We start from the raw sequence: 56,819 nt of genomic DNA on the forward strand, positions 1-56,819 counted from the left end.
GTGCTGGGATAATGCGCCGACAGAACGCTTTTTCGGCACGCTCAAGTCAGAGTGGGTGCCTCGTGGCGGTTACAGCCTGATCGAGGAAGCCAAAACCGATATCGTGCGCTTCTTCATGTACTACAACCGCACCAGACTCCATAGCTATAACGACTACCTGTCGCCAATAGCCATGGAGCAAAAAGCGGCATAAACACCGTAATCGGTGTCCGAGATTACTTGACCAGTTCAAGCTTGCTCCGGGCGGCGTTCCGACGATGAGGCCCGTCAGTTCACCGCGAGTGCCTTGGCCAACCGCTTCCCCCGCGCGCCCGCAGCCAGATCCATCACCGCCCGATCGCGCTGCCACATCTGCGCCCAATGCGCCGGACCATCGGCCATTGCCTGATCAATCTCGGCCTTGAGCCCGTCGAATTGCGCAAACAACCCGCCCAGCAATACATGCCCGGCGGCATTGTTCGGTGCCTGACGGCTGGCTTCCGCGCACCCGGCCAGCAACGCCAGTAACCGCAACTGCAAGGCTTGCGGCCAGTCGCAGTCCTGGCCGATGCCATACAGCCACGACGTCATCGCACTCAGCACATAAACGTCTTCAAGGGTGCGGAACGGTTTGACGTACGCATCCCAGCCATCCCCCGCCAGCAACTCGCACAGGGTGTTGTCGAGAAACAACCGGCCATGGCTGATGTCCGGCATCAATGGGATCGCCGGGAGTTTTTCCAGACGTACGCCCGGTTCGCCGGGATAGACCACCGCCAGGCTCAGGCGCGGCGATTCACCGGTTTCTTCGCTGCGTGCAGCGATCAGCAGCCATTCCGCGGCATCACCGGCCGTGACGAAATCCTTGCGCCCGCTCAGGCGCAGGTCGGCAAGGCGGGTTTGCATGTCTGCCGGTCGCAGGCTGCGCTGTTCGGTTGCACACAACGCGCCGAGGCTCAACGGTGCGCTCGGCCAGAGCATGCGCAACGCCGCCTGATACCCCACCAGAAATGCCAACCCCGGCGTCGCCATCAAACGCCCGCCAGCGACGGCCAACTCAAACGGCGTCACCGTGCCCAACTGGTGCAACAAGGTCACGAAACCTTCCGCCAGATCCGGGTTGGCGGGCAGGCGGTCGTGGCGGTTCAACAGGTTTTGCCAGGGCATAAGAGGCTCCTCGTGGGCTGTCATATAAGCATCACCAAAGCTTAATGGCGATGACACCGGGGCTACATAGCCTGACCTTGCACAAAACGGCTGCATAAAGAAAGTCGATCCGCTGTAACCCAAGACGGGTGAGCAGCCCGCACGGAGAATCGCCATGACTCAGATCGCCCGCATCCGCGACACCGGCAACGACCGCCGCCTGCAAGCCGAACGCCTGATCGGCAGCCAAGCCTTGCAGGAAGCCCAGGCCTTACGCTTCAACGTGTTCAGCGGCGAGTTCAACGCCAAGCTGAAGGGCGCAGAGTTGGGTCTGGACATGGATGACTATGATGTTCACTGCGCCCACATTGGCGTGCGTGACTTGAACACCGGACGTCTGGTGGCGACCACACGTTTACTCGATCACACGGCGGCCAGCAGCCTGGGCAAGTTCTACAGCGAAGAAGAATTCAGCCTGCATGGCCTGGTTCACCTCAAAGGCCCGATTCTGGAAATCGGCCGCACCTGTGTCGACCCGGCGTACCGCAACGGCGGCACCATCGCGGTGCTGTGGGGCGAACTGGCCGAGGTGTTGAATCAGGGCGGCTACAGCTATTTGATGGGCTGCGCGAGCATTCCAATGCAGGACGGCGGCATCCAGGCCCACGCGATCATGCAGCGTTTGCGCGAACGCTACCTGTGCACCGAACACCTGCGCGCCGAACCGAAAAAGCCACTGCCGACCCTGGATATTCCTTCCAACGTCATCGCCGAAATGCCCCCGCTCCTAAAGGCCTACATGCGCCTGGGCGCAAAAATCTGCGGCGAGCCGTGCTGGGATGAAGACTTCCAAGTGGCCGATGTCTTCATCCTGCTCAAGCGCGACGAACTCTGCCCGCGTTACGCCAAGCACTTCAAGGCGGCCATGTGATGATCCGTTTGCGGGTGTACGCGCGGATTGCGCGAGTGCTTGTCGTGGTCGCACTGGGTTTGAGCATGGCCAGTATATTTGGGGCTTTCGAGCGTATGGGCATCGCCCATTCGATGGTCCGCCGCCAGCGCTGGTCGCGATTTTTCATGGCGCGGTTGAGCAATGCCCTGCCCTTCCAGGTCACCGTTCATGGTGAACTGCCCAAGCAACCGATGCTCTGGGTCAGCAATCACGTGTCCTGGACCGACATCCCGCTGCTGGGCATGCTTACGCCGCTGTCGTTTCTGTCCAAGGCCGAAGTGCGCACCTGGCCGGTCGCCGGTTGGTTGGCAGCCAAGGCCGGCAGTCTGTTTATCCGTCGCGGGTCGGGCGACAGTCAGCTGATTCGCAAACAAATGACCCGCCACCTGGAACAAGCGCATCCGCTGTTGATGTTCCCGGAAGGCACCACCACCGATGGCCGTTCGCTGCGCACCTTCCATGGTCGCTTGCTGTCAGCGGCGATTGATTCAGAGGTGCTGCTGCAACCGGTGGCGATTCGTTATCTGCGTAACGGTCAGCTCGACACCCTTGCACCGTTCATTGGCGATGATGATCTGCTGTCGCACTTGATGCGCTTGTTTGCCAATGACCGGGGGGATGTGGAGATTCATCTGCTCAAGCCGATTGCTTGTGAAGGTCGCGAACGTGCAGCGCTGGCGTTCGAAGCGCAGCAAGCGGTGCAGAAAGCGTTGTTTGGGGCGATTCCGGAGAAGCAGCAGATCCCGATGCGACCCGCCATCGCTGCTTAAACACACATCTAATGTGGGAGCGGGCTTGCTCGCGAAAGCGGTGTGTCATTCAACATTGATGTCGACTGATGTACCGCTTTCGCGAGCAAGCCCGCTCCCACATTGGTTTTAGGGTGTTGGGTAGTTTTGGGCAAAGGTCTGAAGCTGTGGATAAAAAAGCCTGAAGTCTTCACTCAACGGTTCATACAACACCCGCAATTCCTGCATCGCTCCCGCCAGTTCCTCCGGCCGGGTCAACCGCCGCGAAATCCCCCGCAGCACCTGCTCCAGCACCTCGAATTCCCGGTAAGAACCCAACCAGTCATTGGCCACCATGTGCGGTGCGATCCTGGCCAGGCGTTCCGGCAATTGCGGCTCGGCTGTCAGTATCCGGTACACATCAGACGTGAACAGTTCCAGCGGCCGATCGGCGTATAGCGTCCAGTCCCGTGCCAGGCAATGGTCGAAAAACACATCGAGCACGATCCCGGCGTAACGCCGGCGCGTCGTGGAGAACCGCGACAACGAGGCATCCACCAGCGGATGGCGATCCGTAAACACGTCAATGCTGCGATGCAGCTGGATGGCTGCTTCGACGTCGGGTTCAAACTGCCCCTGCAACCGTCCTTTGACGAAATCGCCATACAGACTGCCGAGCAATTGGCCGGGACGCTGGCCACCAAGGTGAAGATGTGCGAGATAGTTCATGGGCGCAGCTTAGCACTGCGCCTTTGTTTCTTTACACCCAACGTATCGCTATAACCCGATATACCGATTTACACGGTCATCAGATCGAATTCGTATTGGTATATCGCGAAATACCGATTTAAAGTTCGCTTCATCGCGATATAGCGTTTTACACATCACGAGCCCCCGACCATGAACCTTGACCTCGACGAAATAATAAAAGCCCTGGCACACCCGGTACGGCGAGAAATCCTGCACTGGCTCAAAGACCCGACCGTCGAATTCCCTGACCAGTCCCACAGCAACGAGCACGGTGTTTGCGCCGGGCAGATCGATCAACGTTGCGGCTTGTCGCAGTCCACGGTGTCCGCGCACCTGGCCACCCTGCAACGCGCCGGCCTGATCAGCAGCCGCAAAGTCGGCCAGTGGCATTTTTTCAAACGTAATGAGGAAACCATTCAGGAGTTCCTCAAAACCTTCAGTAAAGAGCTCTGACCCTTAACGTCAGCCAGCCCAAAAGGAATTCAACAATGCCCCTCTCGCTCCTCATCCTGGCCTTGAGCGCCTTCGCCATCGGCACCACCGAATTCGTCATCATGGGCCTGCTGCCCGACGTGGCGGCGGATCTCGGCGTGTCGATCCCCGGCGCCGGCTGGTTGGTGACCGGTTACGCCTTGGGCGTGGCCATTGGTGCGCCGTTCATGGCACTGGCCACCGCCAGGCTGCCGCGCAAGGCCGCACTGGTGGCGTTGATGGGGATCTTCATCATCGGAAACCTGCTCTGCGCCCTCGCCAGTGACTACAACGTGTTGATGTTTGCACGCGTCGTCACAGCCCTCTGCCACGGTGCTTTCTTCGGTATCGGTTCGGTGGTGGCGGCAGGCCTGGTGCCGGCCAACAAACGCGCTTCGGCCGTGGCCTTGATGTTCACCGGCCTGACCCTGGCCAACGTGCTCGGCGTGCCGCTGGGTACTGCGCTGGGTCAGCAAGCCGGCTGGCGTTCGACTTTCTGGGCCGTGACCGTGATTGGTGTCATTGCCCTGATCGGCCTGATCCGCTTCCTGCCGGCCAAGCGCGACGAAGAAAAACTCGACATGCGCGCCGAGCTCGCAGCCCTCAAGGGCGCCGGGATCTGGTTGTCCCTGAGCATGACGGCGCTGTTCGCTGCCTCGGTCTTCACCCTGTTCACCTATGTCGCACCGCTGTTGGGCGAAGTCACCGGCGTCTCGCCCCGTGGCGTGACCTGGACGTTGATGCTCATCGGCCTGGGCCTGACCGTCGGCAATATCATCGGCGGCAAACTGGCTGACAAAGGCATGGCCGCGACGCTGATCGGCGTGTTCATCACCATGGCCGTGGTCTCCACCGTACTGACGTGGACCAGCGTCGCACTGATCCCGACCGAGATCACCCTGTTCCTCTGGGCCACGGCGTGTTTTGCCGCCGTACCCGCCCTGCAAGTGAACGTGGTGACCTTCGGCAAAGCGGCACCGAACCTGGTGTCGACCCTGAACATCGGCGCTTTCAACATCGGCAACGCACTCGGTGCCTGGGTCGGCGGCAGCGTCATCACCCACGGCTTCGACCTGACCAGCGTGCCACTCGCCGCAGCGGCACTGGCGGTACTCGCCCTGCTGGTGACCCTGATTACTTTCCGTCAGAGCGGCAATCCCGAACTGGCACCTGCTACCAACTGATCTCCATAAGAGAGCTACTTCATGACGACTATTTTCGATCCGATCAAACTGGGCGACGTTGAGTTGGCCAACCGCATCATCATGGCACCGCTGACCCGCTGCCGCGCCGACGAAGGCCGCGTGCCGAACGCGCTGATGGCCGAATACTACGTCCAGCGCGCCTCCGCGGGCCTGATCCTCAGCGAAGCCACCTCGGTCACGCCAATGGGCGTCGGCTACCCGGACACCCCGGGCATCTGGTCCAACGACCAGGTACGTGGCTGGGCCAACGTGACCAAGGCAATCCACGGCGCGGGCGGCAAGATTTTCCTGCAACTGTGGCACGTCGGCCGAGTTTCGCACGCCTCGTACCTGAACGGCGAAGCACCGGTCGCACCGAGCGCCATCCAGCCTAAAGGCCACGTCAGCCTGGTTCGCCCATTGGCTGACTACCCGACGCCGCGTGCCCTGGAAACCGCAGAAATCGCCGACATCGTCGACGCTTACCGCACCGGCGCCGAGAACGCCAAAGCTGCTGGTTTTGACGGTGTCGAGATCCACGGTGCCAACGGTTACCTGCTCGACCAGTTCCTGCAAAGCAGCACCAACCAACGCACTGACAATTACGGCGGCTCCCTGGAAAACCGTGCGCGCCTGCTGCTGGAAGTGACCGACGCGGCCATCGAAGTCTGGGGCGCCGGCCGTGTCGGTGTGCACCTGGCACCGCGCGCCGATTCCCATGACATGGGCGACGACAACCTGGCAGAAACCTTCACCTACGTCGCCCGCGAACTGGGCAAGCGCGGTATCGCGTTCATCTGCTCGCGCGAAAAAGAAGCCGGCGACAGCCTTGGTCCACAATTGAAAGAAGCGTTCGGCGGCCCGTACATCATCAACGAACGCTTCACCAAGGACAGCGCCAACGCGTGGCTGGCCAGCGGCAAGGCCGATGCGGTCGCCTTCGGTGTGCCGTTCATTGCCAACCCTGACTTGCCTGCCCGCTTGAAGGCCGACGCGCCGCTGAACGAAGCGCGTCCGGAGTTGTTCTACGGCAAAGGCGCGGTTGGCTACATCGACTATCCGACGCTGTAAACGTTAGCCATTGAAATGCAAAAGCCCCGACTCGTGAGAGCCGGGGCTTTTGGGTTTTCGGAGTGGAGTGCTCACGCTCATTCACACCCAAGACACAATTTCCCTACAAAATACGTAGCTCGCTACCTGTCAACCTGGCGAGCGTCCGTATATAAAAGCACCCCTGGCCATAAATCGAGCCGGCGAAGGATTCAGCGCCCGCCTTGATCGTTGATACAAACGAAGCCAATGACTGACTTTTGTTTCATTTGCGCAGGCTTGGGCTCAAGCGCAGCATGTCCAGCCCGGCCTCGACCCAGCGTTCGGCTTCGGTGTGCAATTGAAAACTGTCGGGCGCCAGCAACCACTGGTACAGGATGCCATCGATGTAAGCGTGCAGGCTGATGGCAGCGCGCGCCGTGTCAAGGTCTTCGGGCATTTGCCCCCGATTCACGGCATTACTCAGGGCCAGGCTGATGCGCACATTGCAATCAAGGCTGGCCGTTCGACGCTGCTGACGCAGGTCACACATTTCATCGGTGAATTCGCACTTATGAAACAAAATCTCATTAATGCGTCGGGTTTTCGGGTCCAGTGCAATTTGATGAAACAAATGAATCAGCAGCTTGCGCATGCAGCCCAGCGGATCGAGTTCCTCTTCGCTTTCACTGGCCCTGGCCAATTCATCCAGTGGCTCATGCAAGGTATCCAACATGGCCTGCACCAGATCGGCCTTGTTGCTGAAATGCCAGTAGATAGCACCGCGAGTCACGCCGGCCAGGGTAGCGATGTCCGCCAGCGTCGTGCGCGCCACGCCCCTTTCATAAAAGGCTTTCTCTGCCGCTTCAAGTATCTGGCTGCGGGTTTCTTGAGCTTCCTCTTTGGTACGACGGACCATGGCAGTAAAACCTCAATCAGGATGCTTCAGCGATGTCTGAACATCAGCTGAATAAAAGTGGAGCGAGCGCTCTTGGGCGCAGTCCCCGTCTTACAATTCGAAGCTTTGAACGGCTTTTGTAATGAATCGGGTACGCAGCCAAGGTGTTTACAAACAACCATGAACGTAAGTATATTCCTTAGCAAGCTACTTATCCACTCAGTACCCTATTTTTAACCTTCCACCTTTCTAGTGCGCATGATGCGCGCCTGACCCGAGGATTTTCATGCAATTCAAGCCAGCTGTTACCGCTCTGGTCACTGCCGTCGCCTTGGCATCGCTGCTCAGCGGATGCAAAAAGGAAGAAGCGCCACCAGCCGCACCGCCTCCTCAGGTCGGCGTCGTTACCCTGCAACCTCAAGCCTTCACCCTGACGTCCGATCTTCCGGGCCGTACCAGCGCGTACCGCATCGCCGAAGTTCGCCCTCAGGTGAACGGCATCATTCTCAAGCGCATGTTCAAGGAAGGCGGCGACGTCAAGATTGGCCAGCAGCTGTACCAAATCGATTCGTCGGTCTATGACGCCACGCTGAAAAGCGCAGAAGCCAACCTGCAACAGACCAAGTCGATCGCGGACCGCTACAAGCAACTGGTCAACGAACAAGCCGTGAGCCGCCAGGAATACGACACCGCCGTGTCTAACCGGATGCAATCGGAAGCGGCCCTGCAAACGGCCCAGATCAACGTGCGCTACACCAAGGTTTACGCACCGCTCACCGGTCGTATCGGTCGCTCAAATGTGACCGAGGGCGCGCTGGTCACCAGCGGCCAGGCCGACCCGATGGCGGTGATCCAGCAACTCGATCCGATCTACGTCGACGTGACGCAGTCTTCGGTGGAGTTGCTGCAACTGCGCCGCGAACTGGAAAGCGGTCGCCTGCAAAAGTCGGGCGACAACGCGGCGAAGGTCAAGCTGACCCTCGAAGACGGCAGCGAGTACAAGCTGGACGGCAAGCTCGAGTTCTCCGAAGTCTCGGTTGACCAGACAACAGGTTCCGTCACCCTGCGCGCCGTGTTCCCCAACCCTGATCACACCCTGCTGCCGGGCATGTTCGTGCACGCGCAATTGTTGGCCGGCGTGAACGCCGCAGCAATCCTGGCCCCGCAACAAGGCGTGACGCGCGACCTCAAAGGCACCCCGACCGCTCTGGTCGTTGGTCCTGACAACAAAGTCGAGCTGCGTCAGCTCAAGGCCAACCGCACCGTCGGCAACCAATGGTTGATCGAAGATGGCTTGAAGGCAGGCGATCGCCTGATCACCGAAGGGCTGCAATTCGTCAAACCTGGCATCGAAGTCAAAGCCAGTGAAGCGACTAACGTTGGCACAAAGAACCCGGCCCCCGCACAGACAGCTGATAAGGCGTCCAGCGGCAAAGGGGAGTAACCCATGTCGAAATTTTTTATCGACCGTCCGATTTTCGCCTGGGTAATTGCCCTGGTGATCATGCTGGTCGGGGCTCTATCGATCCTCAAGTTACCGATCAACCAATACCCGAGCATTGCGCCTCCGGCCATCGCCATTTCCGTTGCCTATCCGGGTGCTTCGGCACAAACCGTACAGGACACCGTGGTGCAGGTGATCGAGCAACAGCTCAACGGTATCGACCACCTGCGATATGTGTCCTCGGAAAGTAACTCCGACGGCACCATGACCATCACCGCGACCTTCGAGCAAGGTACCAACTCCGATACCGCGCAGGTTCAGGTCCAGAACAAGCTGAACCTGGCCACCCCGCTGCTGCCGCAAGAAGTACAGCAGCAAGGTATCCGCGTGACCAAGGCGGTGAAAAACTTCCTGCTGGTAATCGGTGTGGTCTCGCGTGACGGCAGCATGACCAAGGACGACCTGTCCAACTACATCGTGTCGAACATGCAGGACCCGATCTCGCGGACCGCCGGTGTCGGTGACTTCCAGGTATTCGGCTCCCAGTACGCCATGCGTATCTGGCTCGACCCGGCCAAGTTGAACAACTTCAACCTGACCCCGATCGATGTCAAAACCGCCATCGCCGCGCAGAACGTCCAGGTGTCGTCCGGCCAGCTCGGCGGCTTGCCTGCCCTGCCCGGCACACAGCTGAACGCGACGATTATCGGCAAGACCCGTCTGCAGACCGCCGAGCAATTCGACAAGATCCTGCTCAAGGTCAACAAGGACGGCTCTCAGGTTCGCTTGAAAGATGTCGCCGATGTCGGTTTGGGTGGTGAAAACTACAGCATCAACGCCCAGTTCAACGGTGCTCCGGCGTCCGGCCTGGCAGTGAAGCTGGCCACTGGCGCCAACGCCCTCGATACTGCCAAGGCCTTGCGCACCACCATCGACAGCCTCAAGCCGTTCTTCCCGCAAGGGATGGAAGTGGTGTTCCCGTACGACACTACTCCGGTGGTGACCGAGTCGATCAAGGGCGTGGTTCACACCCTGGTCGAAGCGGTCGCACTGGTGTTCCTGGTGATGTTCCTGTTCCTGCAAAACTTCCGCGCCACCATCATCACCACGATGACCGTGCCGGTGGTATTGCTGGGTACGTTCGGCATCCTGGCGGCAGCCGGTTTCAGCATCAACACCCTGACCATGTTCGGTATGGTCCTGGCCATCGGCTTGCTGGTGGACGACGCCATCGTTGTGGTGGAAAACGTCGAGCGGGTGATGAGTGAAGAAGGCCTGTCGCCCAAGGAAGCCACCAAGAAATCGATGGGGCAGATCCAGGGTGCATTGGTGGGTATCGCCCTGGTGCTGTCGGCGGTTCTGCTGCCGATGGCATTCTTCAGCGGCTCCACCGGTGTGATCTACAAGCAATTTTCGATCACCATCGTTTCGGCCATGGCGCTCTCGGTTCTGGTTGCTCTGATTTTCACCCCGGCGCTTTGCGCCACCATGCTCAAGCCTATTCCCAAGGGTGAGCACGGCATGCCAAAACGCGGCTTCTTTGGCTGGTTCAACCGCAACTTCGACCGTGGCGTCAAAAGCTACGAGCGCGGCGTGGGCAATATGCTCACCCAGAAGGCGCCGTACCTGCTGGCCTATCTCATCATCATTGTCGGCATGATCTGGCTGTTCACCCGTATCCCGACGGCGTTCCTGCCTGAAGAAGACCAGGGTGTACTGTTCGCCCAGGTGCAGACGCCGGCCGGTTCGACCTCCCAGCGCACCCAGGTGGTCGTGGACGAGATGCGTGAATTCCTGTTGCGTCCGGGTAAGGATGGCGGTGAAGGCGATGCGGTGAACTCGGTGTTTACCGTCACCGGCTTCAACTTCGCCGGTCGTGGCCAGAGCTCGGGTATGGCGTTCATCATGCTCCGTCCATGGGACGAGCGTAACGCCGACAACAACGTGTTCAAGGTGGCGGCCCGTGCCCAGCAGCACTTCTTCACCTTCCGTGATGCCATGGTGTTTGCCTTCGCGCCACCGGCGGTACTGGAACTGGGTAACGCCACCGGTTTCGACGTGTTCCTTCAAGACCGTGCCGGTATCGGTCACGAAAAACTGATGCAAGCGCGCAACCAGTTCCTCGGCATGGCAGCGCAAAGCAAGATTCTGACTCAGGTGCGTCCGAACGGCCTGAACGATGAACCGCAATACCAACTGGAAATCGATGACGAGAAGGCCAGTGCCCTGGGCATTACCATCGCGGACATCAACAACACCCTGTCGATTGCTCTGGGCAGTAGCTACGTCAACGACTTCATCGATCGTGGTCGAGTGAAGAAGGTTTACGTGCAAGGTCAGCCCGGCTCGCGTATGAGCCCTGAAGACCTGAAGAAATGGTATGTGCGCAACAGCGCCGGCACCATGGTTCCGTTCTCGGCGTTTGCCAAGGGTGAATGGATTTACGGCTCGCCGAAGCTGGCCCGTTACAACGGCGTCGAAGCGATGGAAATCCTCGGTTCCCCGGCGCCGGGCTACTCCACCGGTGAAGCCATGGCCGAAGTCGAGGCCATTGCCGCCAAACTGCCGGCGGGTGTCGGTATTTCCTGGACCGGCCTGTCGTACGAGGAACGGTTATCCGGTTCGCAAGCGCCCGCGTTGTACGCCCTGTCGTTGCTGATGGTGTTCCTGTGCCTGGCAGCGCTGTATGAAAGCTGGTCGATCCCGATCGCGGTGATGCTGGTGGTGCCTTTGGGGATCATCGGTGCGTTGATGGCGACCAGCCTGCGTGGTCTGTCCAACGACGTGTACTTCCAGGTGGGCCTGTTGACGACTATCGGTCTGGCGGCGAAAAACGCCATTCTGATTGTCGAATTTGCTAAGGAGCTGCATGAGCAAGGGCGTAGCCTGCGCGATGCCGCGATCGAAGCCAGCCGCATGCGTCTGCGACCGATCATCATGACCTCGCTCGCGTTCGTTCTCGGTGTGGTACCCCTGGCGATATCCACGGGTGCGGGTTCCGGTAGCCAGCATGCCATCGGCACCGGCGTGATTGGCGGTATGATCACCGCCACCGTTCTGGCGATCTTCTGGGTCCCACTGTTCTTCGTCACTGTGTCGTCCATCGGTCAGCGCAAAATAGTCGACCAGGATGACGCCACTGAAACTCCTAAAGAGGCTGGCCAATGAGCAAGTCGCTACTCTCCCTAGCCGTCGCCGCGTTCGTGCTCGGTGGTTGCTCGCTGATACCCGATTATCAGCAGCCTGAGGCACCGGTGGCGGGCCAATACCCGCAAGGTCCGGCGTACTCGCCGGCCCAGGCGCCGAGCCAGGCTGCGGCGGAGCAAGGCTGGAAGCAGTTTTTCCATGACCCGGCACTGCAACAGCTGATCCAGGTTTCCTTGGAAAACAACCGGGACCTGCGTGTCGCGGCCCTGAACATCGACGCCTTTGCGGCCCAATACCGCATCCAGCGTGCGGATCTGTTCCCGGCCGTATCGGCCAATGGCAGCGGCAACCGCCAGCGCGTTCCGGAAAACTCTTCGCAGACCGGTCAGTCAGGCATTGTCAGTTCGTACTCGGCCACCGTCGGCATCAGCGCCTATGAACTTGATATGTTTGGTCGGGTTCGCAGCCTGAGCGAAGAAGCGCTGCAGAAGTACTTCGCCACTGAAGAAGGTCGTCGCAGCACGCAGATCAGCCTGGTGGCCAGCGTGGCCAATGCCTACCTGACCTGGCAAGCCGACAAGGAACTGCTGAAAGTCACCCAGGACACCCTCGGTGCGTTCGAGGAGAGCTACAAGCTCACCGCACGCAGCGCCGAAGTCGGTGTAGCGTCGGCGCTGGACCTCGCTCAGTCGCGGACCTCGGTGGAAAACGCCCGGGCGCAACTGGCGAAGTACACCCGTCAGGTCGCTCAGGATGAAAACAGCCTGGTGCTGCTGCTCGGTACTGGCATCCCGGCCAATCTGCAAGCAGCCAAGCCGCTGTCTGACGATTTGCTGAGCGACGTGCCGGCCGGTCTGCCATCGGACTTGCTGCAACGTCGTCCGGACATCCTCCAGGCCGAATACAACCTCAAGGCCGCCAACGCCAACATCGGCGCGGCACGGGCTGCATTCTTCCCGAGCATCAGCCTGACAGCCAACGCTGGCACCCTCAGCCCGGACTTGTCCGGTCTGTTCAAGGGCGGTTCCGGCACCTGGTTGTTCCAACCGCAAATCAACCTGCCGATCTTCAACGCCGGCAGCCTGCGCGCCAGCCTGGATTACTCGAAAATCCAGAAAGACATCGGCGTGGCGAACTACGAGAAGTCCATTCAAACGGCCTTCCAGGAAGTCGCCGACGGCTTGGCCGCCCGCCAGACCTACACCGATCAGTTGCAGGCCCAGCGTGACTTCGTCACCGCCAACCAGGACTACTACCGCCTGGCTCAACGTCGCTACCTCATTGGTGTCGACAGCAACCTGACCTTCCTCGATGCCCAGCGTCAGTTGTTCAGCGCCCAACAAGTGCTGATCACCGACCGTTTGGCGCAGTTGGTCAGCGCGGTCAATCTGTACAAGGCGTTGGGTGGTGGCTGGAATTCGCAGACTGCCAAGCTCGAACCGCTGAAAGAAGAAGCGCCGAAGATGAAGTTGTTCTGATAGCGCTGTGAACACAAGAAGCCCACCGATTGGTGGGCTTTTTGTTGGCTACAGGAAAATGTGTGGCGTGATCACTGCCCTCATCGCGGGCAAGCCCGCTCCCACAGGTTTTAAGCTCGCCACAAATTGCATAAACGCAAACGGCCCACTGTGGGAGCGGGCTTGCCCGCGATGTGGCCAGTACAGCCACCCAAAAAACCAGGCTAATGTTACGTTCGATAATCGCCCAAAACCCGCTTTCGCCGATTGAACCATTCAGTACATTCACCGCACCATTCGCCCCACAAAACCAATAACAACAGGTTCGATGTCATGCCCCCACGCCCTGCCCTGTCCGGCTGATCTTCAGGTTTCACCCTCATATTTCGATCATTTGTCTGCACCTTCAAAAGTCGCGGCATCGCCCCGTTTCATCCCCAAGAATTAGAGAGACCCGAGCTCATGAAGCCTTCCACCGCGCAGTATTTGTTTCCCGGCCTGATCGCCATCGCCGTGGCCTCAGCGGTCTTGCCCGCCCAGGCCGAGGAATCGGGTTTTGTCGAAGGTGCCAAGGTCAACCTGAACCTGCGCAACTTCTACATCAACCGCAACTTCACCAACCCGACCAAGGCTCAGGGCAAGGCTGAAGAGTGGACACAAAGCTTCATCCTCGACGCCAAGTCCGGTTTCACTCAGGGCACCGTCGGTTTCGGCATGGATGTGCTGGGGCTCTACTCGGTGAAACTCGATGGCGGGAAAGGCACTGGCGGTACGCAGTTGCTGCCGCTGGATCACGACGGACGCCCGGCGGACAATTTCGGGCGCACCAACGTCGCGTTCAAAGCCAAGCTGTCGCAGACCGAAGTGAAGGTTGGCGAATGGATGCCAGTGCTGCCGATCCTGCGTTCGGACGACGGTCGTTCCCTGCCGCAAACCTTCCGTGGCGGCCAGATCACGTCGAAGGAAATCAGTGGCCTGACGCTCTACGGCGGCCAGTTCCGCCAGAACAGCCCACGGGACGACAGCAGCATGGACGACATGTCGATGACCGGCAAAGCCGCGTTCACCTCTGACCGTTTCAACTTTCAGGGCGGCGAGTACGTGTTCAACGACAAGCGCACCCAGGTCGGCCTGTGGAATGCCGAACTCAAGGACATCTACAGCCAGCAATTCGTGAATCTGACCCACAGTCAGCCCATCGGCGACTGGACCCTGGGTGCCAACCTTGGTTATTTCTACGGCAAGGATGACGGCAGTGCCCGCGCCGGCGAGCTGGACAACAAAACCATGTACGGTCTGTTCTCGGCCAAATACGGCGGCAACACCTTCTACGTCGGCCTGCAAAAACTCACCGGCGACAACGCCTGGATGCGCGTCAACGGCACCAGCGGCGGGACCCTGGCCAACGACAGCTACAACTCCAGCTACGACAATGCCCAGGAGAAATCCTGGCAAGTACGCCACGACTACAACTTCGTCGCACTCGGCGTACCGGGCCTGACCTTGATGAATCGCTACATCAGCGGCGATAACGTGCACACCGGCACGATCACCGACGGCAAGGAATGGGGGCGCGAATCAGAGCTGGGCTACACCGTACAAAGCGGCGCGCTCAAGGACCTCAACGTCAAATGGCGCAACTCGACCATTCGCCGCGACTTCAGCAACAACGAGTTCGACGAGAACCGGGTGATCATCAGCTACCCGATCAGCCTGCTGTAAATCTCAAGTACGCCATCGCGGGCAAGCCCGCTCCCACAGGTTTTGTGTGTACCCCAAGATTTGGGCATGACATAAAACTTTGTGGGAGCGGGCTTGCCCGCGATGGCGTTAGTTCAATCAACGCAAATCACCGGGATCACTCCCGCGACTCAACTCCCAACTCATCCCAAACCGACTCGGCCAGATGGAACGTCGCATTTGCCGCCGGGATGCCGCAATAGATCGCGCTCTGCATGATCACTTCCTTGATCTCGCCACGGCTCACGCCATTGTTGGCGGCGGCGCGCAGGTGCAGTTTCAGCTCGTCGTTGCGGTTCATGCCGATCAGCATGGAAATGGTGATCAGGCTGCGGGTGTGGCGTGGCAAGCCTGGACGGGTCCAGATGTCACCCCAGGCGTGACGGGTGATCATCTCCTGAAACTCCGAGTTGAACTCGGTCAGGGCATTCAGGCTGCGGTCGACGTGGGCGTCGCCGAGCACCGCGCGACGGACTTTCATGCCTTCGTCGTAACGTTGTTTCTCGTCCACAACAATCCCCTTATTCCGCTGACAAAAACGCCAAGACGCGCTCGCTGAACGCGGCGCCGGCCTGGACGTTGGACAAGTGCGCAGCGTAGAACTCGGCGTACTCGGCGCCCTGCACATGTTCTTGAATGAAGTGCCCGCCGGACGGCGGTGTCACGGCGTCTTCGGTGCCGGCGATCACCAGCAGCGGCACCTTGATCAAAGGCAACTGATCACGGAAATCGGCATCGCGCACTGCCGCGCAATTGGCCGCGTAACCTTCAGGCGAAGTGGCCGCGAGCATGTCGGTAATCCGCTTGGCCGCGGCCGGGTTGGCCTGCGCGAAGTCCGGGGTAAACCAGCGCGCAATCGAGGCATCGCGCAGGGCAACCATGGCCGCTGGACCGTCGCGCAGCACCGTTTCAATGCGCGGGTTCCAGATCGACGGATCGCCGATTTTCGCGGCGGTATTGCACACCACCAGCTTATGCAAACGCTGTCCGGCGTTGATCCCCAGCCACTGGCCGATCAAACCGCCCATGGACAAACCACAGAAATGCGCACGCTCGATGTGCAGCGAATCCAGCAGTGCCAAAACGTCTTGGCCCAGTTGCTCGATGCTGTACGGCCCCGGCGTCACCAGCGATTGACCGTGACCACGGGTGTCGAAACGCAGCACCCGGAACTGTTCGGTGAACGCCGCCATCTGCGCGTCCCACATGTGCAGGTCAGTGCCCAGCGAGTTGGACAGCACCAGCACTGGCGCATCTTTCGGGCCATCCAATTGGTAATGCAGTTCGCCCTCGGCGAGTTGTACAAAAGCCACAGCAATCTCCTTCAGGCAGTCAACGCAATATGTTCAGCCACCGCTCGCTCGACCCAGGTACGGGCCTGACCGAGGTAATGGGCAGGGTCCAGCAAATGATCGAGTTCAGCGCCAGAAAGCTCGGCAGTCACTTGCGGCTCGTCACCGAGGACGGCACGCAGATGACGCTGTTCAGCCACCGCACGCTTGCAGCACTGTTCCAGCAGATGATGCGCAGTGTCGCGGCCGACCCGCTGGGCGAGGACAATGCTCACCGCTTCGGCCAGCACCAGGCCCTGGGTCAGATCGAGGTTGCGCGCCATGCGCTGCGCATCCACTTCCAGGCCCTGCGCGACCAGCAGCGCTTGCTTCAGGCTGCCGGACACCAGGCAGCAAATCTCGGGTAGGGTTTCCCATTCGGCATGCCACAAACCGAGGCTGCGCTCGTGTTCCTGCGGCATTGCGCTGAACAGCGTCGAGAGCAAACCGGGCACGCGAGTCGCCGCGCCGATCAGCACCGCTGCGCCCACCGGGTTGCGCTTGTGCGGCATGGTCGAGGAACCGCCCTTGCCCGGCGCCGAAGGCTCGAACACTTCGCCGGCTTCGGTCTGCATCAGCAAACTGATGTCGCGGCCGAGTTTGCCCAGGCTGCCGGCGATCAATCCCAGCACGGAGCCGAACTCCACCAGACGATCGCGCTGGGTGTGCCAGGGTTGTTCCGGCAAGGTCAGTTGCAACTCGCCGGCCAGCGCTTCGGCAATCGGCATCGCTTGCGCGCCAAGGGCTGCCAGGGTTCCAGAGGCACCGCCGAATTGCAGCACCAGCAGACGTGGCTTGAGCTCTTGCAAGCGCTGACGGCTACGGGTGACCGCGCCCAGCCAACCGGCGATTTTCATGCCGAGGGTGACCGGCGTTGCGTGCTGCAACCAGGTGCGTCCCGCCAGCGGAGTGGCGATATATCGCTTGGCTTGAGTGGCGAGGGTATCGCCCAGTTGCGCGAGATCGCTTTCGATCAATGCCAATGCCAGACGCAGTTGCAACACCAGGCCGGTGTCCATCACGTCCTGGCTGGTCGCGCCCAAATGCACATAGCGCTCGGCTTGCGCATCACGGGTTGCGATCTGTTTGCCCAATGCCTTGACCAATGGAATGGCGGAATTGCCCGCCGTGGCAATCGCCTCGCCGAGGGCGGCGAAGTCGTAATGCCCGGCCGCACACGCCGCTTCAATCGGGGCGACCGCGGTTTGCGGAATCAGACCGACACGCGCCTCGGCCCGGGCCAGCGCGGCTTCGAAATCGAGCATGGCCTGAACCCGGCCTTGATCGCAAAACACGTCACGCATATCGCGGGCAGTGAAGTAGGCATCGAACAATTGATTGCCCGGTCGCTCGTTCATAAACAGTCCCTGGAGGCGCGGGCCGGTCAGGCCCGCGCGTAAAGATCAAAGGTCGTGGTGCAAATATTTCGCCTGCCGGGGCAGACGCAGACTGAACAGGAACGCCACCGCCATCATCACCGTGACGTACCAATAAAAGGAGTTTTCCATGCCAACAGCCTTGAGGCTCAGCGCCACGTATTCCGCCGAACCACCGAAGATCGCGTTCGCCACCGCGTACGCCAGGCCAACGCCCAGTGCGCGCACTTCCGGCGGGAACATCTCGGCTTTTACCAGGCCGCTGATCGAGGTGTAGAAACTCACGATCGCCAGCGCCAGGGTAATCAGCCCGAAAGCCATGAACGGACTGCTGACACTTTTCAGGCTCAACAGAATCGGCACGGTGCACAAGGTCCCGAGGGCACCGAACCAGAGCATCGAGTTACGCCGGCCGATCTTGTCGGCGAGCATGCCGAAGAACGGCTGCATGCACATATAGAGGAACAGTGCGCCGGTCATGATGTAACTGGCGGTCTTGGCCGGCATGCCGGCGGTGTTCACCAGGTACTTCTGCATGTAGGTAGTGAATGTGTAGAAAATCAGCGAACCACCGGCGGTGTAACCGAGCACGGTAATGAACGCGGCTTTGTGGTCACGGAACAGCGCGCTGATGCTACCGGCGTCCTTGTTTTCGCGCATTTCCTTGCTGGAGGTTTCTTTCAGCGAACGCCGCAGGTACAGCGAAATCAGCGCCGCGCACGCACCGACCACGAATGGAATCCGCCAGCCGTAGGCACGCAGGTCATCCTCGGTGAGGAACTGTTGCAGGATCACCACCAGCGACACCGCCAGCAACTGCCCACCAATCAGCGTCACGTATTGGAACGAGGCGAAAAACCCGCGCTGGCCCTTGAGGGCGACTTCACTCATGTACGTGGCGGTGGTGCCGTACTCGCCGCCCACCGACAAACCTTGAATCAAACGCGCGAACAGCAGCAGGATCGGGGCCCAGACGCCGATGTCCTTGTAGGTCGGCAGGCAAGCGATGAGCAACGAACCGAAGCACATCATCAGAATCGAAATCATCATCGAGCTCTTGCGCCCGTGCTTGTCCGCCAACCGGCCGAAAACCCAACCGCCAATGGGGCGCATCAGGAACCCGGCGGCGAATACGCCAGCGGTGTTGACCAACTGCACCGTGGGGTTGTCAGACGGAAAAAAGGCCGGCGCAAAAAAAATCGCGCAAAAAGCATAGACGTAGAAGTCGAACCATTCCACAAGGTTGCCGGACGAGGCACCGACAATGGCAAAGATCCGCTTGCTGCGTTCTTCACCGGTGTAGTGATCTGTAATAGCCGTGGGCGTTGTCATTGTTTTTCACTCAATGGGGACAGTGAGAGTCTAGACACACTTCGCAACAGTCCCGTTCCCCAGATGCATTACCAACGCAGATCCCCTGTGGGAGCGGGCTTGCTCGCGAAGGCGTCGTGTCAGTCGATGTAAATGTTGCCTGACACACCGCTTTCGCGAGCAAGCCCGCTCCCACAGGGATTGGCGGTGTTCTTAATAGTCGAAGAACACCGTCTCGGCATCAGTGCCTTGCAGGATCACATTCCACTGGTAAACACCGGACGCATCCTGCTTCGCCAGCAGGGTACTGCGGCGCTCAGCCGGCACGCACTCCAGCAACGGGTCCGACACGTTCGCCGGCTCGCCATCAAAGTAGATCCGCGTCAGCAAGTGCTTCACCAATCCGCGAGCAAACACCAGCACCACCAGGTGCGGTGCCTGGGTCGAGCCTTTCAGGCCTTCAACCGTGCCCGGCTTGATGGTGGTAAAACGAAAGCGCCCTTCGGCATCTACCGGCACCCGGCCAAACCCTTCAAAGTTCGGGTCCAGCGGCTTGTCCTGATCATCTTCCGGGTGGTCGTACTTGCCGGCCGCGTTGGCCTGCCAGACTTCCAGCATCGCATCATTGACGAAGTCGCCATTGCCATCGACGACTTGCCCGGTGATCGCCACGCGCTCACCCAGGGTTTGTGCGACGGTCAGGTCTTCGCGGTTCAGCCAGGTCAGGCCGATGTGGTAATACGGCCCGACGGTGTGGGACGTGGTCGCGTTCAGCGTCATCTTATTTCTCCATCGGCGTGGCATCGCGGCCGCGCAAGACGATGTCCCAGCGATAACCGAGGGCGTAGGAAGGGACGGTTTTTTCCAGATCGAACGTGGCGATCAAACGCTCCTTGGCGCGGGTGTCGGGTACGCAATTGTAGATCGGGTCATACGCCAACAGCGGGTCGCCGGGGAAATACATTTGCGTCACCAGGCGCGTCAGGATGCTCGGCCCGAACAGCGAGAAATGGATGTGCGCCGGGCGCCACGCGTTGTGGTGGTTACCCCACGGGTAGGCGCCGGGCTTGATGGTCTGGAACTGATACCAGCCATCGGCGTCGGTCACGGTGCGGCCGGTGCCAGTGAAGTTCGGGTCCAGCGGCGCGTCGTGCAGGTCGCGAGCATGGTTGTAGCGACCGGCGGCGTTGGCCTGCCAGATTTCCACCAGAATGCCCGGCACCGGTAGACCGTTTTCATCCAGCACGCGGCCGTGAATGATGATGCGCTCACCCAACGGCTCGCCTTTGTGCTGAGCCGTCAGGTCGTTGTCCGTCTCGTTAACGCGTTCAGCGCCAATGGTCGGTCCGGTGATTTCCGACAACGAATGAGGCAAAAACACCAACGGTTTGGACGGTGAGCGCAGGTTGGTGGATTGATACGTCGGGTGCAGGTACTCGGGCTGGGTGCCCTCCTGCGGACGACGGTAACCAGGCTTGTCAGTCATTTCGCTTTCCTCTGTTCTTATTAGTCGACGCGACGTGTCAGACGCGTTCGATCGCCAGGGCCAGACCCTGACCGACGCCAACACACATGGTCGCCAGACCTTTCTTGCCACCGGTTTTTTCCAGCTGATGCAACGCGGTCAGCACCAGACGCGCACCGCTCATGCCCAGCGGATGGCCGAGCGCAATGGCGCCGCCGTTCGGGTTAACTTGGGCTGCATCGTCGGCAATTCCCAATTCACGCAGCACCGCCAGGCCTTGGCTGGCAAAGGCCTCGTTGAGTTCGATCACGTCGAAATCGCTGACAGCCAGACCGAGGCGCTCGGTCAGTTTGCGCACCGCCGGCACCGGGCCAATACCCATTACCCGAGGGGCAACGCCGGCGCTGGACATGCCCAGCACTTTGGCGCGGGCGGTCAGGCCATGTTTCTTCACCGCCTCACCGGAGGCGAGAATCAACGCCGCCGCGCCGTCATTCACACCGGACGCATTGCCAGCCGTGACGGTTTTGTCAGGGCCGTTGACCGGCTTGAGTTTGGCCAGGGTTTCCAGGGTGGTATCAGCGCGAGGGTGTTCGTCCTGCGTCACCACGGTTTCACCCTTCTTGTGGGCAATGCGCACTTCGACGATTTCTTCGGCGAAAAATCCTGCGGCTTGCGCGGCAGTGGCGCGTTGTTGGCTGCGCAGTGCGAAAGCGTCCTGATCCTCACGGGACACTTCGTAATCGTCCGCCACGTTGTCAGCGGTCTGCGGCATCGCATCCACACCGTATTGCGCTTTCATCAACGGGTTGATGAAACGCCAGCCGATGGTGGTGTCTTCCAGCTTCATGTTGCGCGAGAACGCCGCGTCAGCCTTGCCCATTACGAACGGCGCGCGGGACATCGACTCGACACCGCCGGCAATCGCCAGCTCCATTTCGCCACTGGCGATGGCGCGGAACGCGGTGCCGATGGCATCCATGCCCGAGGCGCAGAGGCGATTGAGGGTCACGCCCGGAATGGTTTCCGGCAGGCCCGCCAGCAACAACGCCATGCGTGCGACGTTACGGTTGTCTTCGCCGGCCTGGTTGGCGCAGCCGAGGAACACCTCGTCCACTGCGTTCCAGTCCACCGACGGGTTGCGCTCCATCAGGGCCTTGATCGGCACGGCGGCCAGGTCATCGGCACGAACGGTCGACAGCCCGCCGCCGAAACGGCCAATGGGGGTGCGAATGGCGTCGCAGATATAAACGTCACGCATCAGGCTTCTCCGGGGGCTTGGCCGTGGGCGGCAGCGGTACGAGCTTCCAGATCGCGCAACGCGGTCAGCTCGACTTCAGTCGGCTCGGCGGTTTGCTCAACAGTGTCGGCAAAGCGAATCGCCCAACCGGTGGCGGCGACCACTTGCTCGCGGGTCACGCCCGGGTGCAGTGCGGTGACCACGAATTCATGGGTACCGACTTCCGGTTCCATGATGCACAGGTCGGTAATAATGCCGACCGGCCCGGCGCCCGGCAGACCGAGACGTTTGCGCGAATCACCGCCCTCGCCATGGCCGACCGAGGTGATGAAGTCGAGTTTATCGACGAAGGAACGCGCCGACTGCTTGAGGATGATCAGCACGCTCTTGGCCGAGCCGGCAATTTCCGGCGCGCCACCGGCACCCGGCAGACGGACTTTCGGCGAATGGTAATCGCCGACCACGGTGGTGTTGATGTTGCCGAAGCGGTCGACTTGCGCGGCGCCGAGGAAGCCGACGTCAATGCGCCCACCCTGCAGCCAGTAACGGAAAATCTCGCCGGTCGGCACCACGGTGTCGGCGGTTTCGGCCAGTTCGCCGTCACCAATCGACAGCGGCAGTACGCTCGGCTTGGCACCGATCGGGCCCGATTCGTAGATCAGGACAACGTCCGGCGACGAGGTCAGACGTGCCAGGTTGGCTGCTTTCGATGGCAGGCCGATGCCGACGAAGCACACCGAGCCGTTCTTCAAACGGCGTGCGGCGGCGACGGTCATCATTTCATTGGTGGTGTAAGTCATTACTTGGCCTCCGAAGCAGCGGCCAGCTTGGCCTGGAACTCGCTGAAGTCAGCGCTACCGTGGATGTATTCGTTGATCCATGCGGTGAAAGTTTCACGGTCGCGGGCAATCGGATCCCAGGCCTGGTAGAAGCGGTTGTCACGCTCGTTGTAACCGTGCGCGTAGGAAGGATGCGCGCCGCCCGGTACGTGGCAGACCGCGCTCAGCGCCCAGGTCGGCAGCACACAGGAGTTCATCGGGGCATTGAGGTCGTCGACAATTTCCTCGACGGTGACGATGCAGCGCTTGGCGGCCAGTGCGGCTTCTTTCTGCACACCGAGAATGCCCCACAGCAACACGTTGCCTTTACGGTCGGCTTTCTGTGCGTGAATCACGGTGATGTCCGGACGCACCGACGGTACGGCGGCCAGCACTTCACCGGTAAACGGGCAGGTGACGCTCTTGATCAGCGGATTGACCTTCGGCAGGTCGGAACCGGCGTAGGCCCGCAGCACCGCGAACGGTAAGCCGGAGGCGCCAGCGACGTAGGCATTGGCCAGGTCGGCGTGGCTGTGTTCTTCGATCTCCAGCGGATGCGGCCACTGTTTCTCGACGGCGTCACGCAGACGGTGCAGCGACCCCACGCCCGGATTGCCGCCCCAGGAGAAAATCAATTTGCGAGCACAACCGGCGCCGATCAACTGGTCGTAGATCAGGTCAGGAGTCATGCGTACCAGCGTCAGGTCTTTCTTGCCCTGACGAATGATTTCATGACCCGCCGCCGTAGGGATCAGATGGGTAAAGCCTTCGAGCGCGACCGTATCGCCGTCGTTTACGAATTGCTTCACCGCGTCGTGCAGCGAAAGGATTTCAGCCATGGGGCAGGCTCCCGTTTTGTTATGAACCGACAGTGGAAGAAAAAGGCGCGATGCGCAGCGCCGGAATGCCTGAAGGTTAAGCCTGTGCAAAACGCCAAACAATCCGATAATCGACTGAGTGTTCGTTTATCGAACAGATTGTTGTCTCGCTACCTATCCCAAAAGCATCGTCGGATCGCCGCCCGGAGCAAGCTCACTCCCACGTGGATCACACCTACCCTGTGGGAGCGGGCTTGCCCGCGAAGAGGCCATCAAATTCGCTATAGAGTCTGGAGCCTGAAGTCAGGTCGCATCCGCATGACTGACCATGCCTTTGATCACCACAGCCGTGGTCGCCAACGCCGCCGGAATCACCAGCGCTGTCAGCACTTGCTCGAAGTTCCAGCCAAGGCCCAGCAGCGTCGCGCCCATCCATGCGCCGAGAATCGCGCCGAAACGGCCAATCCCCAGCATCCACGAGACGCCGGTCGCCCGCCCTTGCGTCGGATAGAACCGCGCCGCCAGCGATGGCATTGCCGATTGCGCACCGTTGACGCACATACCCGCCACCAGCACCAAGGTCGCCAACAAGGTGATGTTGCCCAGGCTCTGCCCCACTGCGTAGGCAAACACCCCGGCCATCAAGTAGAAAATGCCGATGACCTTGTGCGGATTGAACCGGTCCATCGCCCAGCCCACGCCCACTGCACTCAGCACGCCACCAAACTGGAACAACGCGCCAATGAACGCGGCCTGCTCCATGCTGGCGCCACTGTCGCGCATCAGCGTCGGCAGCCAACTGGTCAGCAGGTACACAATCACCAGCCCCATGAAGTAGGTCAGCCACAGCAATAACGTGCCGGCGCTGTAGGTGCCCGAGAAAATCACCGCCAGCACGTTGCGGGCCTTGACGGTTTTCTGTTCCGGTACGCTGAAGCTCGACGCTTGGGCGACGAGGCTCGGGTCGATCGGCGCCAGGGCCTTGCGTACTTTGTCGGTGCCGCGATTGCGCACGACCAGGTAACGCGCCGATTCCGGCAGCCATAACAGCAGAACGACGGCGAGGATCAGCGGCAGAACCCCACCGATCAGCAGCAGGCTGTGCCAGCCGAACGCCGGAATCAGTTTGGCGGAAATAAACCCGCCGCCGGCCATGCCGAGGTTGAAGCCGCAGAACATGCTGGTCACCAGCAAGGACTTTTTGCGCTCCGGGGTGTATTCCGACAGCAATGTCGTGGCGTTGGGCATGCCCGCGCCAAGACCCAGGCCGGTGAGGAAGCGCAACACCAACAATTGATCGACGTTGGTGCTGTAGGCCGACGCCAGACTGAAGGCACCAAACAGAAACACCGCGCCGACCAGTACGACTTTTCGCCCGAAACGGTCAGCCAACGGGCCGGAACCCAATGCGCCGAAGACCATGCCGATCAGCGCCGCACTCATGACCGGGCCGAGACTGGCGCGGTCGATCCCCCAATCCTGCGACAACGCAGGCGCAATAAAGCCCATGGCCGCGGTGTCGAGGCCATCGAGGAAGACAATCAAGAAACACAGGATCACCACTCGCCACTGATAGCGCGAAATGGGTTGAGCATTGATGAAGGACTGCACGTCGAGGCAGTTACCTACAGCAGACTGGGGCTGGTTCATTATTTTTATTCCACGCAAGAACGCAGTCGGACAGGTGCCAGCCAAGGGCTGGCGCTGCCGCGACAGTAATGATCAAGGGGAAAGAGCGTCAATTCGATAAACGCGAGTCTGTGCGTTTATCGAACAGCTTAAACGGACGCTTAAGCGAAAAGCTGTGCGCTGAGGTCGCGGCTGGCGCTGAGCAGCCCTGGCAGAAACCGTTGTTCCAGCTCATTACGACTGACACGGCCAGCATGGGTGCTGACGTTCAAGGCGGCCACCACCTGGCCGGAGGCGTCATACACCGGTACGGCAATCGAACGCAGGCCCTGCTCCAGTTCCTGATCGACGATGCACCAACCCTGTTGCCGCACTTCTTGCAGGCATTCGAGCAACGCCTCGGGCGTGTGCAATGTGCGGCTGGTCTTGGCTTGCAGCTCGGCATGATCGAGGTACTCGCGCAGCGAAGTGTCATCCAGTGCGGCGAGCAGAATGCGGCCCATTGACGTGCAATAGGCCGGCAAGCGACCGCCCACTGAAAGGTCGACCGAGATCAGGCGCTGAGTGGTGGCCGAGCGCGCGATATAGAGAATATCGTCACCTTCCAGCGTGGCCATGTTGCACGCCTCATGCAGTTGCTCACTCATGCGGTCCAGGTACGGCTGGGCAGAAACCGCCAGCGGCGTCGAAGACAAATAGGCATGGCCCAGCGTCAGCACTTTGGGAAGCAACGAATAGGTGCGACCGTCAGTGGTGGCGTAGCCGAGTTTGATCAACGTATGCAGGCAGCGTCGCACGGCGGCGCGGGGAATTTCGGTACGGTGGCTGATCTGGGCAATCGTCAGGTGTCGCTTGCGCTCTTGAAACGCCTGCACCACCGCCAGCCCACGGGCCAGGGACGTCATGAAATCGGGATCACCGGTCAGGGCCTGGATTCGCTTGGCGGGCGAGGCGACGATGGGCGGCGCCACTGAAGCAAAGGAGTTGCGCATTTGATCATTCATATCAGGTCCTTTCCTACACGGATCAGCGGCTATTACAGGCAGCTCCAGGCCTGGCACACAAGACAGGTACTGCCGAGATTGGGCGATTATCGAACCATCGACCGGTAATCGCAATCCATGCCACGCCGGGCTTACCGCCACTCACACCATCAAGTGCCGGCTTTTATTCTTGACTGCACACCCTCTAAAAAGTCGAAGTAACAATCAAACTTATTTACCTTAATGACGTCAGAAAGACATCGCTCACCGTCAGGTCATCGACGTTATAGTTGCCGCCGAAACTTGCGAGTAACAAAACGATCACACACGACGAACTACTTTTAACGCCTCGGAGATAGTGTTCTTCGAATCGACCGCTATAATACAATTCAGTGGCGTAACGGTTTTTTATCCGCCGAGTCCGCCACCCGGTAACACGATCTCCCATCGTCGTTGCCCACAGCAAGCGCCTGACGCTCATTCATATGCACCGCCAATGCGCTTGCTGAAACAGGAACCTGATGCTGCGTCAGCTGTTTTCTCTGGTGTCGTGGCCGCCTGCAACATGGAAGTATTGTTCGCATGCCGTCAAAAAGGTTGCCTTCTTTGGCAATAGCCTTTCTACGAGCGTGGTCAATCGACTCGATGCAGCGCGATTCACCGGAATTTATCTCAACTCAAACAGGTAGCACTGTGACGAAAGACGAACTGCGCGCGGAACTTGAGCGCCAGGAACAACGTTACAAGGAAGTTTACGGCGGAGAAGTCACCACCTACGCCGCCCAGCCCGAGCCGGAACGTAAACCCTGGCGTAAACGCGCCACCGTTCAGGATCAGGCGTTTACTCAGGAATTGCAGAAGATGGAAAAGGAACTCAAAGCCGAAGAGCCCTGACTGCCTCGGCCCGAATCCCTTCAAGGGTCTGCGTCTGCTCCCGTTAAAAGCGGGTTGCATCAATGAAGCCTTTCGCGCCTGCTACAAGCGGGCAGCGGCTCCCTCACCCATCGGATGAGGCAAAAGGCTCATTTCTGACCCTCTTCTCAGATATTTCACACAAGCGTTCAAGCCTCTCGACTTCACGGGAGAAACCCTTGTGGCTGCTGCATTCCCCAATGAATTCAATGGTTTGAAAAACCCGGTAAAACGCTGGGAGATAGGCATTCGTCACAAACTATTTCGTTGAAGAATGTTACCGATGAGCACCTAGTGCATTGATTAGCAGTCTTTTCTGGCATAATCGCGCCCCCTTACGACCGGGTCAGAAAACCTTCATGATCGATTTATTCAGCGGACTGGATGCTTGGGTGCTTGTGAGCCTCTTGCTCGCCCTGGCCTTTGTCCTCGCCTTCGAGTTCATCAACGGCTTTCATGACACCGCAAACGCGGTGGCCACTGTTATCTACACCAAAGCCATGCCGCCTCATTTGGCGGTGTTCTTTTCCGGGGTATTCAACTTCCTCGGCGTGCTGCTGGGCGGTGTTGGCGTGGCGTATGCCATCGTTCACCTGTTGCCGGTAGAACTGCTGATCAATGTGAATACCGGTCACGGACTGGCGATGGTGTTCTCGCTGCTTGCTGCCGCCATCACCTGGAACCTGGGCACCTGGTACTTCGGTATCCCGGCCTCCAGCTCCCACACCCTGATCGGTTCGATCCTCGGTGTCGGCCTGGCCAACGCATTGATCAACGATATTCCGTTGGCGGATGGCGTGAACTGGCAGAAGGCGATCGATATCGGTGCTTCCCTGGTGTTCTCACCAATGGCTGGCTTCCTTGTCGCGGCCTTGGTGTTGATCGGCCTTAAATGGTGGCGTCCCCTGTCCAAGATGCACAAGACACCGGACCAGCGCCGCAAGCTCGATGACAAGAAGCACCCACCGTTCTGGAACCGCCTGGTATTGGTGATCTCGGCCATGGCCGTGAGCTTTGTGCACGGTTCGAACGACGGCCAGAAAGGTATCGGCCTGATCATGCTGGTGCTGATCGGTATCGTGCCGGCTCAATTCGTACTCGACCTGAGCAGCACGACTTACCAGATCGAACGGACTCGCGATGCGACCCTGCACCTGAGCCAGTTCTACAAGCGCAATGCCGACACCCTGGGTGAATACCTGGCGCTGGGCAAAAGCATAGAAGGTGATCTGCCGGAGAAATTCCGTTGCAACCCGCAACAGACCGAACCGACCATCACCGCCCTGCTCGGCACCCTGAATGGTGTATCGGACTACCACTCGTTGACGTCGGAAAGCCGCATCGAAGTACGTCGCTACCTGCTCTGCCTGGATGACACCGCAAGGAAAGTCGGCAAGCTGCCTAATCTCAATGCCCGCGAAAAGGCTGACCTGGACAAACTGCGCAAAGACCTGACCACGACCACCGAATACGCGCCATTCTGGGTGATTCTGGCGGTAGCACTGGCATTGGGCCTGGGCACCATGGTTGGCTGGAAACGCGTGGTACTGACCATCGGCGAGAAAATCGGCAAGCAAGGCATGACTTACGCACAAGGCATGTCGGCGCAGATCACCACCGCGTGCATGATCGGCCTGGCCAACATTTTCAGCCTGCCGGTCTCCACCACCCACGTGCTGTCCTCGGGCGTGGCCGGTACCATGGTCGCGAACAAAAGCGGCCTGCAAGGCGGCACGGTAAAAACCATCCTGTTGGCCTGGGTCCTGACCCTGCCGGCGACCGTGGCCCTGTCGGCCGGCCTGTTCTGGCTGGCGTCGAAGGCACTCGGCAGCTGATACACAGCCGCACAAAAAAGGCGCGTTCCGTGAGGTTCGCGCCTTTTTATTGCCTCCGGAACCCCCAAAAAACCCCATAACCTGTAGGAGCCGAGCTTGCTCCGGGCGGCGTTCCGACGATCGCGGCCTTACAGGCAACATGAATGTTGAATGGTATGGCCCCATCGCGAGCAAGCTCGGCTCCTACAATAGGTCGGCTTATTCCGATAGATTTGCAGGCAAAAAAAAGGGCAACCGAAGTTGCCCAAAATGCCTTGCGTGCTCATTACATCCAGAAGGAACTACGGTTTGCGCTTATGCGAATCCTTCCAGATAAAAAATCCAAAACCTGCGAAAAACACAACCATGAGGCTGACAGTCAGCACCCCGGCGATCACCACGTTGTCGAAAAACATGACTGGCCTCTTGGACTTGCCCTGTTGCGATAGGGCTAAGTTAACCAAACAGGCGGAAGAAGAAATTGACTTGGATCAAGATCGCCCGAGACCGGACTTAAAGGAGGGGTAACAGCTGACCTGCATCAATAAGTGCAGGGTACTTCAACGCTTTTTCGGCTTGTTCTTCGGTTTCTTCTTGGCTTTACCCAATGGCATCGCCTGCTCAAACGCCTGACGAACTTCGTTCAGACGTTTTTCATTAAGGTCGTGAACCCGTTTTGCGCGTTCAGCGTTGAGATCAATCAGTTTGTCGTCTTGGCTCATGGTGCTCAGTGCATCGTTTGGCAGGTGTGTCGCAATAATGCGGTCTGGCGGTCGCGCTGACCAGCCACAACCTCAAATCTGGATATCGACCCACAAGCCCTGGCGCGGTTGATCTTCCATCAAAGGCGCCACCGGTACCGTGTTGTCGGCGTTCAACTCATCACCGGGTATCGCCAGGTGTTCTTCAGGGTCTTCATCGGCTTCGCGACGACGACGCTCGCGCTCCAGCTGGCGACGCTGTTCCTCTCGCAGCTGAAACGCCGCTTCTTCAGGGTCGCGCTGCTGCAGGTCGATCGTGCTTTCGTTCGAGCTCTCCTGCACCGCCACCACCGGCGGAATATCCGGGCGCTGGCGAATCGGGTCCTGCTGTGAGGTGATCGGCACGGCACTCAAGGGGAGCATCGGTAGCAGCATGATTATTGGTCTCCTGTCAGCAAGCTGTCGGCTGCGGCGATGGCGACTTGAGCCATCGGTCGCAAACTGTGACCCGTTTGGCACGATTTGGTGCCCCGACCTGCGGGCGCGGCATCGTTGGGCTAACGTAAGACTGCGAGTTTTTATGAGAGTCCTTTGGCCCTGAAGGTCTCATTCCGTTAAGATAGCCCGCTTTTTCAAGGTGGGAGTCAGGCAGCATGGCGCAGCAGTATCAACCGGGGCAACGCTGGATCAGTGACAGCGAAGCCGAGCTGGGTTTAGGCACCGTTCTGGCACAGGACGGCCGCTTGTTGACCGTGCTCTATCCGGCCACTGGCGACACTCGCCAGTACGCGCTAAGGAATGCGCCTCTCACCCGTGTGCGGTTTTCGCCCGGTGATTCCATCACTCACTTCGAAGGCTGGAAACTGACCGTCCAGGAAGTCGACGATGTCGACGGCCTGCTGGTCTACCACGGCCTCAACACGCAGAACGAAGTGGTGACCCTGCCGGAAACCCAACTGTCGAACTTCATTCAGTTCCGCCTGGCCAGCGACCGCCTGTTCGCCGGGCAGATCGACCCGCTCGCCTGGTTCTCCCTGCGCTACCACACGCTGGAACACACCAGCCGCCAGTTGCAGTCCTCGCTTTGGGGTCTGGGTGGCGTGCGTGCGCAACCTATTGCACACCAATTGCACATCGCCCGCGAAGTTGCCGACCGCATTGCGCCGCGGGTTCTGCTGGCGGACGAAGTAGGCCTGGGTAAAACCATTGAAGCCGGTCTGGTGATCCATCGCCAACTGCTCTCGGGTCGCGCCAACCGCGTGCTGATTCTGGTTCCCGAGAACCTGCAGCACCAGTGGCTGGTCGAGATGCGCCGCCGCTTCAACCTGCAAGTCGCGCTGTTCGACGAAGAACGCTTCATCGAAAGCGATGCCACCAACCCGTTCGAAGACACTCAGCTCGCACTGGTTGCGCTTGAGTGGCTGGTGGAAGACGAGAAGGCCCAGGACGCGCTGTTTGCCGCCGGCTGGGACCTGATGGTCGTCGACGAAGCCCACCACTTGGTATGGCACGAAGACAAGGCCAGCCCGGAATATACCCTTGTCGAGCAACTCGCCGAGACCATTCCCGGCGTCCTGCTGCTGACCGCGACCCCGGAACAACTGGGCCAGGACAGCCACTTTGCCCGTCTGCGCCTGCTCGACCCGAACCGCTTCCATGACCTGGCCGCCTTCCGCGCCGAGAGCGAAAATTATCGCCCGGTGGCCGAAGCCGTTCAGGAACTGCTGGACAAGGGGCGCCTGTCGCCTGAAGCACACAAAACCATTCACGGTTTTCTTGGCAACGAAGGCGAAGCCCTGTTGACGGCCGTGAATGACGGCGACACCGAAGCCAGCGCCCGCCTCGTGCGCGAACTGCTGGACCGCCACGGCACCGGCCGCGTGCTGTTCCGTAACACCCGCGCCGCCGTGCAGGGTTTCCCGGAGCGCAAACTGCACCCGTACCCGCTGCCATGCCCTGACGAATACCTCGAATTGCCATTGGGCGATCACGCCGAGCTGTACCCGGAAGTCAGCTTCCAGGCCCAGCCGGACGCCAGCGAAGAAGAGCGCTGGTGGAAATTCGACCCGCGCGTCGAGTGGCTGATCGACCAGCTGAAAATGCTCAAGCGCACCAAAGTGCTGGTGATTTGCGCCCACGCCGAAACCGCCATGGACCTGGAAGACGCCCTGCGCGTGCGCTCCGGCATTCCGGCCACGGTGTTCCACGAAGGCATGAACATCCTCGAACGTGACCGCGCCGCCGCTTACTTCGCCGACGAAGAATTCGGTGCACAGGTACTGATCTGCTCGGAAATCGGCAGTGAAGGTCGCAACTTCCAGTTCTCGCACCACTTGGTGCTGTTCGATCTGCCATCGCACCCGGACCTGCTGGAGCAGCGTATCGGTCGTCTGGACCGGATCGGTCAGAAACACGTGATCGAATTGCACGTGCCGTATCTGGAAACCAGTCCGCAAGAGCGCCTGTTCCAGTGGTACCACGAAGCGCTGAATGCGTTCCTCAACACCTGCCCGACCGGTAACGCCTTGCAGCATCAGTTCGGCCCGCGCCTGCTGCCGTTGCTGGAAGAGGCCGACGACGGTGAGTGGCAAGCGCTGATCGACGAAGCCCGCACCGAGCGTGAACGTCTGGAAGCCGATTTGCACACGGGTCGCGACCGCCTGCTGGAACTCAACTCTGGCGGTGCCGGCGAAGGCGACGCGCTGGTTGAAGACATTCTTGAGCAAGACGATCAGTTCGCCCTGCCGATCTACATGGAAACCCTGTTCGACGCGTTTGGCATCGACAGCGAAGACCATTCGGAAAACGCACTGATCCTCAAGCCGAGCGAAAAAATGCTCGACGCCAGCTTCCCGCTGGGCGACGACGAAGGCGTGACCATCACCTACGACCGCAACCAGGCACTGTCTCGCGAAGACATGCAGTTCATCACCTGGGAACACCCGATGGTTCAGGGCGGCATGGACCTGGTCCTGTCCGGCTCGATGGGCAACACCGCCGTGGCGCTGATCAAGAACAAGGCACTGAAACCTGGCACCGTATTGCTGGAACTGCTCTACGTCAGCGAAGTGGTTGCACCGCGCTCGCTGCAACTGGGCCGTTACCTGCCGCCGGCCGCCCTGCGCTGCCTGCTCGATACCAATGGCAATGACCTCTCGGCCCGGGTGTCGTTCGAGACCTTGAACGATCAACTGGAAAGCGTGCCGCGTGCCAGCGCCAACAAGTTCATTCAGGCTCAACGTGACCAGCTGACGCCACGGATCAACGCGGGCGAAGACAAGATCTTCCCGCGTCATGCAGAGCGTGTTGCCGAAGCGCAGCGTCGCCTGGCCGCCGACACCGACGAAGAACTGGCTCGCCTGACGGCGTTGCAAGCCGTGAACCCGACGGTGCGCGACAGCGAACTGGTTGCCCTGCGCAAGCAACGCGAGCAAGGCTTGGCCATGCTTGAAAAAGCGGCGTTGCGCCTGGAAGCGATTCGGGTGTTGGTGGCGGGTTAAGTCCCCTGCTCTACCCGGCCAAATAAAAAAGGCCCGCAGTGATGCGGGCCTTTTTTTGTCTGCTTGATTGTTAAGTTGTTGCTGATGGCCTCATCGTCGGAACGCCGCCCGGAGCAAGCTCGGCTCTCACAGGGGGTCTGAGTTGCCCACAATTTTGTGGTTCCACTCGATCAGTGTGGGAGCCGAGCTTGCTCGCGATGGCGATTAGGCAGTCGCCACAGAAATACCCGGCTCAACCACCGCCACCAACCCCGCCTTCATCCGCTTGGCATCGCGCACAAAACACCGCGACGCCAGAAACAGAAAGACCATGGTGAAGAACAACGCCACCGGGATCAGGTACATCGCATCGTGCAAGCCGACCGCTTTGAACGCCTCGGTCATCTGTTCGGCTCCTGCCGCCAGCATCGCCGTGTGCGCAAAGTGATCGGACAAACCGCCCACCACCACCGGCCCCAATCCACCGCCCAACAGGTACAGCCCGGCAAAGAACAGCGCCATCGCCGTGGCCCGCAAACGCGGCTCGACCACATCCTGAATCGCGGTGTAGACGCAGGTATAGAAGTTATAGGCAAACAACCAGCCCACGCTGAAGACCGCCACAAACACGCCGATCTCGATGCGCCCGGAGTGCAGCGCCCAAGCCGTGCACACGGTGGAGATAATCAAGCTGAACGCTGCAAACAACAGCCGCCCGCTGGCTACCCGCTGGTGAATCTTGTCAGCCACCCAACCGCCAATCGTCAGGCCGAACAAACCGGTCACACCGACGATCACTCCCGTCGCCACCGCCGCTTCCTGCAATGGCATCAGGAAGTAGCGTTGCAACATCGGCACCAGGAATGAGTTGCAGGCGTAAGTCGCGAAGTTGAAGCACAACCCCGCCATCACCAGCCACAGGAACGTCGGCACCGCCAGTACCCGGCGGATCGGCCGCTCTACGCGCTCCTGCGAAACCTGTACGGTTTCTGCTGCACCGCGTTTCGGCTCTTTAATGAAGAACATGAAAATCGCCAGGATCAGCCCCGGCACTGCCGCGATAAAGAACGGCGCGCGCCAGCTGTCGAACGCCTTGACCATGGCGCCAATGGTGAAGAATGCCAGCAGCAGCCCCAACGGCAGACCCAGCATGAAAATGCCCATCGCCCGCGCCCGGCGGTGGGCCGGAAACAGGTCGCCGATCAGCGAATTGGCGGCCGGTGCATAACTGGCCTCACCGATGCCGACGCCCATGCGCACAATCAGGAAGCTCCAGAAGCTGCCCACCAACCCATTGACCGCCGTCAACCCGCTCCACACCGCCAGGCCCCACCCCATCAATTTTCTGCGCGAACCGGTATCGGCCATCCGCCCCAGCGGCAGACCGGCAATCGCATAGACCAGGGTGAACGCGGTACCGACGATCCCCAACTGAAAGTCGCTGAGGTGCCATTCCATGCGGATCGGCTCGATGATGATCGCGGGAATGGTGCGGTCGAAGAAGTTGAACAGGTTTGCCAGAAACAACAGGAACAGAATGCGCCAGGCATTCGCCGCTTGGGTCGAGTTCTGCATGGGTCCGTCTCTTTTATTGTTATTGGGGCCTCACTGCCCCCGGAATCTTCAATCTAGAGAGGCCCGGCAAAGCTGTCTGTCATTATTTGTAAGGCTGATATCAGCCCATGGCATTCACGCAACTCATGCCGACCGCCAGGCCCGGAACTCACGGGCATCCAACGGCACTTTCACGGTACCGACAGCCGGTAAAAAATACCTTTCGCCCCCCCTTCCAAAGCCCGTTGCGAAGCCTAGAATAGCGACCTTCGCCGCCCCCCTGCGTGCCCACTCCTCTTAGATAATCGCCCATGTCCGAAGTCAGTCCGTGTCTGAATTGCGGTGCCTGCTGTTCCCATTTCCGTGTGTCTTTCTTCTGGGGTGAATGCACCTCGGCCGGGGGAACGGTGCCTGACGATCTGGTCGCTTCAATCAGCCCCAGCCGGGTAGCGATGCTCGGAACAGACTGCAAACCCACCCGCTGCGTCAGCCTGGTGGGCAACGTCGGCAGCGAAACGAAATGCTCGATTTATGATCAACGCTCCAGCACCTGTCGGGAGTTCGAGGCATCGTGGGTCAACGGTGAAGCCAATGTCGATTGCGACGCCGCCCGGGCTGCATTTGGCCTGCCGGCCCTGCAACCCGAGTTCGAAATCCCCTACGAACAAAGTGCCTGAGACTTAGTACACAACGCGATTAGCGCCGCGGGGTGATTTGCGTCCAGCGCGGAACGAAATCAACCAGCGCAAGCAAACGTGCAATGTCATGCCTTTGAATTTGGCTCGCGGTACATCTGCACCAGCGTCGACGGATCTTTTTCCAGGAAACCCTGGCTCCCATGCAGTCGCATCAATTGCGCAGCCAATCCGCTGAGTGGCGTCGCCGAGCCCTGTTCGCGGGAAAACTTCACCGCAGTGTCGAGATCCTTGAGCAGCGTGCGCACATGCCACTTCACCGGTTCGAATCGGCTTTCGGCCATTTGCGGGGCGAGAATTTGCAAGGGTTTTGAATCGGCAAAGCCACCGGCCAACGCTTCGGCGATCAACCGCGCGTCTACCCCGGAACACTCGGCCAGCGCCACCACTTCAGCAATGACCAGCGCATTGCACGCCACGATCATTTGATTGCACGCCTTGGTCACCTGCCCGGCCCCGACGCCGCCCATGTGAGTAACACGCTGGCCCAGGTTCATTAACACCGTATGCACTCGCTGCAAGTCCTCGGTCTCGCCGCCGACCATGATCGCCAGGCTGCCGGCCTCGGCACCGATCACGCCGCCAGACACCGGCGTATCCAGCCAACTCATTCCGGTTGTGTCACTCAGCTGTTTGGCCATGTCTCGTGTCGCGCCGGGCTCGAGGCTGGAAAAGTCCACCAGCAACTGGCCGCTTTTCGCTCCCGCCGCCACCCCGGCCGGGCCAAAAACCACTTCACGTACAACGGCGGTGTCCGCCAGGCACAGCATGACGATGTCGGCGTGCTGACCCAGCTCAGCCGGAGTTGCCACTTGTCGGGCACCGGCCTCAACCAGCGGCGCGCACTTGGCCGGATTGCGGTTCCACACGGTCAGCGGATAGCCCGCAGCCAGCAGACGCCGGCACATTGGCAGGCCCATCAAGCCGATCCCGGCGAACCCCAACGAAGGTAGCGTTGACATCATTTAGCCTCCTTTTGGATTAAAGATCGCCGAATAGTGGCCGATTCATCATGACTAAGGAAAGGATTCCCCCCAGTGTTGCTCAGGCCCGTTCCTGAGTCTTGGGCCAAATACGCGCAAAAAAAGACGCGAGATCCCATTCCGTGAATGGTTCGACGACAGCTGTCGCTCAGCCAACAAGTCCAGGTAGATGGCGCACAATGACTTCTAAAAATAACCCGGCCACTACGGTCTCCGATCTGACACTGAGCCCCGCGGCGAACAGCCCCTCATCGTCGAAGCCATTGACCCCGGCGCGCCCGCTGGCCACTCAGCAGTACCTGTATTTCACCGAAACCAACACCGACCGTATCCTCGATAACCTCGATGGCCTGCGCGACATGGTGTTCCCGCGTCCGCCCCATCTGGAAGGCGTCAGCGAGCAGCACAACGACCAGGAATTCCCGTCGGTGTGCCTGATTGGCCTGGGTCGTTGCGGCTCCAACATCGCCCTGGACGTCGCGGAGCTGGTGTACAACGCCCGCAAGTTTTATCTCAACGAATTCAATAACGAAGACCGTCTGTCGCCGGACAAACGCTTTGCGGAAAAGGGCTACAGCCCGGCGCAATGGATTCGTAACAACCTGCGTCTGGGTACCAACAAGGGTGCCAAACCGGTGTTCCTGGTAGAGCCGCTGGTCATGCTCGGCGACCTGGACAAGGACATTGCCGGTCGCATCCGTTTCTCGCGCAAAGGCGAAAAGAGCGGCTTCCTGCGCGACTACAGCAAAATGAAAATCATGGACTTGTCGGAAGTCCACGCCGGTGGCGCCGGTAACGCGCCGATTCTCGGTCAGTACCTGGCCAAGATCATCCTGAACAAGGACACCCAGCGTTTCTCCAGCCCTGACTGGAAGATGATTCACTCGTACCTGATCGACAGCTGCGGGATCAAAGCCAACCAGTCGCGCCTGTACTTCTCGATCTTCAGCGCCGGTGGCGGTACCGGTTCGGGCATGGCTTCGGAATTCGGCCTGGCCCAGCAACACTCGTACATGAACAAGACGTTCGACACCAAGCCGATGGATGAACACGACGGCAAAAGCGGTCACTCCTTCGTCTTCGAGCCGATCTTCACCAGCGGCATTTGCGTGCTGCCGAACATTTCCGATCACCGCAGTGAAATGTCTGAGGCGCTGCACATCAACGCCGGACGCCTACTGTGTAAATACCTGTCGGAAGAGTGGGACTTCTCCTACAACTTCGCCAACGAAGACAGCAGCGAAGCCAGCGTCATGGGCCGTATCCGCCCATGGAACGCCATGATGCTGATCTCCAATGACATCATGCGTTATGCCGAAGAAAGCGATGACGGCAATATCCAGAACATTGACGTCAATGCGATGGAAAAACACGCCAACCAGTACATCTCGCAGCAGATATTCAACATTCTGACAGCGCAGGCGGTCACGACTGACTACGACCAGAACTATTTCCGTCGTGCCGGCATCGACATCGGCGAAACCATTCGCCTGGACGCCAACGACCTGTTCATGAGCCTGGCCGGCCCGGTGGCGATTGCCTACGCCGAATCCGTCGTCCCGGAAACCCCGCCGCCGAGCAGCGACAAGTTCAAGGTGTTCGAGAAAGAGCCGCAGCGCCTGAACATCGACGACCTGTTCTTCCGCTCCATCGACCTGCCGCACTTCAACAAGGTGACCCAGGCGATCGAGGGCATCAGCCTGCTGCCGATCGAGTCCAAGCGCTATCGCGCCTCGCTGGAGCAGTACAAGAATTCGGGTTACGACGCCGCGGCGCTGCACGACCTGCACTTTTTCAAGAACTGCTCGTCGGTGGTGTCGATTGTTTCGCTGCCAAAAGACTACAAGCTGTCCTACATGGACCTGAACCGGTTGAAGACTCACCTCAACAGCCTGTTCCCGAACACCACGCTCAAGCGTTATGCGCTGGTGATTGGCGCTTCGGCCAACTTGTCGCTGACCACCCTGATCGCCAAGAGCCCGTGCCTGTCGGACGACTTCCTGACGCTGATCGTGGCCTTCATCAAGCGCTGTTTTGCGAAAAACCCGTACCGTTTTGACGAGACGCTGGACAACTCGATCCTCGATTTCATCATTAATGAAGAGTTCGACGAAGACCGGATCGATGACTTGCTCAACGAGTTCGAAAACCCGGCGAAGATCCTCGATACCAACTGGTACGCGATCAAACCGATGTATGAGAAGAAGTACCGCGAGCTGATCAATGACAAAGACAAGTTTGTCTCGATCAACGATATTCGTCTGTCACGCGATTGCGTGAAGAAGGCGATCAAGTACCTGCGCGAGATCTACCGTCACCGCATCGGCAAGACCAAGGTTATTTCGCTGAATAACCATACGGGCAAAACCGCTTAATCAGCGGCGCCCCAATCGCGAGCAGGCTCGGCTCCTACAGGGACGATGTCGATCACAAATTTTGTGAACGCCATCGAACTCTGTAGGAGCCGAGCTTGCCCGCGATAGCGGCCTCAGATTCGCCACAAACCCAACATTCAGAAACAATTAAGCAGCCCTTCGGCTGCTCACTGAACTGTGCCCGTTACGTTTACGTTACCGTGATGCTGGCCCTGTACGTGGCCTTTCTCCACGGCAACGTGCCATCACGCTACTCACCTACACACTTTTTATCATCGGGGCCGAGCACTACTTTGGTGCGACGCTTTCGCTCGCTGCCCTTTCCTGGATCAGAATCCACGGGGAAACCACCACGGCCCACAGCTGCGGATCACGTTCAAAAAGATCCAGCGCCCGCGTTTCAGACAGCTTGGCGACCTTGTCGGCGGCCAGCCAGGCAGCCACTTTCTCGCCTTCATCCTGGGCCAAGGCCTCCGCGGCGGCGATCAAATCCAGGCCGGGGTCGACCCACAATAGGGCACCCTTGGCGAAGAACGGCTCCAACTCTTTCCAGGTAATAGATGCGGTTTCACCAAGCAGCTTGGCATAGAGGGTGCTAGGTTCTTGATTCATGGGACTGTCCGGAAATGAAATCGACGCAAATGATAACGTCGATAATCTGGCAGAAAAACCCGGATGCAATTGAGTCACTGAATTGAAAAGCGCAGGAACGCCAAGGAATGCACTGGATCCGGCTATAAGCCCCTCAATGCCCCGCCGCAATTCTGTCTTTTTCATTCAAAAAAGCGACACCCGCAGGATTTGCCCCCCGGCGCCGCCTTCCCAGGCTGACAATCGGCGCTCTACACTGTACCGGTACAGTTGCCGAGGGGCTTTTCCGGGGAATGTCGCAGATATCTGACCCGGTTCTGCTGCTTTCGGCGCCAGGACTATAAAAACTACAACAGTAAGAGTGGAGCACTATGACTAAGGCTACTAAGCAGATTTCCAAACTGTTTGCCGCTATGGTTCTGGCCGGGGTTGCCAGCCATTCGTTCGCAGCTGACACCATCAAGATCGGCATCGCCGGCCCTAAGACCGGTCCTGTAGCCCAATACGGCGACATGCAGTTCAGTGGCGCCAAAATGGCCATCGAACAGATCAACGCCAAAGGCGGCGTAGACGGCAAGAAACTCGAAGCCGTTGAATACGATGACGCCTGTGATCCGAAACAAGCGGTAGCGGTCGCGAACAAAGTCGTCAACGACGGCGTCAAGTTCGTGGTCGGTCACCTGTGCTCCAGCTCCACTCAACCGGCTTCGGACATTTACGAAGACGAAGGCGTGATCATGATCACCCCGGCTGCCACCAGCCCGGACATCACCGCTCGTGGTTACAAAATGGTATTCCGTACCATCGGTCTGGACAGCGCCCAAGGCCCTGCCGCCGGTAACTACATTGCCGATCACGTAAAACCGAAAATCGTTGCTGTTCTGCACGACAAACAGCAATACGGTGAAGGCATCGCCACCGCCGTGAAGAAAACCCTCGAAGGCAAAGGCATCAAGGTTGCCGTGTTCGAAGGCATCAACGCCGGCGACAAAGACTTCTCTTCGATCATCGCCAAGCTCAAGCAAGCCAACGTCGACTTCGTCTACTACGGCGGCTACCACCCAGAGCTGGGTCTGATCCTGCGTCAATCCCAGGAAAAAGGCCTGAAAGCCAAGTTCATGGGTCCGGAAGGCGTGGGTAACGACTCGATTTCGCAGATCGCCAAAGACGCTTCCGAAGGTCTGCTGGTAACCCTGCCGAAATCCTTCGACCAGGATCCAGCCAACGTTGCCCTGGCTGACGCGTTCAAGGCGAAGAAAGAAGACCCGAGCGGTCCGTTCGTATTCCCGGCCTACTCGGCTGTGGAAGTGATCGCCGACGGCATCAAGGCTGCCAAGTCCGAAGACACTGCCAAAGTGGCTGCTGCCATCCACGCTGGCACCTTCAAAACCCCGACTGGCGACCTGGCGTTCGACGACAAGGGCGACCTGAAAGACTTCAAATTTGTGGTTTACGAGTGGCACTTCGGCAAACCAAAAACTGAAGCTTCGCCTCAGTAAGGCTTTGCCTGACTGACTGCCAATAGAGCCCACGGCGTGCCGTGGGCTTTGTTTTACGAACGTTTTGGGCCGCGCTGGCGTGATCCGCCAGTCTCCCCACCTGAAAATCTCAAAACCGTCATCAGCGGTTCGCTGGCAAACCTCGCGTTCGAAGTGGATGCAGATCCACGGGGCTCGAGCGGGAAAATGACTCCACCAGTGAAATGCGTATCAGGTTTTTAGGAGCGCTGTAATGCCTGACATCTATCACTTTTTCCAACAGCTGGTTAATGGTCTGACCATTGGCAGCACGTATGCCCTGATCGCCATCGGCTATACGATGGTTTACGGCATCATTGGAATGATCAACTTCGCCCACGGCGAGGTGTACATGATTGGTTCCTACGTGGCGTTCATCGCCATCGCGGGCCTGTCCATGATGGGACTCGACAGCGTTCCGCTGTTGATGACTGCCGCTTTCCTCGCGACCATCGTCGTGACCAGTGCCTACGGCTACAGCATCGAACGGATCGCCTACCGCCCCTTGCGCGGCAGCAACCGTCTGATTCCGCTGATTTCCGCCATCGGCATGTCGATCTTCCTGCAGAACACGGTTCTGCTGGCGCAAGACTCCAAGGACAAATCCATCCCCAACCTGATTCCGGGCAACTTTGCCTTCGGGCCAGGTGGCGCACATGAAGTGCTGATTTCCTACATGCAAATCGTGGTGTTCGTGGTGACGTTCGTCGCCATGCTCGGCCTGACGCTGTTCATCTCCCGCTCTCGCCTGGGTCGCGCCTGCCGTGCCTGTGCCGAAGACATCAAGATGGCCAACCTGCTGGGTATCAACACCAACAACATCATCGCCCTGACCTTCGTCATCGGTGCTGCACTGGCGGCCATCGCGGCTGTGCTGCTGAGCATGCAATACGGTGTGATCAACCCGAACGCAGGTTTCCTCGTCGGCCTCAAGGCCTTCACCGCAGCGGTATTGGGCGGTATCGGCAGCATTCCCGGCGCCATGCTCGGCGGGATTGTGCTGGGGGTAGCGGAAGCCTTTGGTGCCGACATTTTCGGCGACCAGTACAAGGACGTCGTGGCTTTCGGTCTATTGGTTCTGGTGTTGTTGTTCCGGCCAACCGGCCTGTTGGGCCGTCCGGAGGTTGAAAAAGTATGACTAGGAATCTTAGACAGGCGTTGTTCAGCGCACTGTTAGTTTGGGCTGTGGCGTATCCGGTACTCGGGCTGAAGTTGACCATCGTCGGCATCAACCTGGAAGTCCATGGCACCAGCACCACCACGCTGATCACCATTGCCCTGTGCTCGGTACTGATGTTCCTGCGAGTGTTGTTCGACAAGTCGATCAGCGCGGCATGGAAATCCTCGCCGAACATGCCGGTGATGCCGGCCAAGGCCAGTAATTTCCTGACCCTGCCGACCACCCAACGCTGGATCATCATTGCGCTGATCATCGGTGCGCTGGTCTGGCCGTTCTTCGGCTCGCGCGGTGCGGTGGATATTGCAACGCTGGTGCTGATCTACGTGATGCTGGGCCTGGGCCTGAACATCGTGGTCGGCCTGGCCGGCCTGCTCGACCTGGGTTATGTCGGTTTCTATGCCGTCGGTGCCTACAGTTATGCGTTGCTGTCGCACTACTACGGTCTGAGCTTCTGGATCTGCCTGCCGATTGCCGGCCTGATGGCGGCCACGTTCGGTTTCCTGCTGGGCTTCCCGGTGTTGCGTTTGCGTGGTGACTACCTGGCCATCGTGACCCTGGGCTTCGGTGAAATCATCCGGCTGTTCCTGCGTAACCTGACCGACCTCACCGGTGGCCCGAACGGCATCAGCAACATTCCCAAGCCAACACTTTTCGGACTGACCTTCGATAAAACGGCCGCAGAGGGATTGCAGACCTTCCACGAGTACTTCGGTCTGACCTACAACCCGGTGAACAAGGTGATCTTCCTTTACCTGATCGCGGTGTTGTTGTCGCTGTTCGCCCTGTTCGTCATCAATCGCTTGCTGCGCATGCCTCTGGGCCGTGCCTGGGAAGCACTGCGTGAAGACGAAATCGCCTGCCGGGCGCTGGGGCTGAACCCGACGGCGATCAAGCTTTCTGCGTTCACCCTGGGTGCCTGCTTCGCCGGTTTCGCCGGCAGCTTCTTCGCTGCGCGTCAGGGCCTGGTGACACCGGAGTCCTTCACCTTCATCGAGTCGGCGACCATCCTCGCCATCGTGGTGCTGGGCGGCATGGGTTCGCAACTGGGCGTCGTACTCGCCGCCACGGTGATGATCCTGCTGCCGGAAATGATGCGTGAGTTCAGTGAATACCGCATGTTGATGTTCGGCGCCTTGATGGTGCTGATGATGATCTGGCGCCCTCAAGGCCTGCTGCCCATGCAACGTCCTCACATGGAGCTGCGCAAATGAGCCGCGAGATCCTGAAAGTAGAAAACCTGAGCATGCGCTTCGGCGGCTTGCTGGCGGTCAACGGCGTGGCCCTGACCGTGAAGGAAAAACAGGTCGTGGCATTGATCGGCCCCAACGGCGCCGGCAAGACCACGGTGTTCAACTGCCTGACCGGCTTCTACAAGCCGAGCGGCGGTAGCATCCTGCTGGACGGCGAGCCGATCGAAGGCCTGCCGGGCCACAAGATCGCCCTCAAAGGCGTGGTGCGCACCTTCCAGAACGTGCGGTTGTTCAAGGACATGACCGCGGTCGAGAACCTCTTGATCGCCCAGCACCGTCATTTGAACACCAACTTCCTGGCCGGCCTGTTCAAGACGCCGGGCTTTCGCAAAAGCGAACGCGAAGCCATGGAATTCGCCGAGTACTGGCTGGAGAAGGTCAACCTCAAGGCCTTCGCCAACCGCCCGGCCGGTACCCTGGCTTACGGTCAGCAACGTCGTCTGGAAATCGCTCGCTGCATGATGACCCGTCCGCGGATCCTCATGCTCGACGAACCGGCTGCCGGCCTGAACCCGAAGGAAACCGAAGACCTCAAGGCGCTGATCAGCGTGCTGCGTGAAGAGCACAACGTCACTGTGCTGTTGATCGAACACGACATGAAACTGGTCATGAGCATTTCCGACCACATCGTCGTGATCAACCAGGGCACGCCTCTGGCCAACGGCACGCCGGATCAGATCCGCGACAATCCCGAAGTGATCAAAGCCTACCTGGGGGAAGCGTAAATGCTGCAATTCGAAAACGTTTCCACCTTCTACGGCAAGATTCAGGCCCTGCACAGCGTCAACGTCGAAGTCCGTCAGGGCGAAATCGTGACGTTGATCGGCGCCAACGGTGCCGGCAAGTCGACCCTGCTGATGACGCTTTGTGGTTCGCCGCAAGCCCACAGCGGCAGCATCCGCTACATGGGTGAGGAACTGGTCGGCCAGAGCTCGTCGCAGATCATGCGCAAAAGCATCGCCGTGGTCCCGGAAGGTCGTCGGGTGTTCTCCCGCCTGACCGTGGAAGAAAACCTCGCCATGGGCGGTTTTTTCACCGACAAGGGCGACTATCAGGAACAGATGGACAAGGTTCTCGGACTTTTCCCACGCCTGAAAGAACGCTTCGCCCAACGCGGCGGCACCATGTCCGGTGGCGAACAGCAAATGCTCGCCATCGGCCGTGCGCTGATGAGCAAACCCAAGCTGCTGTTGCTCGACGAACCCTCGTTGGGTCTGGCGCCGATCATCATCCAGCAGATCTTCGACATCATCGAACAGCTGCGCAAAGACGGTGTGACAGTGTTCCTGGTTGAGCAGAACGCCAACCAGGCACTGAAAATTGCCGACCGTGCGTACGTTCTGGAGAACGGCCGGGTGGTGATGCAAGGCACGGGTGAAGCCCTGCTGACCGATCCGAAAGTGCGTGAAGCGTACCTCGGCGGTTAAGCCATTGCGGTAAACAGAAAACGGCCTTCGGGCCGTTTTTTTGTGCCTGCCATTTACATTGCAGACAATGCCCCCCCTGTAGGAGCCGAGCTTGCTCGCGATAGCGGTGGATCAGACAACAGTGATGTCGAATGACAAACCGCTATCGCGAGCAAGCTCGGCTCCTACAAGGGGTTGATGGTGTTTTGAGGTTTTTTTAAAAATTTTGGGCGCGGCTGTAACGCATCGCCATGACCTTTCTCTAGTGGGGTAAGCAAGCACAAACGCGTTCTTGCCAATCCTCAAAAACCGGAGAAACACCATGACTGCTACCACCCGCACCCTGTCCGCCACCGCACTGGTTCTGGCCCTCGGTTCTGCTTTGAGCATGGCCGCTGTTTCCACCGCCCACGCCGCCGACGACATGGAAAAATGCTTCGGCGTTGCCATGAAAGGCCATAACGATTGCGCAGCAGGCGCTGGCACCACGTGCGCCGGCACCTCGAAAACCGACTTCCAGACTAATGCCTGGAAACTGGTCCCTAAAGGCACCTGCGCGACGACTGCAAGTGAGACCTCGCCGACCGGTTTCGGTCAGATGGAAGCCTACAAAGCTAAAGCCAAAGCCTGATCTGAACCCCGCCTGAGTGTCGACCATGAACGCTTCAACGTTCGGGCTCCCGCCCCGCGCCGGGCTGGGGCTCAAGACCGAGCACTTCCGTGAAGTGCTCGGTTCACACCCGGACATCGGTTTTTTCGAAGTCCACGCCGAAAACTACATGGTGACCGGCGGCCCGTTTCATCACTTCCTGGGTTTGATTCGCGAGCAATACCCGCTGTCATTGCATGGCGTAGGCTTGTCGATCGGTGCTGAAGGTCCGCTGGACACTCAGCACCTCAAGCGCCTCGCCGCACTGATTGAGCGCTATCAACCCCACTCTTTTTCCGAACACCTGGCCTGGTCCAGTCATGGCCCGGCGTTTTTGAATGACCTGTTGCCTCTGGCCTATGACAACGCAACGCTAGACCGCGTCTGCGAACACATCGACCAGGTGCAGAGCACCCTGAAACGCCCGATGTTGCTGGAGAATCCGGCCACTTACCTGGCGTTCGAGCGTTCGACCATCGATGAAGCCGACTTCATCGGCGAAGTCATCCGCCGCACGAGCTGCGGGCTGTTGCTGGACGTGAACAATGTCTACGTGTCGTGCATCAATCATCGTCGCGACCCTTTGGCTTACCTCAACGCCCTGCCCTTTCAAAGCATCGGCGAGATTCATCTGGCCGGGTTTGCCGAAGACACCGACAGCCTCGGTGACCGCCTGCTGATAGATGATCACGGCGCCCCCATCGATAACGCCGTCTGGTCGCTGTACCAGCACGTGCTGGAGCGAACAGGCCCGATAGCGACTCTGATCGAACGCGACAATCAGCTGCCGGCCTTCAGCGTCTTGCACGCCGAGGCGCGTCAGGCCGATGAGCTCTTGCTGTGTGCCGGGGGTCGACCATGAGCACTCAAGCCGCATTTGCCGCCGCCCTGCTTGATCGCCAATTGACGTGCCCCGAGGGCTTGTTCAGCGTCAACGGTGCCGATCCCGCCAGCCGTTTCGCGGTGTATCGCAACAATGTGCAGAGCTCGCTGATCAACGCCTTGGCGCACAGCTACCCCGTAGTGGCGCAATTGGTCGGCGATGAATTCTTCCGCGCCATGGCCGGGATCTATTTGCTCGGCAATGCGCCCCGAAGCCCGCTGATAAAGGATTACGGCGACGATTTTGCGGACTTCGTCGAAGGCTTCGAACCGGCGGCCAGCCTGCCCTATCTGGCCGACGTCGCGCGATTGGAACGCTTGCGCACTGTCGCTTACCACGCCGCCGACGCTCAACCGCTGAGCCACCAACAGATCGGCGCAGCACTCGCCGATCCGCAAGCCCTGGTCGAATTGACTGTCGAATTTCATCCCTCCTTGCACCTGTTGACGTCAGCCTTTGCCGTGGTTTCGATCTGGGCGGCACATCAGCAAGACGCAACGCTGGCGGGGATCGATCTGAACGTTGGGCAACACACGCTGATCGTGCGCAACGAACTGGACGTGGAAGTCTTTGCCATCGACCCCGGCGCCAGCGCTTTCATCCAGAACCTGCAAAACGGCCAGCCCCTGATTCAGGCCGTGGAGTCCGCTCCCGCGTTCGACCTCAACCAGACCCTGAGCCTGTTGATCACCCACAACGTCATTACTCACCTTCATCACAACAAGGTAACGCCATGAACACTCAGAACCCGATCAGCCGCGCCATTGCGCTGCTGGAAATGATTCCACAGAGCCTGATCGCCTTCATTGCGCGGTTCTCCATCGCGGCGGTGTTCTGGAAGTCCGGGCAAACCAAGGTCGAAGGCCTGGCCATCGACTTGATCGATGGCACGTTCGAGATCAGTTGGCCACGCCTGGCCGACTCAACCATTCCATTATTCAAGAGTGAGTACCCCGTGCCGCTGCTCTCGCCCGAGGTCGCGGCACACATGGCGGCGTTCGCCGAACACTTCTTCCCGGCCCTGATTCTGATTGGCTTCGCCACGCGATTTTCGGCGCTGGCGTTGCTGGGCATGACCCTGACTATTCAACTGTTTGTGTACCCGGATGCTTACCCGACGCACGGCACCTGGGCGGCAGTGCTGCTGTATCTGATGGCAACCGGGCCGGGTAAATTGTCGATCGATCATCTGATCGCCCGGCGCTACTCCCGCTAACTCAGATCCCCTGTAGCAGCTGCCGAAGGCTGCGTTCGAACGCGAAGCGGTCGCAAAACCTGCAAACGCGGTTTACGTGTCAGACCACGGTGACTGACTTCACGACTGCTTCGCAGTCGAACGCAGCCTCGCAAGCTCGACAGCTGCTACAAAGGCCGTGCGAGGCTAAGCCGATCCAGCGCTTCGCCGCTGCGCTTGAACCAGCCGATCAGGTAATCCGCCAGCACTTGAGTACGTTTTGGCAGCCCGCCCTGATACGGGTGAACCAGGTACATCGGCATACGCCGCGTCTGATAATCGCGCAGGAGCCAGCGCAAACGCCCGTCAGCCAATTCAGCCTGCAACAAGTAGGACGGCAAGCGGGCGATACCGGCGCCGGCCAGTGCCGCTTTCTTCAGCAAGCTGTAGTGATTGCTGGCAAACGGCCCCGACACCCGCACCCGCAACAGTTCGTGTTGCTGGTGATACAACCATTCTTCGCGACCGCTGTAATGGCTGTTGAGCAGGCAACGATGTTCGGCCAAGGCCTGGGGCGTTTGTGGCTCTCCATACTGTTCAAGATACGCCGGGCTGGCACAGGTCATTTCGTGCCAGGCCAGTAGCGGCCGGGCCACCAGGCGCTCGTCGTTACCTACCTCGGAGCGAATCGCCAGGTCGAAACCATCCCGGGACAAGTCGTGAAACTGGTTGTTCAGATCAAGCTCGATCTGCACGCCAGGGTACTTGCCGGAGAACTCCAGCAATAAGCCATCGAAGAACGTTTCTCCCAGCGATACCGGCACCGTCATACGCACCGGCCCTGCCATATCGTCCTTCAACCGTGCCAATGCCTGACGCGCCCTCTCCACTTGTACGACCAGCGCCTGAGCTTGCGGCAACAGCGCCGCCCCCGCTGCTGTCAGGCTCAAACGTCGAGTGGTGCGTTGCAACAGCACCACCGAAAACCGCGTCTCCAACAGGCTGATGCGCTTGGATAATTGGCCCTTGCTGCAACCCAGTTGCTGCGCCGCCAACGTGAAACTCCCGGCTTCAATCAATACCGCAAACGCCGCCAGATCATCCATCTCACTCATGGATTGTTTCCAATTGAAAACCAAAGGTTGCCTATTAGTGCGCTTATCAACAAAAAAAACCACTCTAGACTGAGACCTCATTCAACCCATCGAGGAACAGCATGATGAAAATTCTATTGATCGGCGCAGGCGGCACCATCGGCTCAGCAGTCGACAAGGAACTGTCCCAGCGTCACGAGATCATTCGTATCGGTCGCAACAGTGGCGACTTTCAGGTGGACATCAGCGACAGCGCCTCGATCCGCAAGCTGTTCGAACAGACCGGCAAGTTCGATGCCCTGATCTGCGCCGCCGGCAACGTTACCTTCGCACCGTTGAACGACATGACCGAAGAAAGCTTCGCGCTGGGCCTGAAAGACAAACTGATGGGCCAGGTCAATTTGGTGCTGATCGGCCGTGAGTTCGCCAACGATGGCGCCTCGTTCACCTTGACCACCGGCGTGCTCAGCCACGACCCGATTTACAGCGGCGCCTCGGCGGCGCTGGTCAACGGCGCGCTGGACAGCTTCGTCCGCGCCGCCGCCATCGAACTGCCCCGCGGCCTGCGCGTGAACTCGATCAGCCCGAATGTGCTGGTGGAAGCCATGGGCAAATACGCGCCTTACTTCCGTGGTTTCAAACCGGTTCCTGCAGCCGATGTGGCATTGTCTTACGCCAAAAGCGTGGAAGGCTTGCAGACAGGTCAGACTTTTCACGTCGGCTGAGCCGGTTCAGGCTCAATCAACTAACGTGGGCAAGAGGTCTTTGGCGATGGCTGTCGGGATGGACACTCTGAACTGCGAGCCCAAGACCGATTGCACTGTCGCCGTAGAAACCTTCCAACCATTGATCAATAGCGTCAATTTCTGGCCTATCGACTCACGGGTAATACGCTGCATACGCTCAGTTGCTTCAGGACTGAGCGTGACATTCATTTCAAATTCTGAATGAAGTCTGTCGTTGTCCTTCAATAACAACTCCATTCGAGTGAAGTCGGTTGCCGAAGAAAAATTGATCTCGGCAGCCTGAGTGCCCGTGGCCCCCGTCATCACAATTAAAAACAACCAGAACTTCCAGCCCATTGTGTTCTTCATATCCGCTCCCTGTAAAAACGTGGCAGCTTACCTTTGGCACTCTGATACTCGGCATCGAAATCATTCACAAGATGTTGCCGGAAATCACCCTCTACTTTGTCTGAGAACAACTCCAGCCTTGTGATGAACGGTCAGGCTGAGTAACGTGACGGCACTTGTCTGGAGAGCCAAAGATGCGTGTTGCCCGTTCCTTAGTCCTTGTTGCCCTGCTGCCGCTGTTTGCCGCCTGTCAGTTGTTTGATGGCCCGCGTGAAAGCGCCTCCCACGTGGGCCAGACCCGCATGCAGGGCCAGTTGACGGCGGCGGGCGGCAACTTGCTGTTCCAGCCATGCAATGAACAGCGCAGTTATGTGGTCAACGACACCGGCGGCACCAGCGTTCTGCAACAGGCCGCGTCCCTGGCTGATAAACAGGGCAAGTTGTTCGCCGATGTGCGTGGGCGCATTGTGGCCAGTGGTGCCGAGAGTCGCCTCGATCTGGAACAGCTCTACCGCGTCGAGCGCTCGGGCACGGCGTGTGACGATCCCAATTTCAAACTGCTGATTTTGCGCGCGGCCGGCCACTCGCCAGAGTGGAGCGTCAAAGTCAGCGGTAAAGGCATGGTGATTGATCGCGCCGGTCAACCGCCTCTGGCCCTACCGTACGTGGAAGAACAACTGGGCGATGGCCGTTTCAACCTCGGCACCGAAGCCAATAACCAGCACATCGAACTGTGGGTCACGCCGCAACGTTGCGTCGACAGCACCACCGGCAGCGTCCAGCACATGAGCGCAGAACTGCGCATCAATGGTCAGGTACAGCGCGGTTGCGGCTATTTCGGCGGTTCGCGTAACGACTGATCGTTTAAGCCTCACGGGAATCTCCTTTGGGGCTTATAATCACCGGTTTCAAACGCCTTGGCGCAGTTGTGCGCCCCGCGAACCGGGTCCTGCCATGTTACGAATCACCGAACTCAAGTTGCCGATCGACCATCCCGAAGAAGACCTGCGCCCTGCCATCGTGCAGCGCCTGGGCATCGCCAGTGATGACCTGCTCGATTTCACCTTGTTCAAGCGCAGCTACGATGCGCGAAAAAAGTCCTCCGAACTGTGCTTCATCTACACCATCGACCTCACCGCCAAGGATGAGGCGACGTTGCTGCACAAGTTCGCCGATGACCGTAACGTCAACGTGGCGCCGGATGTCAGTTACAAAGTGGTCGGCCAGGCACCGGCCGATTTGCAGCAACGCCCCGTGGTTGTGGGTTTCGGGCCGTGCGGGATTTTCGCCGGGCTGTTGCTCGCGCAAATGGGCTTCAAGCCGATCATCCTCGAACGTGGCACCGAAGTGCGCCAGCGCACCAAGGACACTTGGGGCCTGTGGCGTAAAAGCGTGCTCAACCCTGAATCCAACGTCCAGTTCGGTGAAGGCGGCGCAGGGACGTTCTCCGACGGCAAGCTCTACAGCCAAATCAAAGACCCGAAATTCATCGGCCGTAAAGTGCTGCACGAGTTCGTCAAGGCCGGCGCCCCGGAAGAGATTCTCTACGTCAGCAAGCCACACATCGGTACGTTCCGTCTGACTGGCGTAGTGGAAAACATGCGTGAGCAGATTCGCGCACTGGGCGGCGAAGTCCGCTTCCAGCAACGTGTCACCGATGTGTTGATCGAGGATGGCCAACTGGTCGGCGTCGAGCTAAATGGCGGCGAGCAGATCCACTCCAAACACGTGATTCTGGCCCTCGGCCACAGCGCCCGGGACACCTTCCGCATGCTCCACGGCCGTGGCGTGTTCATGGAAGCCAAGCCGTTCTCGGTGGGTTTCCGCATTGAACACCCGCAGTCGCTGATTGACCGCGCGCGATTGGGCAAGTACGCCGGCCACCCGAAACTCGGGGCGGCCGACTACAAACTGGTGCACCACGCCAAGAACGGTCGTTCGGTCTACAGCTTCTGCATGTGCCCGGGCGGCACCGTGGTCGCGGCGACGTCCGAGCCGAACCGCGTGGTCACCAACGGCATGAGCCAATACTCGCGTAACGAACGCAACGCCAACTCCGGGATCGTCGTCGGCATTACCCCGGAAGTTGATTATCCGGGCGGCCCGCTGGCCGGTATCGAGTTGCAGGAACGCCTGGAATCCCACGCCTTTGTGCTGGGCGGCAGCAACTACGAAGCGCCGGCGCAACTGGTCGGCGACTTTATCGCCGGCAAGCCGTCCACCGAACTGGGCAGTGTCGAACCCTCCTACAAGCCAGGCGTTGCCCTGGGTGATTTGGCCCTGGCCTTGCCGGAATTTGCCATTGAGGCGATTCGTGAAGCGTTGCCAGCGTTCGAGAAGCAGATCCGCGGTTACTCGCTGCATGACGCCGTATTGACCGGCATCGAGACACGCACCTCGTCACCGTTGCGCATTACCCGTAACGAATCGATGCAGAGCCTGAACGTGAAGGGCTTGTTTCCGGCGGGTGAAGGCGCGGGTTATGCGGGCGGGATTCTGTCGGCGGGTGTGGACGGTATTCGGATTGCCGAAGCTGTGGCCCGCGACATCCTGGGCCTTGAGGCCTGACATAATTCTTTGCCACAACACAAGACCTGTGGGAGCCGGGCTTGCCCGCGATGGCGGCAGATCAGTCAACATCTTTGTTGAATCTGAATCCGCCATCGCGGGCAAGCCCAGCTCCCACAGGGATCTTCAGTGTTTGAAAGATCTCAGATATTGGCGCGCAACACGCTGGCCGGCAGCGGCTCACCGCGCTCGACACTCGCCGCCACGGTAGCCATCAAGCCACTCAACTCATACCCCTGGCCCTTGAGCCAATCCTGATCGTAATAGGTGGTGGCATAACGCTCGCCACCATCGCACAGAATCGCCACGATCGATCCCGACTCCCCCGCCGCGACCATCTGCTGCGCCGCCATCAGGGCGCCGATCAGATTGGTCCCGCTCGATCCGCCAACCCGTCGCCCCAGGCGCTGTGCCAGGTAGTGCATGGCCGCCAGCGACAACGCGTCCGGCACTTTGACCATGGCATCAATCACCTTGGGCAGGAACGACGCTTCCACCCGAGGCCGGCCGATGCCTTCGATCCGCGAACCGCACTCCAGGCGCAGGCTGGCATCACCCGTCTGGTAGTAATCGAAGAACACCGAACGCTCGGCATCGGCGCACAGCACGCGGGTGCAATGCTGGCGATAACGCACGTAACGACCCAGCGTTGCGGTTGTACCACCCGTGCCAGGGCTGGAAATCAGCCAGCTCGGCTCGGGGTGCTGCTCGAAACGCATCTGGTGGAAGATCGATTCCGCAATGTTGTTGTTCGCTCGCCAGTCAGTGGCGCGTTCGGCGTAGGTGAACTGGTCGATGAAATGACCATCATGCTCTCGCGCCAGCCGTTCGGACTCGGCGTAGATCTGAGTCGGGTCGTCGACCAGATGACTCTTGCCGCCATAGAAAGCAATTTGCGCGATTTTTTCCTTGGAGGTGGTCGCCGGCATCACCGCAATGAACGGCAGTCCCAGCAAACTGGCGAAATACGCCTCGGAAATTGCCGTAGAACCGCTGGACGCCTCGATCACCGGTGCACCGGGCTTGAGCCAGCCGTTACACAGCGCATACAGAAACAGCGAGCGCGCCAGGCGATGTTTCAGGCTGCCGGTGGGGTGGCTGGATTCATCCTTGAAATACAGTTCGATGCCCGGAAAACCCGGCAGCGGCAAGGGGATCAGGTGGGTATCGGCGCTGCGCTGGAAGTCCGCTTCAATGATCCGGATAGCTTCGCGGGCCCACTGTCGATTGTCGCTCATGATGGTTTTCTCGTGGAGTCAGGCAAAAGTCGGCCTTTGCGTAAGGCCTATCCCTCGAAGCTTAGGAAAAAACCTACATCACGCACAGGTACAGCTGAGGCCCAATACGGCCGACAACTGCTAGGCTCAAGTCCGGCCCCGTCCTCCACCTTGTTACGCAATATAACAAAAAAGAATATAACTTTTGTTTTAACAACTAACAGTACGGGTTAGGGTGTGCCACCTTTTGAATTTATCGATGGAGAGCGACCTTGCCTCTGCGTAGCACTTTCACGCGTTTCTTTCAGTTGGAAGCTGCCAGCGGTCTGTTACTGATCGCCGCGGCAGCCCTGGCTTTAATCATCAACAACTCGTCCCTGTCGTGGCTCTATAGCGGGCTGCTGGACACCCCTGTCGTCGCTCAGATCGGCGCGCTGAAAATCGCCAAACCGTTGCTGCTGTGGATCAACGACGGTCTGATGGCGATGTTCTTCCTGCTGATCGGCCTGGAAGTCAAACGCGAAGTCCTCGACGGCCAGTTGTCGCAGCCCTCGCAAATCGTCCTGCCGGGCGCCGCTGCCATTGGCGGGATGGTCGTGCCGGCGCTGGTCTACTGGTTCTTGAACCGTGATGACCCGACCGCCTTGGGCGGCTGGGCCATCCCGATGGCCACCGACATTGCCTTTGCCCTCGGCGTGCTCGCCTTGCTGGGCAAGCGGGTACCGGTGTCGCTGAAGCTGTTCCTGATGACCCTGGCGATCATTGACGACCTGGGCGCGATCATCGTCATTGCCATCTTCTATTCCGGCACGCTGTCGACGCTGTCCCTGGCACTGGCTGCCGCCTGCATCATCGCGTTGATCACCATGAACCGACTCGGTGTGGTGAAGCTCGGGCCGTACATGATCATCGGTTTGATTCTCTGGGTCTGTGTGCTCAAGAGCGGCGTCCACGCAACACTCGCCGGTGTGACGTTGGCGTTCTGTATTCCGCTGCGCACCAAAAACGCCGAGCCTTCACCGCTGCTGACCCTTGAACACGCCCTGCACCCATGGGTGGCTTACGGCATCCTGCCGCTGTTCGCCTTCGCCAACGCCGGCTTGTCCCTGAGCGGCATCACCGTTGAAAGCTTTACCCACCATGTGCCGATGGGCATCGCGATTGGCCTGTTGCTGGGTAAAACGGTGGGCGTTTTCGGCCTGACCTGGCTGGCCGTGAAAATCGGCATTGCCACCCTGCCCCAAGGTGCGAACTGGGGCCAGGTGCTGGGTGTGGCGATGCTCTGCGGGATTGGTTTCACCATGAGTCTGTTTGTCGGCTCCCTGGCATTCGAACCAGGCGTCAGTGACTACGCCGGGATGGACCGGATGGGCATCTTGACCGGCTCGATTCTGGCCGCACTGATCGGATACGCGGTGACGGCAATGGCCAGTCGCAAGAGCCTCGTTCTGCAATCCTGAGCGTTAGAGAACGCTCTTAGCGATATTCAGGACTCGTCCTACAGCCACGATTAGCCTCCTTCGTTAACGTCGCACAGCTCCTTTTTCGGGAGCTGTCGACGGACGAACGCAAGGAAGCTCAGTGGCTGGCAACAAGGACGTTCCCAGGGTTAAAAACCCACCCTCCGGTGACGGTCATCACGTCACCCACCGCTTCATGACGGCTACTGAACTGGCCGAGCGGGATGCACGACAATCCGCTTACGACGCCATGCTCGCCCGCCAGCAAGCCTTTGAAGATCGCCTTCAAGGCTCGGCGAAAAAGGACGAAACCGTTCGCGCCGGATGCGTCTTCGCCAAGTCCTGCAACTTGCCGGACGCCATCATTGATTACTCGAACCCTTCTGGCGTCGTTCCGACTGATAGCCTCAAGGATTACGGTGAAATCGCCTGGCTTGGCGCTCGTGACGTAGGCGATGCCGGGCTACTGAATCTCGAAACCATCAGTGGCAGTACCCTCTCGCTCGGCATCGGCCGGCTCGCCCTAAGCGCCCCCGCTCTTGCTGCTCCGGCCCTGGGCCTTGGCGCTGCCGGGGCCGCGACATTGGCCGGTGTTGTTGCCTTGTTCTGGACACCTAGCCTGGGTGCCAGCGCGCTGTATACCGAAGACCAACTGCGCGCCCTGAAACAGGCCAGAACCCGCGTTCGTTTGCAGGTCGAGCAACAGGCTGATGGCAGCCTCAAGGGCTACGGGTTCTACACCGGGAAAAATCGCGACTGGGAAATGGTGGATGTCGTGCAGTTCACAGCGCGCGGCAGTCAGCAGGTGGCGGATCTCGGGGACGGTGTTGAGCTGATCTGGACACCGGCTGTGGATGGTTCAGACATCCTTGGCATTCCTGCGCTGGAGGCCGCACCGCAAGCGCCGCACATTTGGGTGTATCCGCCTACGCCAGCGGCGGACAGCATTATCGTCAACCCGATGTATCCGCCTGAGTACAAGGACTTCATTCTTGTGTTTCCGGTGGGGTCGGGGGTGAAGCCGTTATACGTGGTGGTGGCAAGGCCTATCAGTGGTGACCACAGCTATCATCCCCCACCAAAAACTCTACCGGCATTCCCCGACGCGATTCCGGTTCAGACTAAAGGAAATCGAAAACGGTGGGAAAGTAAGAAGCGCATTTATGAGTGGGATTACCAACATGGCGCCGTCGAAGTGTACAACTGGGCAGGGGATCACTTAGGGGAGTTTGATGCAAAAACTGGCAAACAGACCGGAAAAGCAAAACCTGAAAGACGGACATCAACGAAGTAATGATGAGGGACAAGAATGATATTTATCGCGATCAGTGGATTTTTCCCGGAGCCGAATCCCGACAATTCGTTGCAATATGAAAAGGATGTGCCGCAAGTCTTAGAGGCTGCAGTTTTGAAAGTCATGGGCTGGTCAACCTTGCGGGATGTGCCTATGGGTGAGCACTCACTCTCTCCCGATCAAGCCAGCGTGATTATGAATTTGGTGGGGGATCCCTTACGAGAGGACCTGACGTACTACATGGGACTTTGTAGCCAAGACTAGTGGCATCGAACCAGCCACAGCGGGAAGCACAGACACAAAAAACCCCGACCAGTCACCTGATCGGGGTTTTCTTTTACCCGTTCCCGCTTAGTGCGAAACGCGGCTAGTCCCGTCAACAGTCGCAATCCGTACCCGCTCACCTACACGGAATACTTCATTCTCCTGCACCTGCTGGACATAGGCGCGCATGCTGCCGTCGTCTTCGCGAACGGTGATTTCTACGCCTTGAGTACGAGTCAGGCCTTCTTCAGCTGCCGAACCCACCAGGCCGCCGGCGACTGCGCCGATAACAGCAGCAACGATGCTGCCTTTGCCGCCACCGATGGAGCTCCCGCCAACGCCGCCGACCGCTGCACCGGCGAGGCCGCCAATCGGGGTTTTGGTGCCTTCGATTTTCACCGGACGCAGCGCTTCGATGGTGCCCATACGAATCGTTTGAACACGACGCGCTTCATCACGGGAGTAGGAGTCACCGGTCAGGCTCGATTGGCAGCCAGTGAGTAACATCGCCATCGTGGAAAAGGAAGCAACCAACAAAACAGACTTACGCATAGCATCAACTCCAAAAGACAGGTATTCATTAAACTCCGCAGCTTGACGCCTGTCACGGCATCGCCCGGATAAAAATGGTTTGATTCAGGCCCGGTACAGGCGCTACCACGAACTCACCACACAGTAGCGGCATTATCCGGAATCTGCGCCGCTGCCCCAAGGATTGTCATGGATTACTTCATCATCGTCGTCACTACCGTCGCGGGTCTGTATTTCCACTGGTGGTTGTACGTGCGGA

General features: G+C 59.3%; 55 protein-coding genes (1 of these 55 running past the window's edge). 31 read left to right on the plus strand and 24 right to left on the minus strand.

The genetic code is table 11. The features are described 5' to 3' along the window. On the plus strand, window positions 1-193 hold a 193-nt coding region (locus BMS17_RS08205; protein WP_139348132.1), incomplete at its 5' end, for an integrase core domain-containing protein. 74 nt (window positions 194-267) lie between these two features. Here the strand turns inward: BMS17_RS08205 and BMS17_RS08210 are convergent. Then, on the minus strand, window positions 268-1,146 hold the full coding sequence (locus BMS17_RS08210; RefSeq protein ID WP_046029404.1) for an acyl-CoA dehydrogenase family protein: 879 nt from the start codon (window positions 1,144-1,146) through the stop codon (window positions 268-270). Window positions 1,147-1,300: 154 nt separating this feature from the next. Between BMS17_RS08210 and olsB the strand changes: the two genes are divergently transcribed. Both olsB and BMS17_RS08220 read left to right on the plus strand, forming a co-directional pair. After that, on the plus strand, window positions 1,301-2,056 hold the full coding sequence (gene olsB / locus BMS17_RS08215; RefSeq protein ID WP_046029403.1) for an L-ornithine N(alpha)-acyltransferase: 756 nt from the start codon (window positions 1,301-1,303) through the stop codon (window positions 2,054-2,056). Next, window positions 2,056-2,847 (plus strand): 1-acyl-sn-glycerol-3-phosphate acyltransferase, encoded by a 792-nt coding sequence (locus BMS17_RS08220; RefSeq protein WP_046029401.1) that lies wholly within the window; start codon window positions 2,056-2,058, stop codon window positions 2,845-2,847. Before olsB ends, BMS17_RS08220 begins: the two co-directional genes overlap by 1 nt. Window positions 2,848-2,955: 108 nt before the next feature. On the opposite strand, the gene BMS17_RS08225 is transcribed toward BMS17_RS08220, so the two are convergent. Beyond that, window positions 2,956-3,534, minus strand: a complete 579-nt coding sequence (locus BMS17_RS08225; RefSeq protein WP_046029400.1) for an ACP phosphodiesterase — start codon at window positions 3,532-3,534, stop codon at window positions 2,956-2,958. Between the two features lie 171 nt (window positions 3,535-3,705). Between BMS17_RS08225 and BMS17_RS08230 the strand changes: the two genes are divergently transcribed. The 3 genes from BMS17_RS08230 to BMS17_RS08240 are packed head-to-tail and all read left to right on the plus strand — an operon-like array spanning window position 3,706 to window position 6,281. After that, window positions 3,706-4,008, plus strand: a complete 303-nt coding sequence (locus tag BMS17_RS08230; RefSeq protein WP_046029399.1) for a helix-turn-helix transcriptional regulator — start codon at window positions 3,706-3,708, stop codon at window positions 4,006-4,008. 35 nt (window positions 4,009-4,043) lie between these two features. Next, a complete protein-coding gene (locus BMS17_RS08235; RefSeq protein ID WP_077430761.1) occupies window positions 4,044-5,210 on the plus strand; it encodes an MFS transporter in 1,167 nt (388 codons plus the stop codon). A 21-nt stretch (window positions 5,211-5,231) separates the two neighbouring features. After that, window positions 5,232-6,281 carry an alkene reductase gene (locus BMS17_RS08240; RefSeq protein ID WP_077430762.1) on the plus strand — a complete coding sequence of 350 codons (1,050 nt, stop codon included), beginning with the start codon at window positions 5,232-5,234 and terminating at the stop codon, window positions 6,279-6,281. 244 nt (window positions 6,282-6,525) lie between these two features. Here BMS17_RS08240 and emhR read toward each other — a convergent pair whose 3' ends face one another. Further along, window positions 6,526-7,158: an efflux system transcriptional repressor EmhR gene (gene emhR, locus BMS17_RS08245; protein ID WP_046029395.1), complete on the minus strand. Its 633-nt coding sequence runs from the start codon at window positions 7,156-7,158 to the stop codon at window positions 6,526-6,528. Window positions 7,159-7,423: 265 nt separating this feature from the next. On the opposite strand from emhR, the gene BMS17_RS08250 reads away from it, so the two are divergent. The 4 genes from BMS17_RS08250 (at window position 7,424) to BMS17_RS08265 (ending at window position 14,907) form a co-directional block, all read left to right on the plus strand. Next, on the plus strand, window positions 7,424-8,581 hold the full coding sequence (locus tag BMS17_RS08250) for an efflux RND transporter periplasmic adaptor subunit (protein ID WP_046029394.1): 1,158 nt from the start codon (window positions 7,424-7,426) through the stop codon (window positions 8,579-8,581). A gap of 3 nt (window positions 8,582-8,584) precedes the next feature. Next, window positions 8,585-11,749: an efflux RND transporter permease subunit EmhB gene (gene emhB / locus BMS17_RS08255; RefSeq protein WP_046029393.1), complete on the plus strand. Its 3,165-nt coding sequence runs from the start codon at window positions 8,585-8,587 to the stop codon at window positions 11,747-11,749. Next, a complete protein-coding gene (gene emhC / locus BMS17_RS08260) occupies window positions 11,746-13,206 on the plus strand; it encodes an efflux RND transporter outer membrane subunit EmhC (protein WP_046029392.1) in 1,461 nt (486 codons plus the stop codon). Before emhB ends, emhC begins: the two co-directional genes overlap by 4 nt. A 441-nt stretch (window positions 13,207-13,647) precedes the next feature. Beyond that, window positions 13,648-14,907, plus strand: coding sequence for an OprD family porin (locus BMS17_RS08265; protein WP_077430763.1), 1,260 nt, complete (start codon window positions 13,648-13,650; stop codon window positions 14,905-14,907). Between the two features lie 136 nt (window positions 14,908-15,043). Here BMS17_RS08265 and pcaC read toward each other — a convergent pair whose 3' ends face one another. From pcaC to pcaR, 11 genes are all read right to left on the minus strand, one after another. Then, complete coding sequence (pcaC, locus tag BMS17_RS08270; protein ID WP_077430764.1) at window positions 15,044-15,436, minus strand: 4-carboxymuconolactone decarboxylase; 393 nt, start codon at window positions 15,434-15,436, stop codon at window positions 15,044-15,046. A 10-nt stretch (window positions 15,437-15,446) separates the two neighbouring features. Next, window positions 15,447-16,238, minus strand: coding sequence for a 3-oxoadipate enol-lactonase (pcaD, locus tag BMS17_RS08275; RefSeq protein WP_046029389.1), 792 nt, complete (start codon window positions 16,236-16,238; stop codon window positions 15,447-15,449). A gap of 11 nt (window positions 16,239-16,249) precedes the next feature. Then, entirely contained in the window at window positions 16,250-17,614 is a 1,365-nt protein-coding gene (locus BMS17_RS08280) for a 3-carboxy-cis,cis-muconate cycloisomerase (RefSeq protein WP_046029388.1), read from the minus strand. A gap of 45 nt (window positions 17,615-17,659) precedes the next feature. Then, window positions 17,660-18,964: an MFS family transporter gene (locus tag BMS17_RS08285; RefSeq protein WP_046029387.1), complete on the minus strand. Its 1,305-nt coding sequence runs from the start codon at window positions 18,962-18,964 to the stop codon at window positions 17,660-17,662. A 192-nt stretch (window positions 18,965-19,156) separates the two neighbouring features. Beyond that, complete coding sequence (gene pcaG, locus BMS17_RS08290; RefSeq protein WP_046029386.1) at window positions 19,157-19,723, minus strand: protocatechuate 3,4-dioxygenase subunit alpha; 567 nt, start codon at window positions 19,721-19,723, stop codon at window positions 19,157-19,159. Between the two features lies 1 nt (window position 19,724). After that, window positions 19,725-20,429 (minus strand): protocatechuate 3,4-dioxygenase subunit beta, encoded by a 705-nt coding sequence (gene pcaH, locus BMS17_RS08295; RefSeq protein ID WP_046029385.1) that lies wholly within the window; start codon window positions 20,427-20,429, stop codon window positions 19,725-19,727. A gap of 37 nt (window positions 20,430-20,466) precedes the next feature. Further along, a complete protein-coding gene (gene pcaF, locus BMS17_RS08300; RefSeq protein ID WP_175649016.1) occupies window positions 20,467-21,672 on the minus strand; it encodes a 3-oxoadipyl-CoA thiolase in 1,206 nt (401 codons plus the stop codon). Beyond that, window positions 21,669-22,448 (minus strand): CoA-transferase subunit beta, encoded by a 780-nt coding sequence (locus BMS17_RS08305; protein WP_046029383.1) that lies wholly within the window; start codon window positions 22,446-22,448, stop codon window positions 21,669-21,671. The genes pcaF and BMS17_RS08305 overlap by 4 nt, the downstream gene beginning before the upstream one ends. After that, on the minus strand, window positions 22,448-23,305 hold the full coding sequence (locus tag BMS17_RS08310) for a CoA transferase subunit A (protein WP_020798340.1): 858 nt from the start codon (window positions 23,303-23,305) through the stop codon (window positions 22,448-22,450). Before BMS17_RS08310 ends, BMS17_RS08305 begins: the two co-directional genes overlap by 1 nt. A 282-nt stretch (window positions 23,306-23,587) precedes the next feature. Next, window positions 23,588-24,934 (minus strand): MFS transporter, encoded by a 1,347-nt coding sequence (locus BMS17_RS08315; RefSeq protein WP_046029382.1) that lies wholly within the window; start codon window positions 24,932-24,934, stop codon window positions 23,588-23,590. Between the two features lie 140 nt (window positions 24,935-25,074). Next, the gene (pcaR, locus tag BMS17_RS08320) at window positions 25,075-25,917 is read right to left on the minus strand and encodes a pca regulon transcriptional regulator PcaR (protein ID WP_008074568.1); all 843 of its coding nucleotides are present in this window, start codon (window positions 25,915-25,917) and stop codon (window positions 25,075-25,077) included. 672 nt (window positions 25,918-26,589) lie between these two features. Between pcaR and BMS17_RS08325 the strand changes: the two genes are divergently transcribed. Next, on the plus strand, window positions 26,590-26,790 hold the full coding sequence (locus tag BMS17_RS08325) for a hypothetical protein (RefSeq protein ID WP_007935837.1): 201 nt from the start codon (window positions 26,590-26,592) through the stop codon (window positions 26,788-26,790). A 377-nt stretch (window positions 26,791-27,167) separates the two neighbouring features. After that, window positions 27,168-28,643, plus strand: coding sequence for an inorganic phosphate transporter (locus BMS17_RS08330; RefSeq protein WP_046029381.1), 1,476 nt, complete (start codon window positions 27,168-27,170; stop codon window positions 28,641-28,643). A gap of 281 nt (window positions 28,644-28,924) precedes the next feature. Here BMS17_RS08330 and ccoM read toward each other — a convergent pair whose 3' ends face one another. The 3 genes from ccoM to BMS17_RS08335 form a co-directional block, all read right to left on the minus strand. Then, window positions 28,925-29,038, minus strand: a complete 114-nt coding sequence (ccoM, locus tag BMS17_RS30845) for a cytochrome c oxidase subunit CcoM (protein WP_028622453.1) — start codon at window positions 29,036-29,038, stop codon at window positions 28,925-28,927. 144 nt (window positions 29,039-29,182) lie between these two features. After that, the gene (locus BMS17_RS30350) at window positions 29,183-29,344 is read right to left on the minus strand and encodes a hypothetical protein (protein WP_008074569.1); all 162 of its coding nucleotides are present in this window, start codon (window positions 29,342-29,344) and stop codon (window positions 29,183-29,185) included. 72 nt (window positions 29,345-29,416) lie between these two features. Beyond that, on the minus strand, window positions 29,417-29,758 hold the full coding sequence (locus tag BMS17_RS08335; RefSeq protein ID WP_046029374.1) for a hypothetical protein: 342 nt from the start codon (window positions 29,756-29,758) through the stop codon (window positions 29,417-29,419). A gap of 218 nt (window positions 29,759-29,976) precedes the next feature. Here BMS17_RS08335 and rapA point away from each other — a divergent pair, with 218 nt between their 5' ends. After that, the gene (gene rapA / locus BMS17_RS08340; RefSeq protein WP_046029373.1) at window positions 29,977-32,823 is read left to right on the plus strand and encodes an RNA polymerase-associated protein RapA; all 2,847 of its coding nucleotides are present in this window, start codon (window positions 29,977-29,979) and stop codon (window positions 32,821-32,823) included. A gap of 204 nt (window positions 32,824-33,027) precedes the next feature. On the opposite strand, the gene BMS17_RS08345 is transcribed toward rapA, so the two are convergent. Further along, the gene (locus tag BMS17_RS08345; RefSeq protein ID WP_046029371.1) at window positions 33,028-34,377 is read right to left on the minus strand and encodes an MFS transporter; all 1,350 of its coding nucleotides are present in this window, start codon (window positions 34,375-34,377) and stop codon (window positions 33,028-33,030) included. A gap of 290 nt (window positions 34,378-34,667) precedes the next feature. Here BMS17_RS08345 and BMS17_RS08350 point away from each other — a divergent pair, with 290 nt between their 5' ends. Next, window positions 34,668-35,033 carry a YkgJ family cysteine cluster protein gene (locus BMS17_RS08350; protein ID WP_046029369.1) on the plus strand — a complete coding sequence of 122 codons (366 nt, stop codon included), beginning with the start codon at window positions 34,668-34,670 and terminating at the stop codon, window positions 35,031-35,033. Window positions 35,034-35,119: 86 nt separating this feature from the next. Here the strand turns inward: BMS17_RS08350 and BMS17_RS08355 are convergent, their stop codons facing one another. Continuing rightward, complete coding sequence (locus BMS17_RS08355; RefSeq protein WP_077430765.1) at window positions 35,120-36,016, minus strand: NAD(P)-dependent oxidoreductase; 897 nt, start codon at window positions 36,014-36,016, stop codon at window positions 35,120-35,122. 197 nt (window positions 36,017-36,213) lie between these two features. On the opposite strand from BMS17_RS08355, the gene BMS17_RS08360 reads away from it, so the two are divergent. Further along, window positions 36,214-38,409, plus strand: a complete 2,196-nt coding sequence (locus BMS17_RS08360) for a hypothetical protein (protein ID WP_046029366.1) — start codon at window positions 36,214-36,216, stop codon at window positions 38,407-38,409. A gap of 288 nt (window positions 38,410-38,697) precedes the next feature. Here BMS17_RS08360 and BMS17_RS08365 read toward each other — a convergent pair whose 3' ends face one another. Further along, entirely contained in the window at window positions 38,698-39,021 is a 324-nt protein-coding gene (locus BMS17_RS08365; RefSeq protein ID WP_046029365.1) for a DUF2288 domain-containing protein, read from the minus strand. Between the two features lie 350 nt (window positions 39,022-39,371). Between BMS17_RS08365 and BMS17_RS08370 the strand changes: the two genes are divergently transcribed. From BMS17_RS08370 to BMS17_RS08410, 9 genes are all read left to right on the plus strand, one after another. Further along, entirely contained in the window at window positions 39,372-40,499 is a 1,128-nt protein-coding gene (locus tag BMS17_RS08370; RefSeq protein ID WP_077430766.1) for a branched-chain amino acid ABC transporter substrate-binding protein, read from the plus strand. Between the two features lie 232 nt (window positions 40,500-40,731). Next, window positions 40,732-41,655 carry a high-affinity branched-chain amino acid ABC transporter permease LivH gene (gene livH / locus BMS17_RS08375; protein WP_046029361.1) on the plus strand — a complete coding sequence of 308 codons (924 nt, stop codon included), beginning with the start codon at window positions 40,732-40,734 and terminating at the stop codon, window positions 41,653-41,655. Continuing rightward, window positions 41,652-42,908, plus strand: a complete 1,257-nt coding sequence (locus BMS17_RS08380) for a high-affinity branched-chain amino acid ABC transporter permease LivM (protein ID WP_046029359.1) — start codon at window positions 41,652-41,654, stop codon at window positions 42,906-42,908. The genes livH and BMS17_RS08380 overlap by 4 nt, the downstream gene beginning before the upstream one ends. Further along, window positions 42,905-43,672 (plus strand): high-affinity branched-chain amino acid ABC transporter ATP-binding protein LivG, encoded by a 768-nt coding sequence (gene livG, locus BMS17_RS08385; RefSeq protein ID WP_046029357.1) that lies wholly within the window; start codon window positions 42,905-42,907, stop codon window positions 43,670-43,672. Before BMS17_RS08380 ends, livG begins: the two co-directional genes overlap by 4 nt. Further along, window positions 43,673-44,374 carry an ABC transporter ATP-binding protein gene (locus BMS17_RS08390; protein ID WP_007947260.1) on the plus strand — a complete coding sequence of 234 codons (702 nt, stop codon included), beginning with the start codon at window positions 43,673-43,675 and terminating at the stop codon, window positions 44,372-44,374. It abuts the gene before it with no gap. A gap of 301 nt (window positions 44,375-44,675) precedes the next feature. Further along, window positions 44,676-44,984: a DUF2282 domain-containing protein gene (locus BMS17_RS08395; RefSeq protein WP_077430767.1), complete on the plus strand. Its 309-nt coding sequence runs from the start codon at window positions 44,676-44,678 to the stop codon at window positions 44,982-44,984. A gap of 25 nt (window positions 44,985-45,009) precedes the next feature. Beyond that, entirely contained in the window at window positions 45,010-45,864 is an 855-nt protein-coding gene (locus tag BMS17_RS08400; RefSeq protein WP_077430768.1) for a DUF692 domain-containing protein, read from the plus strand. Continuing rightward, on the plus strand, window positions 45,861-46,622 hold the full coding sequence (locus BMS17_RS08405; RefSeq protein ID WP_077430769.1) for a DUF2063 domain-containing protein: 762 nt from the start codon (window positions 45,861-45,863) through the stop codon (window positions 46,620-46,622). Before BMS17_RS08400 ends, BMS17_RS08405 begins: the two co-directional genes overlap by 4 nt. Further along, window positions 46,619-47,101, plus strand: coding sequence for a DoxX family protein (locus BMS17_RS08410; RefSeq protein WP_046029349.1), 483 nt, complete (start codon window positions 46,619-46,621; stop codon window positions 47,099-47,101). The genes BMS17_RS08405 and BMS17_RS08410 overlap by 4 nt, the downstream gene beginning before the upstream one ends. Window positions 47,102-47,247: 146 nt before the next feature. On the opposite strand, the gene BMS17_RS08415 is transcribed toward BMS17_RS08410, so the two are convergent. Continuing rightward, window positions 47,248-48,174 (minus strand): LysR family transcriptional regulator, encoded by a 927-nt coding sequence (locus BMS17_RS08415; RefSeq protein ID WP_046029348.1) that lies wholly within the window; start codon window positions 48,172-48,174, stop codon window positions 47,248-47,250. Between the two features lie 104 nt (window positions 48,175-48,278). Between BMS17_RS08415 and BMS17_RS08420 the strand changes: the two genes are divergently transcribed. Then, complete coding sequence (locus BMS17_RS08420) at window positions 48,279-48,878, plus strand: short chain dehydrogenase (RefSeq protein ID WP_046029347.1); 600 nt, start codon at window positions 48,279-48,281, stop codon at window positions 48,876-48,878. Between the two features lie 12 nt (window positions 48,879-48,890). Here the strand turns inward: BMS17_RS08420 and BMS17_RS08425 are convergent, their stop codons facing one another. Beyond that, window positions 48,891-49,247 (minus strand): hypothetical protein, encoded by a 357-nt coding sequence (locus BMS17_RS08425; protein ID WP_046029346.1) that lies wholly within the window; start codon window positions 49,245-49,247, stop codon window positions 48,891-48,893. A gap of 173 nt (window positions 49,248-49,420) precedes the next feature. Here BMS17_RS08425 and BMS17_RS08430 point away from each other — a divergent pair, with 173 nt between their 5' ends. Further along, window positions 49,421-50,086, plus strand: coding sequence for a COG3650 family protein (locus tag BMS17_RS08430; RefSeq protein WP_077430770.1), 666 nt, complete (start codon window positions 49,421-49,423; stop codon window positions 50,084-50,086). 94 nt (window positions 50,087-50,180) lie between these two features. Beyond that, entirely contained in the window at window positions 50,181-51,794 is a 1,614-nt protein-coding gene (locus tag BMS17_RS08435) for an NAD(P)/FAD-dependent oxidoreductase (protein ID WP_046029341.1), read from the plus strand. A 143-nt stretch (window positions 51,795-51,937) separates the two neighbouring features. Here BMS17_RS08435 and BMS17_RS08440 read toward each other — a convergent pair whose 3' ends face one another. After that, window positions 51,938-53,035, minus strand: coding sequence for a PLP-dependent cysteine synthase family protein (locus BMS17_RS08440; protein ID WP_175649017.1), 1,098 nt, complete (start codon window positions 53,033-53,035; stop codon window positions 51,938-51,940). Window positions 53,036-53,283: 248 nt separating this feature from the next. On the opposite strand from BMS17_RS08440, the gene nhaA reads away from it, so the two are divergent. The 3 genes from nhaA (at window position 53,284) to BMS17_RS08455 (ending at window position 56,029) form a co-directional block, all read left to right on the plus strand. Further along, window positions 53,284-54,471 carry a Na+/H+ antiporter NhaA gene (nhaA, locus tag BMS17_RS08445; protein ID WP_046029337.1) on the plus strand — a complete coding sequence of 396 codons (1,188 nt, stop codon included), beginning with the start codon at window positions 53,284-53,286 and terminating at the stop codon, window positions 54,469-54,471. A 121-nt stretch (window positions 54,472-54,592) separates the two neighbouring features. Continuing rightward, a complete protein-coding gene (locus BMS17_RS08450) occupies window positions 54,593-55,765 on the plus strand; it encodes an S-type pyocin domain-containing protein (protein WP_077430772.1) in 1,173 nt (390 codons plus the stop codon). Window positions 55,766-55,780: 15 nt separating this feature from the next. Next, entirely contained in the window at window positions 55,781-56,029 is a 249-nt protein-coding gene (locus tag BMS17_RS08455) for a pyocin S6 family toxin immunity protein (RefSeq protein WP_052961880.1), read from the plus strand. An 87-nt stretch (window positions 56,030-56,116) separates the two neighbouring features. On the opposite strand, the gene BMS17_RS08460 is transcribed toward BMS17_RS08455, so the two are convergent. Beyond that, the gene (locus tag BMS17_RS08460) at window positions 56,117-56,581 is read right to left on the minus strand and encodes a glycine zipper 2TM domain-containing protein (protein ID WP_046029333.1); all 465 of its coding nucleotides are present in this window, start codon (window positions 56,579-56,581) and stop codon (window positions 56,117-56,119) included. A 168-nt stretch (window positions 56,582-56,749) separates the two neighbouring features. Between BMS17_RS08460 and BMS17_RS08465 the strand changes: the two genes are divergently transcribed. Beyond that, a protein-coding gene (locus BMS17_RS08465; protein WP_046029331.1) for a hypothetical protein crosses the window boundary here: on the plus strand, window positions 56,750-56,819 show its 5' portion. 167 nt of this gene lie beyond the right edge of the window; 70 of the gene's 237 nt are visible here — the first part of the coding sequence; the start codon lies at window positions 56,750-56,752; its stop codon lies off the right edge, out of view.

Origin of the sequence: Pseudomonas sp. C9, assembly GCF_002000165.1 — a bacterium.
Classification (GTDB): Bacteria; Pseudomonadota; Gammaproteobacteria; order Pseudomonadales; family Pseudomonadaceae; genus Aquipseudomonas.

Bases quoted from the DNA above. Each gene is read 5' to 3' on its own strand.
- BMS17_RS08280 (WP_046029388.1), bottom strand. From the start codon at position 17,614: ATGAACGAGCGACCGGGCAATCAATTGTTCGATGCCTACTTCACTGCC.
- BMS17_RS08455 (WP_052961880.1), top strand. From the start codon at position 55,781: ATGATATTTATCGCGATCAGTGGATTTTTCCCGGAGCCGAATCCCGAC.
- emhR (WP_046029395.1), bottom strand. From the start codon at position 7,158: ATGGTCCGTCGTACCAAAGAGGAAGCTCAAGAAACCCGCAGCCAGATA.
- BMS17_RS08420 (WP_046029347.1), top strand. From the start codon at position 48,279: ATGAAAATTCTATTGATCGGCGCAGGCGGCACCATCGGCTCAGCAGTC.
- BMS17_RS08425 (WP_046029346.1), bottom strand. From the start codon at position 49,247: ATGAAGAACACAATGGGCTGGAAGTTCTGGTTGTTTTTAATTGTGATG.
- BMS17_RS08405 (WP_077430769.1), top strand. From the start codon at position 45,861: ATGAGCACTCAAGCCGCATTTGCCGCCGCCCTGCTTGATCGCCAATTG.
- BMS17_RS08310 (WP_020798340.1), bottom strand. From the start codon at position 23,305: ATGGCTGAAATCCTTTCGCTGCACGACGCGGTGAAGCAATTCGTAAAC.
- BMS17_RS08250 (WP_046029394.1), top strand. From the start codon at position 7,424: ATGCAATTCAAGCCAGCTGTTACCGCTCTGGTCACTGCCGTCGCCTTG.
- BMS17_RS08330 (WP_046029381.1), top strand. From the start codon at position 27,168: ATGATCGATTTATTCAGCGGACTGGATGCTTGGGTGCTTGTGAGCCTC.
- BMS17_RS08350 (WP_046029369.1), top strand. From the start codon at position 34,668: ATGTCCGAAGTCAGTCCGTGTCTGAATTGCGGTGCCTGCTGTTCCCAT.
- BMS17_RS08335 (WP_046029374.1), bottom strand. From the start codon at position 29,758: ATGCTGCTACCGATGCTCCCCTTGAGTGCCGTGCCGATCACCTCACAG.
- BMS17_RS08395 (WP_077430767.1), top strand. From the start codon at position 44,676: ATGACTGCTACCACCCGCACCCTGTCCGCCACCGCACTGGTTCTGGCC.
- BMS17_RS08365 (WP_046029365.1), bottom strand. From the start codon at position 39,021: ATGAATCAAGAACCTAGCACCCTCTATGCCAAGCTGCTTGGTGAAACC.
- livH (WP_046029361.1), top strand. From the start codon at position 40,732: ATGCCTGACATCTATCACTTTTTCCAACAGCTGGTTAATGGTCTGACC.
- olsB (WP_046029403.1), top strand. From the start codon at position 1,301: ATGACTCAGATCGCCCGCATCCGCGACACCGGCAACGACCGCCGCCTG.
- emhB (WP_046029393.1), top strand. From the start codon at position 8,585: ATGTCGAAATTTTTTATCGACCGTCCGATTTTCGCCTGGGTAATTGCC.
- emhC (WP_046029392.1), top strand. From the start codon at position 11,746: ATGAGCAAGTCGCTACTCTCCCTAGCCGTCGCCGCGTTCGTGCTCGGT.
- BMS17_RS08265 (WP_077430763.1), top strand. From the start codon at position 13,648: ATGAAGCCTTCCACCGCGCAGTATTTGTTTCCCGGCCTGATCGCCATC.
- BMS17_RS08400 (WP_077430768.1), top strand. From the start codon at position 45,010: ATGAACGCTTCAACGTTCGGGCTCCCGCCCCGCGCCGGGCTGGGGCTC.
- BMS17_RS08380 (WP_046029359.1), top strand. From the start codon at position 41,652: ATGACTAGGAATCTTAGACAGGCGTTGTTCAGCGCACTGTTAGTTTGG.
- BMS17_RS08430 (WP_077430770.1), top strand. From the start codon at position 49,421: ATGCGTGTTGCCCGTTCCTTAGTCCTTGTTGCCCTGCTGCCGCTGTTT.
- rapA (WP_046029373.1), top strand. From the start codon at position 29,977: ATGGCGCAGCAGTATCAACCGGGGCAACGCTGGATCAGTGACAGCGAA.
- BMS17_RS30350 (WP_008074569.1), bottom strand. From the start codon at position 29,344: ATGAGCCAAGACGACAAACTGATTGATCTCAACGCTGAACGCGCAAAA.
- BMS17_RS08410 (WP_046029349.1), top strand. From the start codon at position 46,619: ATGAACACTCAGAACCCGATCAGCCGCGCCATTGCGCTGCTGGAAATG.
- BMS17_RS08305 (WP_046029383.1), bottom strand. From the start codon at position 22,448: ATGACTTACACCACCAATGAAATGATGACCGTCGCCGCCGCACGCCGT.
- pcaG (WP_046029386.1), bottom strand. From the start codon at position 19,723: ATGACGCTGAACGCGACCACGTCCCACACCGTCGGGCCGTATTACCAC.
- BMS17_RS08235 (WP_077430761.1), top strand. From the start codon at position 4,044: ATGCCCCTCTCGCTCCTCATCCTGGCCTTGAGCGCCTTCGCCATCGGC.
- BMS17_RS08240 (WP_077430762.1), top strand. From the start codon at position 5,232: ATGACGACTATTTTCGATCCGATCAAACTGGGCGACGTTGAGTTGGCC.
- BMS17_RS08220 (WP_046029401.1), top strand. From the start codon at position 2,056: ATGATCCGTTTGCGGGTGTACGCGCGGATTGCGCGAGTGCTTGTCGTG.
- livG (WP_046029357.1), top strand. From the start codon at position 42,905: ATGAGCCGCGAGATCCTGAAAGTAGAAAACCTGAGCATGCGCTTCGGC.
- BMS17_RS08285 (WP_046029387.1), bottom strand. From the start codon at position 18,964: ATGACAACGCCCACGGCTATTACAGATCACTACACCGGTGAAGAACGC.
- BMS17_RS08415 (WP_046029348.1), bottom strand. From the start codon at position 48,174: ATGAGTGAGATGGATGATCTGGCGGCGTTTGCGGTATTGATTGAAGCC.
- pcaR (WP_008074568.1), bottom strand. From the start codon at position 25,917: ATGAATGATCAAATGCGCAACTCCTTTGCTTCAGTGGCGCCGCCCATC.
- BMS17_RS08315 (WP_046029382.1), bottom strand. From the start codon at position 24,934: ATGAACCAGCCCCAGTCTGCTGTAGGTAACTGCCTCGACGTGCAGTCC.
- BMS17_RS08370 (WP_077430766.1), top strand. From the start codon at position 39,372: ATGACTAAGGCTACTAAGCAGATTTCCAAACTGTTTGCCGCTATGGTT.
- BMS17_RS08210 (WP_046029404.1), bottom strand. From the start codon at position 1,146: ATGCCCTGGCAAAACCTGTTGAACCGCCACGACCGCCTGCCCGCCAAC.
- BMS17_RS08360 (WP_046029366.1), top strand. From the start codon at position 36,214: ATGACTTCTAAAAATAACCCGGCCACTACGGTCTCCGATCTGACACTG.
- BMS17_RS08435 (WP_046029341.1), top strand. From the start codon at position 50,181: ATGTTACGAATCACCGAACTCAAGTTGCCGATCGACCATCCCGAAGAA.
- BMS17_RS08355 (WP_077430765.1), bottom strand. From the start codon at position 36,016: ATGATGTCAACGCTACCTTCGTTGGGGTTCGCCGGGATCGGCTTGATG.
- BMS17_RS08460 (WP_046029333.1), bottom strand. From the start codon at position 56,581: ATGCGTAAGTCTGTTTTGTTGGTTGCTTCCTTTTCCACGATGGCGATG.
- BMS17_RS08390 (WP_007947260.1), top strand. From the start codon at position 43,673: ATGCTGCAATTCGAAAACGTTTCCACCTTCTACGGCAAGATTCAGGCC.
- BMS17_RS08345 (WP_046029371.1), bottom strand. From the start codon at position 34,377: ATGCAGAACTCGACCCAAGCGGCGAATGCCTGGCGCATTCTGTTCCTG.
- BMS17_RS08230 (WP_046029399.1), top strand. From the start codon at position 3,706: ATGAACCTTGACCTCGACGAAATAATAAAAGCCCTGGCACACCCGGTA.
- BMS17_RS08225 (WP_046029400.1), bottom strand. From the start codon at position 3,534: ATGAACTATCTCGCACATCTTCACCTTGGTGGCCAGCGTCCCGGCCAA.
- pcaH (WP_046029385.1), bottom strand. From the start codon at position 20,429: ATGACTGACAAGCCTGGTTACCGTCGTCCGCAGGAGGGCACCCAGCCC.
- ccoM (WP_028622453.1), bottom strand. From the start codon at position 29,038: ATGTTTTTCGACAACGTGGTGATCGCCGGGGTGCTGACTGTCAGCCTC.